The sequence below is a fragment of the Stenotrophomonas sp. 704A1 genome (genome assembly GCF_030549525.1).
In the GTDB taxonomy this organism is placed as follows: Bacteria; Pseudomonadota; Gammaproteobacteria; order Xanthomonadales; family Xanthomonadaceae; genus Stenotrophomonas; species Stenotrophomonas tuberculopleuritidis.
Genome location: NZ_CP130831.1, coordinates 2,864,317 through 2,919,208, shown reverse-complemented (window position 1 = coordinate 2,919,208; position 54,892 = coordinate 2,864,317). Strand labels below are relative to the sequence as shown.

The window sequence follows — 54,892 nt, the reverse complement described above, 5'->3', positions numbered from 1 at the left end:
TGAACATGGTCCGCAGGAGCGCGTGTTCCTGGCCTTCGCCGCCCAGCCTCAGGTGTGGGGCGCGCAGGCCGACGCGGTGAACACCGCCGTGGCCCGCCTGGCCCGCACCATCGCCGGCCACCAGCCGGTCAGCGTGCTGTGCCGCCCGGCGCAACGCAAGCAGGCGCAGGACCGCTGCGGCCGCGACAACATCGAGTTCCTCGAGGTGCCGCTGGATGACATCTGGGTGCGCGATTACGGTGGTTGTTTCGTCACCGACGGCAAGGGCGGGCTGGGCCTGGTCGATTTCAACTTCAATGGCTGGGGTGGCAAGCAGAGCGCGCGCAACGATGGCGCGGTGGCACCGTGGCTGGCACAGGTGACCGGCGCAACGCTGCTGGAAAGCGATCTGGTGGGCGAGGGCGGCGGCATCGAAGTCGATGGCCACGGCACGGCCATCCTCACCGAAAGCTGCTGGGTCAACCGCAACCGCAATCCCGACTGGTCGCGCGCGGATATCGAGGCCGAGCTGAAGCATCACCTGGGCCTGCGCAAGGTGATCTGGCTGCCGGGTATCGCCGGCAAGGACATCACCGATGCGCACGTCGATTTCTATGCGCGCTTCGTGCGCCCGGGCGTGGTCATCGCCAACCTGGACAATGATCCGCAGTCCTACGACTACGACCTGACCCGCGAGCATCTGCAGATCCTGCGCGGGGCCACCGATGCCGATGGCCGCCGCCTGCAGGTGTATACGCTGCCGCCGCCGCTGGGCGGGCGCGACAACGTGCATTCGCGCGACAACGACGATCTGGCACGGGGCTACATCAACTACCTGCCGATCAACGGCGCGGTGGTCGCGCCGCAGTTCGGTGACGACGCAGCCGATGGCTACTGCCGTGAACTGCTGGAAGAACTGTATCCCGGCCGCGTGATCGAGCAGGTGGACATCGACGCGATCGCCGGTGGCGGCGGCGGCATCCACTGCGTGACCAAGAACCTGCCGGAGGCAGGCTGATGTGCCTCAGCCGTCGTCCCGCTTCAACGCCGCATCGGCGGCCAGCAGCGCCTCGGCCGCCGCACTGAGCGGCGGCGACGGCGGCGTCGGGCACCCGATGGCCTCCATCATCCGCTGCATGCCCACGAACTGGCGCGCACGACGGTCGTAGATGCCGGTCACCAGCAGGGCGCGGGTGGCCACCTTCTGCTCGGGGCCGACCAGCACGCGCTGCTCCATGATCACCCGGGTACCTACCCAGCCGGCCAGCCGCGTTTCCAGGGTGAAGCGCTGGAACGGCTTCAGTTCGCGGCGGAACTGGATGGTGCCAGCACCGACGATCGGCGCCCACTTCTCGCGCAGCGCGACCCTGCCCAGGCCCATGCGCAGGATCAGGTCCAGCCGGCCCAGGTCGAAGATGTTCCAGTAGCGGCCGTTGGTCATGTGCAGGTTGCTGTCCAGGTCGTTGGGCAGTACCCGGAACGGCAGCCGCGAGACGCCGAAGGGTGCCTCCAGCTTCGGCCGGAACATGCTGCACAGCAGCAGGTGCAGCAGGCGGAACCAGAGATTCATGGTTATGACGACTGTAATAATGACGCCGATACGCTAGTCTATGGCGACTGACCTGGCAAGGAGCCGCCGTGAGCCCGCGCCCCTCTGATGCCCCTCAACGCGTGATGGATGCCGCGGCACAGATGCTGGCGCGTGTGGGTCTCAATGCCACCAGCATCCGTGAAGTGACCAAGCTTGCGGAGGCGCCGCTGGGTTCGACCTACCACCACTTTCCCGGCGGCAAGCAGGAGTTGCTGGCGCGCGCCACCCACATGGCCGGCGACAAGGTGGACGCGCTGCTTGTGGAGCTGTTGAAGGGCGGGGCGGTGCACGGCCTGCAGCAGTTCCTGGCCATGTGGCGCGAGCGGCTGCTGCGCACCGATTTCCGAGCCGGCTGCCCGGTGCTGGCGGCGGCGGTGGAAGAGCCGGTGGACTCGACGCCCAGCCAGCCGCGCGCCGCCGCCGCCGAGGTATTCGCTCGCTGGCAGGGCCACCTGGCTGACGCGTTCGTCGCCGATGGGCACGCGCCTGTCGCAGCGTCCGGGCTGGCCAGTCTGGTGATTGCCAGCGTGGAAGGCGCGGTGGCGATGAGCCGCGCGCTGCAGGACATTGCGCCGTTTGATCAGGTGGCTGCGCAGCTGCTGAAGGCGACCACGCCGCCGTGACCGGCTATCCGTGTGCGGGACACGCGCAGCAGGTCATCTGAAGATCATCAGGTAGCCCCAGCCGAGCAGGATGGGCAGGACGGCAGCGATGGCCGACGCACCCAACCAGCGAAGGTAGCTGCGGGAGGCGGGCGCTCCCTGGCGCTTGAGGAGCCAGGCATGCGTCGGGAGTACCAGCAACGCCTGCACCGCAAACGCAACCACGGCGGCAAGCCATGCCAACAGGACGCCGAGGCAGCCATCGCTGAAGCAGCGGCTACCAAACCACGAGCCCCAACCGGCGAGGCCCATCATTGGGACGAACATCACCAGGGCAGTGGCGCGGGTGAACTGGGAAGCGTGCATGCCGTGGAGCCTGCTTTTCTGGTGGCAGACCATGATATCCAGCCGCCGCATCGGCCGGTGCGCAGTAGATGGAAGGCGCGGAGCTTCGAGCGCTGCCGAAGCAGGGGTGCGGTTCAACGGTGCGAGGGCCGTCTCATGCCTATGACCCGTTCGCCCCTCTGACCCGGCCGGTTGTCAGTGGCGACGGGCAGTGGGCTATGATCGCGGTTGCCTGGGATCGGTGTCCCGACGATTTCGCCTGCAACGCCGTCTGGGCGGGTAGGGGACGGCCGCGTGCTGCGGCCAATGGACGTACAACCACTGACGAGGAAGAGCGCATGGATGTCGCTGCACGCAGGAACAGGACGTTGTTTCGTTGGATGATGATGACGCTGCTGGCGGTATTGATGCCGTTTGCAGCGCTGGCGCAGCCCGCAGCCGGGCAGGCCGACGCTGCCGACGCCGTCACCGCAGCCGAAGAGGCGCACTGCCGCGGCTGCACGTATGAGCGTATCGGGCACAAGGTCGATATCGGCCTGGTGGCCTTGGTATCGCTGTTGATGGTGGGGCTGCTGATCGCGGCCTCGCGGGAATGGGGCACCACGTCGCAGCGCTGGAGCTGCCGTACGCTGGCCCTGCTGCTGGTGGGCATCGGTGTGGCGCTGCTGTGGTGGGCAGGCAGCATCGTCTACCTCGGCTACAACCCGTGGCACGAGCAGCTCGCGCCCAGCGACGGCTCGCTCGGCACGACGCTGTTGAGTACGTCGCCGAAGTGGTTGGCGGCACTCGTATTGATCGGCGTGGCGCCTTCCATCTGGAAGCGCAGCGAGCGCCTGCCATCCTGGCGTATCGGCTGAACGTGAAACGGCGGCGCGGGATCACACCCGGCGCCGCCTGCGGCCATCATTCAAAGCGCCAGCGCATGCCCGCATAGACGCCGCGGCCTTCACCTGGCGTCGAGCGCGCGACATCCCGGCCGGCATCGTCATAACCGGGCGTCACCGTGGCGGCGTAATGGCGGTCGCCGATGTTGCGCATCTCCGCCCACAGCTGCCAGCGGCCGCTGGGCGCGTCGTAGCCGATGCGGCTGCCGAAGATCACATGGCTGTCGGCCCAGTAGCTGTTGGCGTAGTCCACCGCGATGCGTGAGGCGTATTCGGTATTGAGCGCGGCATACATTCCGGAGGCATGATCGAAGCGCAGCTCGGCCTGGTAGCTGTGCTGCGGCAGGCCCGGCAGCCGGTTGCTGCCGAAGCGCGCGTCGTGGCGATAACGGAAATCGCTGAAGGTATACGCCTGGCGCAACGTCAGGCGTCCCGGCGCGGCCTGCCACAAGGTGCTGTGCAACCCGGCCTCGATGCCGCGGTGCACGGTGGGGCTGGCGTTGTTTTCGGCGATGAACAGGTTCGGCACCGGCTGCAGTTCCACGCTCAGCAGTTCGTGGTTCACGTGGGCGTAGTAGCCGGTCAGTTCCCAGCGACCCAGCGCCGCGTCACCACGCGCGCCCAGTTCCAGCGTGGTGGCGGTCTGGTTCTGCATCGGCACCGGCGCGCGCTGGCGGCCGGTGGACGGGCCGTTGCCCGGCCCGAAGTACTGGTTCGAGCCCCAGATCATCGACCACGGGTGCGGTGCTTCCACCGAACGGCTGAGGTTGCCGAACCACTGGGTCTGCGCGCTGTGCTGCCAGGTGACGCCCAGTCGCGGCGCATAGTCCCAGTCGTGCCCGCGCAGGCGGCCGCCACTGGCAGGCCAGGTCACCTGCACATCGCGACGGGTGTTGATCAGTGCCAGCCCGGTCTGCATGCGCAGGCGGTCATTGAAGGTGAGGGTATTGCCGACGTGCAGCGTGCTGTCGGTGCCGTGGTGGCGGAAGTCACGCGTGCGGGTACCGGCGGCATGGCCGTTGCTGGCAAAGCGCAACGACTCGCGCACATCGGCGTCAAGGTCGTGGGTGACGCGCAGGCCGACCGTGGTGTCGCTGTCCAGGCCGAACAGCGTGTGGCGACGACGGTAGTCGAGCGTGGCGTTGAGGTTGGCGTAGTCCAGCTGCTGGCGGTACAGGCTCTCGTTCAGATCCATCGGGTACTTGTGGTAGACCAGCCCGGCCTGCAGTGAGGAATCCTCATCGATCTGCAGCGTGGTGACATTGCCTACCCAGGTGCTGCCCGGCTGCGGGCGACGCGCATCGATGGCCAGGTTGGCCGGGTTGGCCGCACGCGGGTCGTTGCGGATCTGCTCGCGGGTCAGGCGCCCGGGCGTTTCGTGGTCGGTTTCGCGGTAGCGCACGAACAAGCGCGTCTGCAGATCGGGCGTGATCTGCCATCCCACATTCGCCATCGCGCCCTTGCCGTCGCCCCGCGCATGGCGCTGGTAACCGTCGAATTCGGTATCGGTGTAGGCCAGGAAGTAGTCGACATCACCATTGACGCCGCCCCAGCTGATGCCGCGCTTCTGGTAGCCACGGCTGCCGGCTTCGTAGTGCAGCTGCACGCCGGCCGAATCACGGCCGCTGCGGCTGACGTAGTCGATCGCCCCGCCCAGCGCCAGCGCGCCACGCTCGAAACCGTTGGCGCCGCGCAGCACCTCCACGCGCGACAACCACAGCGGCTCCAGCAGTTCGTAAGGCGTGCCACCCGGGCCGGTCAGCGGTAGGCCGTCGATCGACACGGCGATGCCCGAGGCGTGCGCACCCGGGCCCCGGTTGATGCCCGAGCCACGGATCGAAACCTTGGTGCCCTCGTTGCCCGGCGACTGCGCGCTGATGCCGGGTTGGTAGGCCAGTACATCGGCGCTGATGGACAGGCGGCCATCGGCCTTGGCCACGTCGATGAGGTTGCTGGCGCCGGGCACGCGCTTCAGGGCCGCGCGGGCCTGGGCGCTGGCATCGGCGGCGGTGACCTGCACGGCATCGAGGGTGGTGGCCTGCGGGGCGGCTGCGGCGGTGGAGGCGAGGCCGAGGGAAACGGCCAGGAACAATAGCGACGGGGTGGGGCGGTACGACGAGAGCGGCATGCGGGACTGCTGTAAACCATTAAAGTGGCGCGCAAGTTAACAGGTCGTGTGCGCTACGTCACCCACCGCCCGCGTATGGGCCGCCCGCGCTCTTGTAGAGTCGAGCTTGCTCGACTGCTCTTTCGCATTTGTAGAGTCGAGCCGTGCTCGACTGCTTTTCTGTGCCGGAGCCGAGCATGGCTCGACTCTACAGCACCGGTTTCGCCAGCGCCTTGGCCTTCGCGTACAGCCGATCAGCCGTTTCCTTCTCACCCAGCGCCGCATGGCACTCGGCCAGGCTGTCCCAGGTATTTGCCGACTCGGGATACAGCTCGGTATTGAGGGTGAACACCTTCAGCGCCTTGCGCGCCCCCAGGCTCTCGCGGATGGCATAGCCGCTGGCATTGATCGCGCGCTCTCGTTCGTTGCCCGTAATCCGGGTGTCGTCGCGCAGCCAGGCCCGCATCGCCTGCGCAGCGCCTGCATCATCATCCAGCGCATACGCGATCAGCCGCTCGGACAGCACCGCACGCGGAAACTCCCCAGGCGCGGCCACCGCCATCGTGCTTTCCACCAATGTGCTAGACCACACGTTGCGGGCGCTGCCGTTGGTCAGGTACACGAACACCCAGTAGCCGCTGGCCAGCGTGTCCTTGTACGCCAGCCGTGCCCGCACGCGGGTGCCGCCATCATGGCCGACCTGGGTGTAGCCGTCGCTGCGGGTGGTGTCCCAGCCGGTGGAGAAGAAATTGCTGCCGCCACCGCTCAGTTTCTGCGGCTGCCAGAGTTTTTCCAGGGTCGCCGTGCGCACCAGCTTGCCGGTCGCCAGCGCCTGCAGGAATCGGTTCATGTCGCCCACGGTGGTCTGCAGGTCGGCGTGGCCCCAGCCATAGTTCGGCCAGGGGTCTTCGTTCGCTGGCTGCAGCTGGCCGTCCTTGCCGATGTACGGCACCGCCGCGCGCTGCGACGGCACGCTGGCTGCGCCCCATGAAGTGCTGGTCATCTTCAGCGGTTGCAGGATGCGTTCGCGCGCGATGGCCGGGTAGGGCGTGCGGTAATGCGCTTCCAGCAAGGCGGTCAGCACCAGGTAGTTGGCCTGGGTGTACTGCACGCGGCTGCCGGTGGTGAACTGCATCGGCGCTGCAGCAGCGACCTTCAGTGCAGCGGCAAGGCCGGGCGCCACCCCGGTGTAGCCCTTGCTCACCCAGCGGTTGTCGACGCGGTCGTAATACTCGCCGATGCCGGAGCTGTGGTTGAGGAAATCGCGCACGTGGATCGCCTGCCAGGCGGCGGGCAGGTCCGGGACGTAGCGGCTGGCGGGCGCGTCCAGATCCACCTTGCCCTGATCCACCAGCTGCATCACCAGCGTACTGGTCAACAGCTTGGCCATCGACTGCGCAGGGAAGATGGCATCGACGGTGGCGGTTGCATGGGCAGCCGGGTCGCGCTCACCGCTGGCGCCCTGGTACAGCACCTGGCCGTTGTGGGCGACCAGCACGGCCTGGCCGGCGATGCCGTAGCGCTCGCGGTTGGTCTGCAGCTGGTTGTCGAGCTGAGCAGAGAGATCGGTGGGCTCGTCACGCGCCGAGGCGGGTGGGATCGCAAACAGCGTGCAGAGCAATGCAGCAGCGAGCGTGCGGTACATCGCGGTAGTCCATCAGCGGCGATGGCGCATGGTGGTCACGCTGAGAGACGGGGTCAAGCAGTGAGCCGAGCATGGCTCGGCTCTACAGGAGTTTCCCGTAGCGCCGGGCCGTGCCCGGCGGCAATCATCCCGGTGGTTGGATCAGCCGAGAATCCCCGGCAGATCCAGCCCCTTCTCCTTCGCGCACTCCACCGCGATCTCATACCCGGCATCGGCATGGCGCATCACGCCGGTGGCCGGGTCGTTCCACAGCACGCGGCCGATGCGCTTGGCTGCGGCTTCGGTGCCGTCGCAGACAATCACCATGCCGGCGTGCTGCGAGAAGCCCATGCCGACGCCGCCGCCGTGGTGCAGCGACACCCAGGTGGCACCGCTGGCGGTGTTGAGCAGGGCGTTCAGCAGCGGCCAGTCAGAGACCGCATCGGAGCCGTCGGCCATCGCTTCGGTCTCGCGGTTCGGCGAAGCGACGCTGCCGCTGTCCAGGTGGTCGCGGCCGATCACCACCGGCGCCTTCAGTTCGCCGTTGGCGACCATCTCGTTGAAGGCCAGGCCGAGGCGATCGCGGTCGCCCAGACCCACCCAGCAGATACGCGCCGGCAGGCCCTGGAACTTGATCTTCTCGGCGGCCATGTCCAGCCAGCGGTGCAGGTGCGGGTTGTCCGGAATCAGCTCCTTCACCTTGGCATCGGTCCTGGCGATGTCTTCCGGATCGCCGCTCAGTGCGGCCCAGCGGAACGGGCCGATGCCGCGGCAGAACAGCGGGCGGATGTATGCAGGCACGAAGCCGGGGAAGTCGAAGGCGTTGGCCACGCCTTCCTCCAGCGCCATCTGCCGCAGGTTGTTGCCGTAGTCCACGGTCGGCACGCCCAGCGCGTGGAAGCCGAGCATGGCGCGGATGTGGTTGGCCATCGACGCGCGCGCGGCCTTCTCCACGTCCTTCGGCGCACTCACGCGCTTCTCATCCCACTGTTCGACGGTCCAGCCCTGCGGCAGGTAGCCGTTCACCGGGTCGTGCGCGGAGGTCTGGTCGGTCAGCAGGTCCGGCTTCACGCCGCGCTTGAGCAGTTCGGCGAGCACGTCGGCCACATTGCCGAGCAGGCCCACCGACTTCGGCGTACCCGCCTTGCACGATTCGTCGATCAGGCGCAGCGCTTCGTCCAGGTTGTCGGTCCAGGTATCCAGGTAGCCGGTGCGCAGGCGCATGTCGATGCTGCTCCTGCGGCACTCGACGGCCAGGCAGGAGGCGCCGGCCATCACGGCGGCCAGCGGCTGCGCGCCGCCCATGCCGCCGAGGCCGCCGGTGAACAGCCACTTCCCGGTCAGGTCACCACCGAAGTGCTGGCGACCCATCTCCACGAAGGTCTCGTAGGTGCCCTGCACGATGCCCTGCGCGCCGATGTAGATCCAGCTGCCGGCGGTCATCTGGCCGTACATGGCCAGGCCCTTCTTGTCCAATTCGTTGAAGTGGTCCCAGTTGGCCCAGCGCGGCACCAGGTTGGAATTGGCGATCAGCACGCGCGGCGCATCGGCATGGGTGCGGAACACGCCCACCGGCTTGCCGGACTGCACCAGCAGGGTCTGGTCATCGTCCAGGCGCTTGAGCGTTTCGACGATGGCGTCGAAGCTCTCCCAGTCGCGCGCGGCGCGGCCGATGCCGCCGTACACCACCAGTTCCTGCGGCCGCTCGGCCACGTCCGGGTGCAGGTTGTTCATCAGCATGCGCAGCGGCGCTTCGGTCAGCCAGCTCTTGGCGTTCAGCGTGGTGCCGGTGGGCGCGGCGAGGGTGCGGGACGGGTCGTTGCGGGTCATGCGGCGCTCCGGTTCGTAGCGAATTCAAGGCAGGCGTTGAGCACCTGCGCCAGGGTGTGGCGCAGCGGTGCGGCGTGGTCGGGGTCGAGCGGGGTGGGCCAGCTGTGTTCGTCCACCTGGTCCGGCAGCGGCTCATGCATGTAGCCACGGCAGGCCAGTTCCATCTGCAGCGTGTGCACGCCGCCGGCGATGTTGCTGTAGTGGCGGGTGATCCAGCCGCCCTTGAAGCGGCCGTTGCGCACCTGGCTCATGCCGCTGAGCGCCAGCAGATTCTCCACCACGTCGCTCAGGGCGTTGTCGCAGGAGGTGTCCGGCGCGCCGGACGGACCGGCGGTGCCCAGGTTGAACTGCGGCAGCTCGCCGTCGAACAGGTGCGGAATGTGCGAGCGGATCGAGTGCGCGTCGTAGACCACCACGGTGCCGTGGCGTGCACGCAGGCGGGTGATCTGGGCTGCGAGCGCATCGTGGTACGGCGCGAAATAGGTGTCGCGGCGACGCGCGATCTCCGCCTCATCCGGTTCGCGGCCGGGGTGGTACAGCGGCTGGTTGTCGAAGGTGGTCAGCGGGCACAGGCCGGTGGTGTTCTGGCCCGGGTACAGCGAGACGCCACTGGGGTCGCGGTTGAGGTCGATCACCGAGCGCGAGATCGCCGAGCGCACCGTGGTCGCGCCCATGCCACGCACGAAGTCGTACAGCTCATGCACCCACCAGTCGGCATCGCGGCGCGCCAGCCACGGCGAGTGGTAATCGCCGATCAGGTCGTGCGGCAGCTCGCTGCCGGTGTGCGGGAAGCTGACGATCAGCGGGGCATCGCCCTCGTGCACGGTCAGCCATTCGGGACGGGGGCTCATGCCTGCGGTTCCACGGTCGGCAACAGATCGCCCAGGCCCTGTGCCAGCGCGCCGCTGCGTACCAGGTCGGTGGCGGTCACCATGTCCGGGTGGAAGTAGCGGTCTTCTTCCAGCGTCGGTACCTGTGCACGCAGGGTGGCGCGCACGCTTTCCAGCGCGGCGCTGGAGCGCAGCGGCGCATGGAAGTCGCAGCCCTGTGCGGCGGCCAGCAGTTCGATGCCGATCACGTTGGCCGCGTTCTCGGCCATCTGCATCAGCCGCCGTGCGCCGTGCGCGGCCATCGACACGTGGTCTTCCTGGTTGGCCGAGGTCGGAATGGAGTCGACGCTGGCCGGGTAGGCGCGCTGCTTGTTTTCAGACACCAGCGCGGCGGCGGTCACCTGCGGAATCATGAAACCGGAATTCAGGCCGGGGCGCGGGGTCAGGAACGCCGGCAGGCCGGACAGCGCCGGGTCCACCAGCATGGCCAGGCGGCGCTCGCTGATCGAACCGATCTCGCACACCGCCATCGCCAGCATGTCGGCGGCGAAGGCCACCGGCTCGGCGTGGAAGTTGCCGCCGGACAGCGCTTCGCCGGTATCGGTGAACACCAGCGGGTTGTCGGACACACCGTTGGCTTCGATTTCCAGCGTGGTCGCCGCCTGGCGCAGGATGTCCAGCGCTGCGCCCATCACCTGCGGCTGGCAGCGCAGGCAGTACGGATCCTGCACGCGCACGTCGTTGTCGCGGTGCGATTCGCGGATGTCCGAGCCCTGCATCAATGCACGCAGCGTCGCCGCCGTAGCGATCTGGCCGCGCTGGCCACGCAGGGCGTGGATGCGCGGGTCGAACGGCGTGTCAGAACCCTTGGCCGCTTCCACCGACAGCGCGCCGGTGACCAGCGCGGCCTGGAACACGGTCTCGATCTCGAACAGGCCGGCCAGCGCATACGCGGTGGAGAACTGGGTGCCGTTGAGCAGCGCCAGGCCTTCCTTCGCGCCCAGCTCGATCGGCTGCAGGCCGGCACGTGCCAGTGCGTCGGTCGCCGGCAGGCGTTCGTCACCGATGAAGGCTTCGCCGACGCCGAGCATCACGCTGGCCAGATGCGAAAGCGGGGCCAGGTCACCCGACGCACCCACCGAGCCCTGCGCCGGCACCACCGGCAGCACGCCCTTGATCAGCATGGCTTCCAGCAGCAGAAGGGTTTCCTCGCGCACGCCCGATGCGCCCTGGGCCAGGCTGACCAGCTTCAGCGCCATCATCAGCCGCACCACGCTGGCCGGCATCGGTTCACCGACACCTGCGGCATGCGACAGCACGATGTTCCGCTGCAGCGTGGCCAGGTCTTCGCGTTCGATGCGCACGCTGGCCAGCTTGCCGAAGCCGGTATTGATGCCGTACACCGGTGCGCCCTTGGCGACGATGGCAGCCACGGTGGCAGCGCTGGCGCGCACGGCCGGCAGCGCGGCCGGATCCAGCGCGAGCGGCGCACCGCGATAGGCCTGCCGCCACTGGGCGAGGGTGACATGGCCGGGGCGAAGAACCAGGGTGTTGCTCATGTGTTGCTCCAGGAGGCAGGCAGGTCGGGCTGCCCGCGCACCACGCGCGCGTGCAGCGGGTTGAATCCCATGCGATAGACCAGGTCGGCGGGCGCGTCGATGTCCCAGATCGCCAGGTCGCAGTCCATGCCCACGGCCAGGCGGCCGATGCGATCGGCGTGGCCCAGTGCGCGTGCCGCTTCCCGGGTGAAGCCGGCGATGCATTCGTCCACGGTCAGGCGGAACAGGGTGGCGCCCATGTTCATCGCCAGCAGCGGGCTGGTCAGCGGCGAGGTACCGGGGTTGCTGTCGGTGGCCAGGGCCAGCGGCACGCCGGCCGCACGCAGCGCGGCGATCGGGGGCAGGGTGGTATCGCGGGTGAAATAGAACGCGCCCGGCAGCAGCACGGCAACCGTGCCGGCCGCCGCCATCGCGGCGATACCGGCATCGTCGAGGTGTTCGATGTGGTCGGCCGACAGCGCCCCGAAGCCGGCCGCCAGTTCAGCGCCATGCTGGTTGCTCAACTGCTCGGCATGGATCTTCACCGCCAACCCGTTCGCGCGCGCCGCTTCGAAGACCTGGCGCGCCTGCGCGGGCGAGAACGCGATGTTCTCGCAGAAGATGTCCACCGCTTCGGCCAGGCCCTCGGCGGCAATGGCCGGAATCATCAGCGCACAGACCTCATCGATGTATTCCTGCGCCTCGCGGCCGGGCGGTACGGCATGCGCGCCGAGGAAGGTCGGCACGACGCTCACCTGGCATTCCGCACCCAGCGCACGCGCAACCTGCAGCTGCTTGCGCTCGTCGTCCAGGGTCAGCCCATAGCCGGATTTGATCTCGATCGTGGTCACGCCTTCGGCGCGCATCGCCAGCAGGCGCGGCCGGCTCTCGCGGGCCAGCTGTTCAGCGCTGGCGGCACGGGTGGCGCGCACGGTGGAGACGATGCCACCACCGGCGCGGGCGATGTCGGCATAGCTGACGCCCTGCAGGCGCTGTTCGAATTCGTTGGCGCGGTTGCCGGCGTAGACCAGGTGGGTGTGGCAGTCGATCAGGCCGGGTGAGATCCAGCGGCCTTCGCCGTCGATACGGGTGGTCGGCTGCAGCGGGGCCTCGCTGCCGGCCGGGCCGATGTGGACGATGCGGCCGTCGGCGCAGGCCAGCACCGCATCGCGCAGGACACCCAGCCCCTCGCCATCGAGGGTCATCAGGTGGACGTTGGACCAGAGGGTATCGACGTGCATGGCATCCACAACGCGGCTGTGCTTATATGTCTATACAATATAGGCGTCCATTTCGGGTTGTCCAGCCATGTCCGATTCGCGTTCCCCGCACTGCTTCCATGCCGCCCACGCCCTGCTTGCCGATGGCTGGGCCCGCGATGTCCGCCTGCAGGTGCGGGACGGACGCATTGCGGCCATCAGTGCCGGGCAGGAGGCGCACAGCGGCGATACCCGTGTCGGCGTGCTGGTGCCGGGGCTGCCCAACCTGCACAGCCACGCCTTCCAGCGCGGCATGGCGGGCCTGACCGAGATCGGCGGTGGCGATGGCGACAGCTTCTGGAGCTGGCGGGAACTGATGTACCGGTTCCTGGCCCATCTGCGCCCGGATGCCGTGCAGGCCATTGCCGCCCAGGCGTACATGGAGATGCTGGAAAGCGGCTTCACCCGCGTCGGCGAGTTCCACTACCTGCACCACGCTGCCGATGGCCGGCCGTATGCCAACCGCGCCGAAATGAGTGCGTGCATCGCCGCGGCGGCCGATCAGACCGGGATCGGCCTGACCCTGCTGCCGGTGTTCTATGCCCACGCCGATTTCGGTGGCGCGCCGCCGAACCCGGCCCAACGCCGCCTGATCCACGACGTGGAGGGCTTCGCGCAGCTGCTGGAGGCCGCCAAGCCGGCACTGGCCGCACTGCCCGACGCAGTGCTCGGCCTGGCACCGCACAGCCTGCGTGCGGTCACCGGCGAGGAACTGGGCGCGCTGCTGCCGCTGACGGAAGGCCCGGTGCACATCCATATCGCCGAACAGATGCGCGAGGTCGAGGCCTGCCTGGCCTGGAGTGGCCAGCGCCCGGTGCAGTGGCTGTACGAGCACGCGCCGGTGGATGCACGCTGGTGCCTGGTGCACGCCACCCACATCACCGACGACGAGCGCGCGGCCATCGTCGCCAGCCGGGCGGTGGCCGGCCTGTGCCCGATCACCGAAGCCAACCTCGGCGACGGCCTGTTCCCGATGCAGGCGTTCGCGCGCGAGGGCGGCCGCTTTGGCGTCGGGTCCGATTCCAATGTGCTGATCGATGCGGCCGAGGAACTGCGCCTGCTCGAATACGGCCAGCGCCTGGCCCTGCGCGGGCGCAACGTGCTGGCCCCGGATGCCACCCGCAGCAGCGCTCGGTTCCTGTTCGAAGGCGCACTGCACGGCGGTGCGCAGGCGCTGGGCGTGGTTGCCGGCCTGCAGCCTGGCGCCAGCGCCGATCTGCTCGAACTGGATGCCACGCACCCGGCCCTGCAGGCGCGTCAGGGTGACGCATGGCTTGACAGCTGGGTGTTCGCCGCACGTAATGGCGCGCTGCGATCGGTCTGGCGCCATGGCCGCCAGTGCGTGGCCGAGGGCCGCCACCTGCACCGCGAGGCGATTGCCAGCGCCTTCGCCACGGCCCTGCGCGGCGTGCTGGGCTGATCACCTCCCGCCAGTGAGACTCCCTACGTGAAGGCCAGCAAGTCCGCCACGCTCAACCAGCGCATCCGCAGCGATCTGGAAAGCCGCATCCTCAGCGGAGAGTGGGCGCCGGGCTTCCGCATCCCGTACGAGCATGAGCTGATGGAGCAGTACGGCTGCTCGCGGATGACGGTGAACAAGGTGCTGACCGCACTGGCCGAGAGCGGCATGATCGAGCGCCGCCGCCGCGCCGGTTCGTTCGTGGCGCGGCAGCCGCCGCACCTGGAACAGGTCGCGCTGGAGATTCCTGATATCGCGATGGAAGTGGGTTCGCGCGGCCACCAGTATGGCTACCGCCTGCTGCAGCGCGAACTGCGCCTGGCCGATGCCGGCAATGCCGGCGAAGTGGAGCTGGCCGGCAGCGAGCAGCTGCTGGCGATGCGCTGCCTGCATCTGGCCGATGGCCGTCCCCTGGCACTGGAACATCGGCTGATCAGCCCGGTGGGCGTGCCGGACGTGCTGCAGGTGGACTTCACCACCACGGCGCCGGGCAGCTGGCTGCTGCAGAACGTGTCCTGGACGCGCGCCCAGCACCGCATCAGCGCCTGGGGCGCCGACACCGCCACCGCCAGGCTGCTGGAGGTGAAGCCGGGCACCGCGTGTCTGGTCATCGAGCGCCTCACCTGGCGGGGTGACCAGCCGATTACCCGCGTGCGGCAGATGTTCCTGGGCGATGCGTGGGACCTGGTGGCGCGCTTCGCGCCAGGTGGTCGATAGGGGCGCATCCACGCCTGGCGTGGCGCTGCCGGTTCCCTGCCCGATTCAATACGTGGCGCACTGCCGCCAGCGCACCGGCTCATCCACGCCCGGGCGCGCGTTGAGCTGCACGCGCACGTTGCGCAGGGCGGGGTAGCGCAGCACTTCCTGGCAGACCCGCGGCCAGACCGTTTCCAGTTCCCCGGTGCGGTTGATGGCCAGGGTCTGCCGGGTCAGCCAGACGCCGCTGGCGATGCCGGACTGGCCGGCCAGCGCGCGGGCCAGCTCGGCCTGGTAACGATCCAGCGTCGCCGCGTCCGGGTTCGGGTTGCTGCGTGGATCGGCGGTGGTTGCGGTGGCGGCGGCTGCCGCTGGCGGCGCTGCGCCGGCGGTGCCAGCGTCTCTGGCCGCTGCAACCGGCGCAGCGGGCGCTGCAACCGGTGCCGCAGGCGGTGCTGCGACCCGTGGGGCCGGCGCCGCAGCCGGGTCCTCCATGCGCAGGCCCTGCAGGCCCAGCCCGACCAGCAGGCCCAGCGTTACCGCACCCAGCGCCGCAATGGCGATACGGCGCAGCGCTTCATGGCGTGCGCTGGCGCGGATGCGCGTTTCAATATCGGCCGGCAGATAGGGCTGCAGCAAAGGCCACAGCCGGGGCCCGTCCAGCACTTCCACCGCCTGCTTCTCGGCCGCTCCCGACCCGTCACGCTCGACCCGGCCTTCGGTGATCAGCACACCGCCCCTGGCGCCGGACAGGCGCGCGGCAGCCCCCAGTTCGTTCACCGCTGCGGTGCCGATGCGGTAGGCCAGGCCGTGCTTGCACGACACCAGCCAGGTATTGGGACCATCGCTGAGCAGGAAATCGCTGCTCGGCTCACGGTTCTCGTCGGTCGGGTCGTGCAGTTCGCGCAGGCCGCGCTGCTCGCTCAGCATGCGCTTGATCAGCGTCGAGAACTCGCGCCAGTGCATGCCCGCCAGGGCCTGCAGGCCCAGTTGCATCTCGGTGCGCCGGCGCTTGATCCACCACAGATAGACAATGGCCAGGGTGCAGATGAGCAGGGCCGACAGCAGGGCCAGAATCCAGGGAAGCATGCAGGGCGACGACGGAAGGGGCGAAAACGGAAGCAGACAGTGTAAAGCGGCGGCTGGCTGCTTGCGTCAGGACGTTCCCGACAGGAACCGTGATGCAGCCCGCAGATCAGCATGTGGCGGGCACGAAAAAACCCGCCAATCCTGAAGCCGTGAGGGGAGGGAACAAACGGCAGCCGAAGCGATTGGCGGGTTCCACGCGATTGTCAACGAAAATTTATTGCATTGCAACAATCGGTTCAGGGGGTGCTGCCCGGGGCCTGGTGGCTGCCCGGCGAGGGGGCATCGATATCGGCCGACGCCCGGTGTTCCAGTTTGGCCAGGCGCGCGCTGAGGGCATCCAGGCGCGCTTCCAGGGCGGCCACTTCATCGGCGGTGGGCACGCGCAGGCGCTTGAGCACGCCCTGCACCTGGTCATCAAATGCCTTTTCGACCTTGGTCCAGGTGCCGGAGGCTTTTTCACGCGCCTCGTCCAGCGAATGCTCCACGTTGTCGCGCCAGCCGGGCTCCTGCTCACCGGCACGTTCGCGGCGGCGCGCTTCCCAGGCTTCGCCTTCCTTCACCAGGCCATCGAAGAAGCGGCCACCTTCGGCCTGTGCACGGCCCAGCGCGCCGAGCCCGGCCAGCCAGACCTGCTGTGCCGAATCACTCAGCCTGCGCGAAAAGCGCTCGGCCTGGTCGCCAAAGGAGGCATCGTCATCGCGGCGGTCGTCATTCTCGTAACGGTTCATCGCATTTCCCGGGGAGTTGGGCCTGCCCCCGAGAGTAGCGCGCGCCGACGTTGCTGGGCCGTGACGGCCGCAGCGCAGGTTCAGCCCAGCTTTTCCTTCAGCACGCGCTGGATTTCGCTTTCCACCATGCCCTTCATCGCCGACAGCAGGAAGCCGAGCTTGGCCGTCACGCGTACCGCGCCCGGCTGCAGTTCGATCGCGCCGTCCACGCCGCTGCCCGAGAAATTCAGCACGTCCGCGGTCCACGACGACTTCAGGCCGAAGCGCTCGCCCAGCTTGGCGGCAACCTGTTCGATCGCCTCGCGGGCCTGGGCGTCGGGCAGGGCGTGGGCGTGGCGGACATCGATGGTGGACATGCAGGCTCCTGGCGCAGGGCGGGGATGATCAGAGAGGGCGAGCATTGTGCGCATCCGGCAGGCCTGCGCCAAGCGCTCATCGCAGGTTCTTCTTCGTTGGCGGCCAACCTGCTAGTCTGCGCCGCGTGCAGAACCTGCTTGTTCACTTCAGTCAACAACAACAGCCCGACCAGCCGCTGCGGCCCGGGGTGCAACGCATCGTGCGCCAGGCCAACGGCAGCGTACGCCTGGGCGATGCCGGCAACGGCGCGCTGTTGCTGGCGCAGTTCTGCATGGATGATCGCGGTCTCTGGCTGCAGGTCGGCAACGGCATCCGCGGCATCCACGTGAACGGCCGGCCGGTGCGGCGCATGGCGCTGCTGCGGGCCGGCGACGCGGTGTACGTGGATGGCGTGGAAATGGTGCTGCAGGGCGAGGTCGAGACGCTGCTGCAGGCCCCTGCGCCGGCTGCGGGCGGCGACGGCAGCGGGGACGAACAGCGCCTGCTGCGCGGCGTCGGCGGTCTTCACCACGGGCGCAGCTTCACCCTGGCCCGTTCCCGGGTGATCGGCCGCGGCGGCGAAGCCGATATCGAAATCGACGAACCTGCGTTTGCCGAACAGCACGCGCGCGTGGAAGTGCACGCAGAGCGGGTGCTGCTGCGCGATCTGGGCAGCACCGACGGCACCCGGGTCAACGGCGTGCCGGTCCGCCACTGCTGGCTGCAGGCGGGCGATCAGCTGGTGTTCGATGGCCAGCACCGGTTCGTGCTGGAAGTGCCGCACGACCCGCGCCGGCGACCGCCGGTCACCGACGACGAGGGCAGCGACGAGGCCGAGCTGGCACCGGTGGCGCCGATGCCGCAACGGCGGGTCCGGCGCTGGCCGTGGCTGCTGGGCAGCGCCTTGCTGCTGGCTGCAGTGCTCAGCCTGCTGCTCTGGTTCGGCGCACGCTGAACCTGATCGGCCGGGCCTGACCCGGTGCCGGCGCCCCGCGCAGCCGCTTGAGCGGCCCGGCGCATTGCCCGCCGCAGCGGGCACGGTCTTCCGCGCGGCAAATGGATTCCAATGAAACCAAATTTCCCTTGCCGCACAAGGCCGCAAGGCTGGTGCACTGCGGCATACTAGAGGTCTTGCCCCACAGGTGTGACATGACGCGCGCGTTCAACTTCAGTGCCGGCCCCGCAACCTTGCCGGAATCGGTCCTGCGCCAGGCGCAGGCGGAAATGCTGGACTGGCACGGGAGCGGTGCCTCGATCGTGGAAATGAGCCACCGCGGCCCGGAGTTCATGTCCGTGGCAGCCGAGGCCGAGGCCGATCTGCGCCGCCTGCTCGACATTCCCCAGGACTATGCGGTGCTGTTCCTGCCCGGCGGTGCCACCACCCAGCAGGCGCTGATTCCGCTCAACTTCGCCAGCCCCGGCCAGCGTGCCGACTACGTGGTCAGCGGCCACTGGGGCAGGACCGCGGTGAAGCAGGCCAGCCCCTACCTGGACGTCAACATCGCCGCCAGCAGCGAGGCCGAGGGCTATCGCCAGCTGCCCGAGCGCAGCGGCTGGCAGCTCTCGCCGGATGCTGCCTACGTGCACATCACCGCCAACGAGACCATCCACGGGGTCGAGTTCCGTGATGTGCCCGATACCGGAAGTATTCCGCTGGTGGCCGACTTCAGCTCGTCCATCGCCAGCGAACCGCTGGATGTGCGCCGCTACGGCGTGATCTATGCCGGCGCGCAGAAGAACCTGGGCCCGGTCGGCATCGCGGTGATGATCATCCGCCGTGATCTGCTGGAGCGCGGCGGCCAGCCACGCGCGGACATCTTCGATTACCGTTCGCACGTTGCCCGCGATTCCATGCTCAACACCCCGCCCACCTGGAACTGGTACCTGGCCGGGCTCGTGTTCAAGTGGATGCTGGCCGAAGGCGGCGTGGTCGAGTTCGCCAGTCGCAACGCGGCCAAGGCCGCGCTGGTGTACGGCGCGATCGATGCGTCGGGCGGTTTCTACCGCAACGAGGTGGCCCCTTCGGCACGGTCGCGGATGAACATTCCGTTCTTCCTGCCCAGCGCCGACCTCGACGCCCGCTTTGTCACCGACGCCAAGGCCGCCGGCCTGCTGGCGCTGAAGGGGCACAAGGTGGTCGGGGGCATCCGCGCCTCGCTGTACAACGCCATGCCGCTGGCCGGTGCCGAGGCGCTGGTCGCCTTCATGGCCGATTTCCAGCAGCGACACGGCTGAGCAACGAACGGCGCGCACCGTCGGGTGCGTGCCCCGCACCAAGGAATTCCGATGGCAAGCAGCAAATCCAGCAAGAAGGCGCCGAAGAAGGCCGAAGCGGCCAAGCCTGTGGCCGCCTCCGAGGCCAAGGCCAAGTCAAAATCGAAGGCGACGCCGGCACCCACCCAGGCGCCGCTGGCGCTGGCCGACGTGCGCTCGAAGATCGACCAGATCGACCGTGACATCCAGAGCCTGATCGCCGAGCGCGCGCAGTTTGCCCACCAGGTCGGCAAGGCCAAGGGCAAGCTGGCTGCGGCGGTGGACTACTACCGCCCCGAACGCGAAGCGCAGGTGCTGCGCATGGTGGTGGACCGCAATGAAGGCCCGCTCAGCGATGAACTGCTGGTGCATGTCTATCGCGAAATCATGTCGGCCTGCCTGGCCCAGCAGGAGCCGCTGAAGATCGGCTACCTCGGTCCGGAAGGCACCTTCAGCCAGCAGGCCGTGCTCAAGCACTTCGGCCGCTCGGCGCTGGGCCTGCCGATGGCCAGCATCGAGGAAGTGTTCCAGGAAGTGGAAGCGGGCAATGCCGATTTCGGCGTGGTGCCGGTGGAGAACTCGGGGCAGGGCACCATCCAGATCACCCTGGACATGTTCCTGACCTCCAACCTGAAGATCTGCGGTGAAGTGGAACTGCGCGTGCAGCAGTACCTGATGTCGCGCAGCGGCCGCATCGAGGACATCGAACGTGTGTACGGCCACCCGCAGTCCTTCATGCAGACCTCGGCATGGATGCGCGCCAACCTGCCCAAGGCCGAGAAGATTCCGGTAGCCAGCAACGCCGAGGGCGCGCGCCGTGCGCGCAATGCCGACGATGCGGCTGCGATTGGCGGCGAAAGCGCCGGCCACGTGTACGGCCTGAAGAAGGTGGTCACCAAGCCGATCCAGAACGATGCCGACAACACCACCCGTTTCCTGGTGGTGGGCCGCACCATCTTCCCGACCTCCGGCCACGACCGCACCTCGGTGCTGGTGTTCATCCATGACAAGCCGGGCGCGCTGTTCGACGTGCTCAGCCCGTTCGCCCGCCACGGCATCAGCATGAACCGCATCGAGTCGCGTCCCTCGCACCACGGCAAGTGGGAGTACGGCTTCTTCATCGACCTGGCCGGCCACATCGACGATGCGCCGATGCAGGCTGCGCTGGCCGAACTGGAAGCACACTCGGCGCAGATCAAGGTGCTCGGTTCCTATCCGGTGGCCGTGCCCTGATTCCTGTTGCGATGGCTGCGGCCACCGCCCCTGATGCACCGCCGGCAACCGGCGTTTACGGAACGATCGAACGATGAGCAACGCGCAGCACTGGATTGCCCGCAAGGGCCAGCCCCTGCAGGGCAGCCTGACCATTCCCGGCGACAAGTCGGTCTCGCATCGCTCGGTGATGTTCGCCGCGCTGGCCGATGGCACCTCGCATATCGAGGGCTTCCTGGAAGGCGAAGACACCCGCGCCACCGCGCGCATCTTCAGCCAGCTGGGCGTGCGTATCGAAACGCCCAGTCCGTCGCAGCGGATCGTGCACGGCGTGGGCATCGACGGCCTGAAGGCGCCGGACGCACCGCTGGACTGCGGCAACGCCGGCACCGGCATGCGCCTGCTGGCCGGCCTGCTGGCGGGTCAGGCGTTCGACTGCACGCTGGTGGGCGATGAATCACTGTCCGGCCGCCCGATGCGTCGTGTCACCGGCCCGCTGTCGCAGATGGGCGCGAAGATCGACACCGAAAGCGATGGCACCCCGCCGCTGCGCGTGCATGGCGGCCAGGCACTGCACGGCATCGATTTCGCCTCGCCGGTGGCCAGCGCCCAGATCAAATCGGCGGTGCTGCTGGCCGGCCTGTACGCGCAGGGCGAAACCTCTGTGCTCGAACCGCATCCCACCCGCGATTACACCGAGCGCATGCTGTCCGCCTTCGGCGTGGACATCACGTTCTCGCCGGGCAAGGCGCGCCTGCGCGGCGGCCAGCGCCTGCGTGCCACCGATATCGTGGTGCCGGCGGACTTCTCCTCGGCTGCGTTCTTCCTGGTCGCGGCCAGCATTATCCCCGGCTCCGAACTGCGCCTGTGCCAGGTCGGCCTGAATCCGCGCCGTACCGGCCTGTTGCAGGCGCTGCGCCTGATGGGCGCCGACATCACCGAGGAGAATCCGGCAGAGCAGGGCGGGGAGCCGGTGGCTGATCTGGTGGTGCGCTACGCGCCGCTGAAGGGCGCGCGCATTCCCGAGGCGCTGGTGCCGGACATGATCGACGAGTTTCCGGCGCTGTTCGTGGCCGCCGCCGCCGCCCAAGGCCAGACCGTGGTCACCGGCGCCGCCGAACTGCGGGTGAAGGAGTCCGATCGCCTGGCGGCGATGGCGACCGGCCTGCGCGCGCTGGGCATGCAGGTGGATGAAACCGAAGACGGCGCCACCCTGCACGGCGGCGCACGCCTGGGCAGCGGCATTATCGAAAGCCACGGTGACCACCGCATCGCCATGGCCTTCGCCATTGCCGGCCAGATCAGCGATGGCGAGGTACGCATCAACGACATCGCCAACGTCGCCACGTCCTTCCCGGATTTCGACGGCCTGGCGCGCAGTGCCGGGTTCAACCTGGCCTGAGGCAACAGCGCCGCTGCGGAATGCATCCGCGCGCGTACCGCCCGGTAGCGCCGGGCCATGCCCGGCGGAATGCATCCGCGCGCGTACCGCCCGGTAGCGCCGGGCCATGGCCGGCGGAATGCATCCGCACGCATACCGCTCGGTAGCGCCGGGCCATGCCCGGCGGAATACATCCGCGCGCGTACCGCTCGGTAGCGCCGGGCCATGCCCGGCGGAATCCCAACCCGCGCGCAAAAAAGACGGAGGCCGGAGCCTCCGTCGAACATCACGAACCCCTCGTCCGCGATCAACGCTGTTCGGTACGGAAATCCACCGGCACGCGCACCACGCTGGCCACAGCGCGGCCATTGTGCACCGCCGGTTCGAACTTCCAGCCCTGCACGGTGCTCAGCACCGCGCGGTCCAGGTCGCGGCTGCGCTCGCCGCTGCGCGAAACGATCGCCGCGTCGGTGACGTTGCCGCGGGTATCCACGTTCAGGCTGGCGACCACGCTGCCCTGCACGCCGCTGCGCAGCGCCGCAGCCGGGTAGGCCGGCTTGCTGTTGCTGGCCAGCGGGCGCGCTTCACGGTTGCGCAGTGCCGGCGCCGCCTTGCGCTGACTCGTCGCCGGCGCGGCCTGGCGGGCGGCCGGCGGCGCGGTTGCCACCGGTGTTTCGGTTGCCGGCAGCATGCGCTCGCCCACCGGGGCGGGCGCCACGTCATCATGGTTGGCCAAGCGCAGCCACATGAAGGCGGCCGCGAACATCGCCACGATCAGCGCCAGCCACAACCACGGCGACGTGGGCGTGTTCGACACCGTGCCGTCCTGCTGCCGCTGCGGCGAATGGAGGTTTTCATGGGTGGTGGCAGTCATCGCAAACTCCTCGGTCGGTAACGACGCCCAGAGTCTTGCCCGACCCGACGTAGCGGTGTGTCACCGCTGCGTCAACGCTGCCGCCAGGGTTCAGTTTTGCCGCCGGGAAGCGTTCAGTTACTGCGGCTTGAAGTCAAAGGGCACTTCAATGCTGCCCGGCACCGGCTGGCCATTGCTGACGGCCGGACTGAAGCGCCAGCGACGCACCGCATCGGTGGCGGCGCGGTCGAGCTCACGCGAGCCACTGCGCTGGATCACCGTCACGTTGTTCGGGTAGCCGGTCGCGTCCACCTCCACGCGCACCACCACGCTGCCCGCTTCGCCACGGCGCAGCGCCGCGGCCGGGTAGGCCGGTGGCGGCGACTGGCCGGCAATCGGCATCGGCTGCGCATTGGCGGTCGCTGCTGCGGGGCTGCCCGGCGCGGCCGGCGCCGGCTCGGCGATGGCCGGCGGGGGCGGCGGCGCGGTTTCCACCAGCTTCGGTGCGTCCTCTTCCGCGATCGGTGCGGGCTTGGCGTCGGGCATGTCGCTGGAGCCGGCGGCAGCGGCCAGCGGTTCCGGCAGCGGTTCGACCTGGGCGGTTTCCTGCGGCGTCTGTACGGCCGGGTCGGCACGGAAGAATTCCTTGTCGCGGCCGGTCAGCCAGACCAGCACGAACAGCAGGATGCCGACACCGAAGGCGATGCCGGCAATCTTCAGGGCGTTGCGCGGAATGTGGACGGTGAACGACTTGGCGGACGACGAGCGGGGAGCAGACATGGACCGGACCAGTACGGAATGGCTCGATTCTGCCACGGCCGGAATGAACCGGGCGGCAGAAATCCGTATAACAGGCGATAATCCCGTTCCTGATACCCACCACGACACCTGCCATGCTTGATCCAGCCCTGCTCCGCCACCAGCCCGCCGACCTCGCCGAACGCCTGCGCAGCAGCCGCGGTTTCGAGCTCGACGTGTCTGCCCTGGAGTCCCTGGAGGCCGATCGCAAGCGCATCCAGGTGCGGACCCAGGAGCTGCAGAGCCTGCGCAACAGCCGTTCCAAGGCCATCGGCCAGGCCAAGGCCAAGGGCGAGGACGTCTCGGCCATCATGGCCGAGGTCGCCGCCTTCGCCGACGAGCTGAAGGCCTCGGAAGTGGCGCTGGACGAGCTGCGCGAAAAGATCGATGCGATCTCGATGGGCATCCCGAACCTGCCGGCCGATGACGTGCCGGCCGGCGCCGACGAGAACGACAACGTCGAGCAGGCGCGCTGGGGAACCCCGCGCCAGTTCGACTTCCAGGTGCTGGACCACGTCGAACTGGGCGCCCGCAATGGCTGGCTGGACGGCGAGACCGCGGCCAAGCTGTCCGGCTCGCGCTTCACCGTGCTGCGTGGCCCGATCGCGCGCCTGCACCGCGCCCTGGCCCAGTTCATGCTGGACCTGCACGCCGGCGAACACGGCTACGAAGAAACCAACGTGCCGCTGCTGGTCAACGCCGATTCGCTGCGTGGCACCGGCCAGCTGCCGAAGTTCGAGGACGACCTGTTCAAGACCGCCGTGGGCGATTCCACGCGCTACCTGATCCCGACCTCGGAAGTGCCGCTGACCAACCTGGTGCGCGACGAGATTGTCGACGCCGAGCGCCTGCCGCTGCGCGTGACCGCCCACTCGATGTGCTTCCGCGCAGAGGCCGGCAGCGGCGGCCGTGACGTGCGCGGCATGATCCGCCAGCACCAGTTCGAGAAGGTCGAGCTGGTGTCGATCTGCCGCCCGGAAGACAGCGACGCCGAGCACACCCGCATGACCCGCTGCGCCGAAGTGGTGCTGGAAAAGCTGGGCCTGCCGTACCGCAAGGTGCTGCTGTGCACCGGCGACATGGGCTTCTCGGCGATCAAGACCTACGACCTGGAAGTCTGGCTGCCCTCGCAGAACACCTACCGCGAGATCAGCTCGTGCTCCAACACCGGTGATTTCCAGGCCCGTCGCATGCAGGCCCGCTGGCGCAACCCCGCCACCGGCAAGCCGGAGCTGGTGCACACCCTGAACGGCTCGGGCGTGGCGGTTGGCCGCGCGATGATCGCGGTGATGGAGAACTACCAGAACGCCGATGGCAGCATCACCGTGCCCGAGGCCCTGCGCCCGTACATGGGTGGACTGGAAACCATCGGTTGACGCCGGTAGCGCCGGGCCATGCCCGGCGTTTTTGGGGTGGGGACCCGCGCATGGCGTGGATCTACCGTCTGTAGTAGATCCGCGCCCTGCGTGGATGACCGCCGCACTCACTCCGCGACGCGCAGCTTCTCCAGCGGCACCCATCCGGGTTCGCCTGTCTCCGGTACGCACCACGCCCAGCCATTGAGCGTGCGCTGCCCCTGCAGCACCTGCCCGGGATCCACCTCCAGCTCGCGCGCGCAGTAGTCCTCCGTGGCAAAGGCGCCACCCTGCGCATCGCGGCCGATCACCGGCGCCGGCACGTACCCGGGTTGCTGTCCTGCGGCCTCGCACAGGAACCAGTCGTCCCAGCCTTCCGGGCCTTCATAGCGCTCGCCTACCACCAGCGCCTGGCCACGACGCAGGGTGATCGGGTGCGGAAACTCGCTGCGGTGTGCAGCCATGACGATGTAGACCATGGCCCACTGTACCGCTTGTGCCGGGCATGGCCCGGCGCTACCCGCTCAGCCCGGTAGCGCGGGACCATGCCCGGCGACCACCCATCCGCACGCAAAAAAACGGCCCCGCAAAGCGGGGCCGTCAGGGGTGGGCCGGGATGGGGGAGGGGATCCCGGCCCGCGTTCAGCGCCCAGACGAGGAGAGAGGGGCGCCGAACGCTGGAACGCGTTACGCGGCGACCGCTTCGGCGCCCTCGTGAGACGGCAGCGCCGCCAGTGCGCCGGCAATGGCGTCTTCGCGGTGCTGCGGCGAGTAGGCAATGCCCTCGGCGCGCACGAACTCGATGTCGTTGATGCCCCAGAAGGCGAACGTCTGGCGCAGGAACGGCTCCTGGAAGTCCGCCGGCGAATCGGTGTAGATGCCGCCGCGGCTGCTGACCACGATCACCCGCTTGCCGCCGGCCAGGCCCACCGGGCCATTCTCGGTGTACTTGAAAGTGCGGCCGGCAACGGCCACGCGGTCGATCCAGGCCTTCAGGGTGGAGGGAATGCTGAAGTTGTACATCGGCGCGCCGATCACCACGATGTCCGCAGCGAGGAACTGCTCGAGCACCTGTTCAGCATCGGCGGCTTCGGCCGCATCGGCCTTGGCCAGCGAGCTGCTGCGCAGATGCGGTACCGGATTGGCGTCAAGATCGCGATAATCGACCTGCAGACCTTCGATCTGCTGCTTGAACCGGGCCACCACGGCGGCGGTCAGGTGACGGGAGACGGAATTCTCGCCAAGCACGCTGGCGTCGAGATGCAGAAGCTTCATGGCAGTCACCTATGGTCTGGGAGGAAGGGGCGGGTAGCCCCCGCCGACGGAGAGAACGATAGGTTGTTGCAACAACGGGATAAAGGTGGTTGAATGCCACGTATTGTTCTAAATGTGGAACTCGGGCATGCATGACCTGAATGATCTGTACTACTTCGCGATGGTGGTCGACCACGGTGGCTTTGCCGCCGCCGAACGCGCACTGGGCATTCCCAAGTCGCGCCTGAGCCGCCGCATCAGCCAGTTGGAAACCGACCTGGGCGTACGCCTGCTGCAGCGCTCCACGCGCCGCTTCGCGGTCACCGACGTCGGCACCAGCGTGCATCGCCACGCCCAGACCATGCTGGCCGAGGCCCAGGCCGCGCGTGAGGTGGTGGACCGCCTCAGCGCCGAGCCGCGCGGCGTGGTGCGCGCCAGCGTGCCGGTATCGCTGGCGCAGATGCAGCTGCCCAAGCTGCTTCCCAAGTTCCTGGAGCAGTACCCGAAGGTGCGGTTGCAGCTGAACATCAGCAACCGCCGCGTGGACATCATCAACGAAGGCTACGACGTCGCCCTGCGCGTGCGTTCGCGCCTGGATGACGATGGCAGCCTGGTGATGCGCAGCTTCGGCCAGGTGCAGGAACTGCTGGTGGCCAGCCCGAAGTACCTGGACCGCGCCGGGCGCCCGAAGGACCCGGAAGAGCTGGCCAACCACGTCACCCTGAGCATCAGCGAAGACGAAGCGCGCCAGCGCTGGGAACTGCACGGACCGGAAGGCGCGGTGCGCCGGGTGGACCTGCAGCCGCGCGTGGCCGGGTTCGATTTCCCGCTGCTGCAGAGCATGGTGAAGGACGGGTTCGGCATCACCATGCTGCCGGAAACCGTGTGCGCCGATGCAGTGCGCAATGGCGAGCTGGAAGTGGTGCTGCCGGACTGGTCGCTGCCGCAGGGCGTGTGCCACGCCGTGTTCGCCTCGCGCCGCGGCCTGCTGCCGGCAGTGCGGGTGTTCATCGACTTCCTGGCCGAACACCTGCCGCCGCAGCTGGAGGCCTCGCGCCTGGATTGCGGCGGTGCCTGTGAAAAGGCCAAGGAGCGGATCAAGGCCAGTGCGCTGGGTGCGTTGGCGGTGGACGCGGGCTGAGGGATAGCTCACCGCTGACATGACGAAGAGCCCCGGCGATAATCCGGGGCTTTTTTGCTCAACGCGAAAGGGTCATCCGCATGCCCAGTCGATCTTCATCTGCTGCAGATCCAACTGTGCGTTGCCGCCACCGAAATTGAACCCGCCAAAACCCTCCTCGAATTCGAGGTAGTAGGGGCCGAACTCAGGGTAGCCCTGCTGGGGCTGCATCGTTCCGCCGAGGTGGGCGATGGAATCCCAGCGGCTGAGGTTCAGTGCCTCTCCACGCTCGCTGAATGCCTCGATGTAGCCGCTGATGGCGCACTCGCTCTCCCATTCCCGCGGCGATCTGCCTACGTTGGGATCGTCAGCGCGGATGCCTGCGCTGATCGGCAACGCCACGGTATCGCCGGATGTGCTTCCAATCCCCGCGCCAGGGATGACGGGGTCTTCGTTCCGGGTGTAAAGCCAGCGGTCGTAGAAGTAGCTCGCGTAGTCTTTCTCGATCCAAGTTGGCGGGTCATCCAGCAGGGCTGAATTCGGCCTGGGCGGAAAAGTCAGCTCGCCATCAAACTCCTGCTGAGTAAGCCAGATTGCGCAGAACTGCGTGCCAAGGATGTCTTCCATGCTGTGGCTGTGCGCATGCCTGGCCTGGCGATGCTGCCAGAAGGGAAGCAGATCGCTGTCCTCCGGCGGCGTCATGGAGAGAGGGCCGGAGAAGTAGTCCGCGATCTTTTCCACAGAAGAGAGCTCCTCCTGCTGATCGTCGACGAACAGGGAGAGGGCAACCAGGTCACTTGCGTTGGTTCGGTACTCCGAAGGCAGGTGCAGCGTAAAGGCGTGCCGCAGCGGATGCCCGTTGCTGGAACTCAAAGGCCACCGTTCAGCGCTGATGCCAGGGGGAAGGCCCAGCGTCCAGCCTCCGTCCCATTCGCTGCCCCGTCCTGCTTTGGGCAGCACACGCTGGGGGCCAAGCGCGATGTCAAAGGCCTTGGTCAACGTCGGATCGAAGATGGGCGATGCAGGCTCACAGTAGGTGGCGTTCGGGTTCTCCAGACGAATGTTCTTTACCGTGTTGTTCCGCGTGTTCACGTTCGCGGCCACCTGCAATCCGTCATTCGTGATGAAGCCGTAGGTCGCCCATCCCTCGCATGCGTCCTCGGCCGCTTCCGGCAGTACGGCGAGACGAGGGTTGTTGGCGAGAGCGTCGCTGATGGCCATGCCCGTACGCAGGCCCTCGACCAGCGCCGTCTTGGGCATTGAGCAAGCGAAAATGACGTATCCAACGGCTCGATGGCTGTCCAGTCGAACGGAAACGTCTTTGCTCAGGCAAGTCAGATGACCTTGTTCATCCGGCTCCTTCCATCGGGTGCCCAGAAGCTCGGCGAGGGCGCTTGAAGGCATGCCTGGGCGTATGTCCAGGAGGCTGGCGTTGTCCATATGGGTTGGGACCAGAGAGAATGGGTCACTCTAGCCAGCCGGGGCGTGGGAAGGCTATGGGAATAGTTGCAGATGGCGGGGTGCAGGGGGGTCTTGGGCAAATCGCCCGGTCGTGCGAGAATGCGGGCCCGGCCAGCAGGCTGGGCCGATACGGAGAGATGGCCGAGCGGTTTAAGGCACCGGTCTTGAAAACCGGCGAAGGGTTAAACCTTCCGTGGGTTCGAATCCCACTCTCTCCGCCAGATGTTGAATTAGTTCATTGGTATCAATGCTTTTCATTTCCTGGCGCCTAAAGCTGGCTTCGTTACTGGAATGCGCTCATTCATGATTTGTGGGCAATTGCGACAGGGTGACGAAGCGTAGAGTTTTTGTGTGATCGGGTTTCGACCAAATGATGGCAGAGGCTGCGCATGAGTAAGCAAGTGGATAGCGGCCTTGGAAAAGGCATCAACGACTATTTGAATCACTATGTGCTTGTAGCAGATGGTAAGGCGGCAGCTCTTGCTGCTGGGTCACTGGTGCTTGTGGGTTTGGCTCTGGGCTCTGAAGCAAAGGAAGTTGAGCCAATTTTTCGGCTTCTAGGTACCGTTCTGGCAAGCCTATCCGCCGTTCTGGCTGGAAGTGTTCTATTCCCAAGAACGCCACATTCGGGCAATGGACATATCTTCTGGGCTGACATCAGATCATTCGACTCCGCGGAGGCTTACTGGAAGTCGCTTCGTGAGCTTGACGATGAAGCTGTTGGTCGTGAGTACGCTAGACAAAATTATTTTGTTAGCCAAGTGTTGTTGAGGAAGAATGCGATGGTAAGAAGGACCATCATCGTACTTAGTCTTGCGTGTATTTCGCTGTCCATTGCATTCGGAGTTCGGTAATGGTTGCACGCCTTAATCGTGTGATTGCATTCAACTATCGCACCGAGATTCAGAACAAGGTCCCGCAACTCCTTCGTCGCTTGGATGCTGTTGCCGAAGGAAGGGTAGCTCCTGCTATCGACGATATCATCATTGGTTCGGGGCGTAAGGTTTCAGCTTGTGCGCTATTCTTCGATATTCGAGGCTTTACCCAGCTCACATCGTCCGATGATGCGATAACGTTGAAGCGGACGCTTTTTCTCTTGAATTGCGTCATTCCTGCTGTAATGAGGGTGCTTTATCGCTACGGCGCGTATGTAGAGAAGAATACCGGCGATGGTTTAATGGCGGTTCTTGGTGTTGATACGGACGCGCAAGTAACTTCAAGAAATGCGCTGGATGCTTGTGCTGAAATTTTTTACGTCCTGCACTACTTGGTGAATCCAGTGCTCATCGCACAGGGGGTTCCGCCCGTCGATGCTCGCATCGGTATCGATATGGGGCCAATGCTTCTGGCGAGGATTGGGCTGCCAACCGGCAGTTCGGCTCACGAGCGTAGTTCTCTGACCGCAGTCGGGCCCGCTGCAAATCGAGCATGCAAGCTTCAAGGGCTGGCTGGTACTAATGAAATTTGGTGCGGAGACTCCATTCAACGATCAGCACCAATGGATAAGCTCAACTTGTTCGCCGATGTGACTCCTGCGGATTGGAATTGGCAGTACACCGGCACCGCCGCGCAGTATCGGTGTTGGCAATACGATGGAGTAGTCGACGATCCGTTCGCGACGCTATTGGGTGGAGCATTGCGTAGGTGATCGCGTTTGCGGTAGATGGCATGTCTTTCAATCTGGTCCATTGCCATGCTTCGATGCTTGTCTGAATTTTCCCTAATGGCGATTTATGCTTTTGGGCTTGTTATGGCACAACGGGTAACTGGAGCACGAGCGGAACGCCCCATGCGGCCCATTCCGCTCCACAAACACCCCCACCTTGCACACCGGGCAGCGCTCCTCGCTGATCGCCGCACCTGAAATCCCGGTCACCTCCACAACCCCTTCCTCCATCAGCTCATCCAGGAAGGGCGAGTGCTTGCCCTGCAGGGTGAACATCGCCACGCCGCGGCGCGCACGCGTCAGCGCCACATAGAACAACCGCCGCTCTTCGCTCAGCGGGTAGGTATCTCCATCCGGCATCGCCAGTGACAGCACCGGATCATCCGCGCGCAGGCTCGGGAATCCACGATTCACCATCCCCGGCAGGATCACGTAGTCCGCCTCGCGCCCCTTTGAGCGATGGGCGGTCAGGAACTCAACTTCCATCGTGCTGCCAAACAACGTCTTCCAGTCCGCAGGCAGCGCACTGCGATCCGCTCGATAGCGGCCCAGCACGAACACGCGAACGCGCCCATCGCGCCCCTGCGGCACCGCCCCGGACAGCAACTGCTGATGCAGCTTGGCCAGGTACTGGCGCACACCGTCCTGTACTTCCTCACACCGGGTCATCTGGAACGCCTCAAGCACCGGCCCGATCGATGGCGTCGAAGAACGCACCGTCTTGGCAATCTGCGCAGGATTTCGGCTGATGAAGCGGCTGGAGATGTCGCACAGTTCCTGCGGGCAGCGGAAGGTTTGCTCCAGCTTCAGTACCTGGGCGTGGCCCATCCATTCGCGGAATCCGGTCATCACCGAAACATCCGCACCGGCGAAGCGATTGATCGACTGCCAGTCATCGCCCACCGCAAACAGGTGGCGGCCCGGCTGGCTGACCAGCGCACGGCAGAGGCGGGCGCGGGCGCGTGAGGCATCCTGGAATTCGTCGGCCATAACCAGCTCGTAGGGCGATTGGTAATGCCCTTGTTCCAGGATACCGGCGGCCATGTTGAGCATGTCCTCGAAGTCGATGCCACGCTGGTCCGCCAGCGCGTTGTCCCAGGCTTGGAAGACAGGCGCTGCGATTTCTAGGAACCGCCGATGCCGCTCCTTGAACTGGTCCTCGGGCATCTGCTGCAGGCGCGCGGCCAGATCGTCCAGCGTCAGGCAGTTGCTCTTGGCGTGGGCAATGAAGGTCCGCATCAGGCCGATCAGGTCGGCATCCGGCATTGGCTTTGCGCCCTCGCTGGGCAGCTCACGGTCGGGGTTTGGATCGAGCTCCACATCGGAGTCGCCGAGTTTCTCCGCAAGATGTTCCAGTGCATGCCCGCTGCGAAGGCCAAACGAGGTCGTCTCCACCAGTGCGGTGCCGCGCGCCACGTGCTGCTGGCGCTTCCAGTGCATGCCTTCAGCGTAATTGTCGAAGTGCTTCGGCGGCTGGCCATTGGCATCCAGCGCAAAGTGCTCGTGATACAGCGCAGCGTCCGGGTAATAGAAGTCCGGTCGATACTGGCGATGGGTATCGGTGGCGGTATCAAATTCGTAACGGCGCTCGTAGTCGTAGGCCACACCGTTGTAGAACAGCCAATCGGCAATGACGCACTCTTCCAGGCTCTTGACCCGCTCGCCCTGCAGGGTGCGGATGTAGGGCGTGCCATCGCGATCGTAGCCATCGGCCATCATCTCGGCACCGAACGGCGGAAGATCACGCCCGAACACCAGCCGGAACATGTCCCACTGCGTGCGGAAGTGGATCGAGCGATCCTTCAGGTCGTCCACCAGCTCGGCCAGCTTGTTGAAGCCCAGCGTGGCGTCGATGGCCCATTCGGGAATGTCGGGCTTGCGGCCGGTGGCCTTGCCGATGATGGTCAGGCCCAGCGCATGGAACGTCCGCGCCTCGACCACGGTGTCGCTCATGCCAAGCCGGTCGAAGGAGCGCTGTGCGCGTTCTTCCAGCTCCTTGGCCGCATCCTTGTTGAAGGCGAGCATGACGATCCGCTCGGGTTCGACAAAGCCGCGCTCAATGGCATAGGCGGCCTTGGCGACCATTGTCGAGGTCTTGCCCGAACCGGCCGAGGCGACAACCTGCACGCGGTTGTCAAAGCAGATGACGGCGCGGGCCTGTTCCTCGGTCAGCGGTTTGCTTTCGACCCGGTCCAGGAAGTCCTTGGCCAGCACCAGCTCCCGCGTCGCCATGGTCGAATTCGCATCGCCCCATACGGCGGCCCAATCCAGCTGCCAGTCGTGCAGCGCATCCAACGCGGCCCGGTGGCTGTGCGAATGCAGATCGTCGTGCAGGTCCTCATCGAGGAACAGCCGGCCCAGCTCGGTCGGCGACAAGGGCAGTGCAGGGCGCTCGGCGAGCAGCGTCTGCTGCTGTTCGTGGGTGATCCAGCGGCGGCCGGCGCTGCCCCGATCAGTGAGGGCGTCGGCCTCGGCCAACCACGACTGGATCTGCTCCAGGATGTCCGCAAAGAGCGCCTTGCGCCCGCGTGTGGTGCGCGCAAAGAGCACCTGCTGGACCGTAGCCGCGAGGCGGGAAGCCTGGCCGTTGGGCAAGCCGTCCACGGATAGCGTCTCGCCGTCCCCGCTCTGCAGCGCAACCCTGGCCCAGAACAGGCCCGGAAGAACCCGCACACGCTGGTCATCATCGATGTGCTGTCGGTACTGCCGGCCCTCGATCAGTAGCTCGACCTGCTCGCCATCCAGCCGCAGGCACCAGTCCGGCGAGCGGGTCACACGCTGGCCCCAGCCCGAGGGGCGCCATTCCATAGACATCCAGATACTGCCTTGCGTACGTCACTGGGCGTAAAGCGCCCTTACAGCCCCATGATAAGGGGGCTTGGTGCCGTGCGCGGCGTTTCCGGTCTGGAGGGCCAGCTGCCAGCGATGGCGTTGCACCACCGCTGGCCCAATTGCCGTCAGGCATTCACATCCACCACGATCCGCCCGCGCACCTTGCCGGGGATGATCTGCTCGTACACATTCAGCACCTCGGCAAGGCCGATCTGCTGCACGGTACTTTCCAGCTTCTGCGGGTCCAGGTCGGTCGCCAGGCGATCCCACGCACGCTGGCGAACCTCCTGCGGTGCATTCACTGAATCCACGCCGGCCAGGGTCACGTTGCGCAGGATGAAGGGAATGACCGACCCGTGCAGCACATCGCTCTGCGCCAGCCCGCATGCCGCCACGGCGCCACGGTATTTGGTTTCGGCAATCGCATTGACCAGGGTCGGGCCACCGGCCACGTCCACCACGCCTGCCCAGCGTTCCTTGCTGACCGGCCGCTCGCGCGGTTCGGAGAACTGCGCGCGATCGATGATCTCCGCCGCGCCCAGGCTGTGCAGGTACTCGGCGTGTTCCGGACGGCCGGTTGCAGCCACCACGCGGTAGCCCAGCTTGGACAGGATGGCCACGGCGATCGAGCCCACGCCACCGTTGGCACCGGTTACCAGCACATCGCCCTTGTCCGGGGTCACGCCCGCATCTTCCAGTGCCAGCACGCAAAGCATGGCGGTATAGCCGGCGGTGCCGATGGCCATGGCATCGCGGGTGGTCAGGTTGCCGGGGATCCTGTTCAGCCACTCGCCACGCACGCGCGCACGCTGGGCCAGGCCGCCGTGGTGGCCCATGCTCAGGTCCCAGCCATTGAGCACCACCCGATCACCGGTCTTGAATTCGGCATTGCTGGATTCCAGCACCACGCCGGCCAGATCGATACCGGGAATGAGTGGATACGTGCGCATGACCGGGCGCTCGTTGGTCAGCGCCAGCGCGTCCTTGTAATTGAGCGTTGAATATTCGACCTGCACCAGGACGTCGCCCTCCATCAGGTTGGCTTCATCGAAATCGACCAGTTCAGTGGCAACACCGGTGTCGGTCTTGCGGGTCAGCAGTGCCTTGAAACTCATGGTGGGGCCTCGCGTTCAGGGGATGGCTCCATGCTAGGCTCGCACCGTTATCGCAACAAGAACGACGATTTTTCGTAGGTACTATGGTTTTCCGGAGTAGGTATGCGTAGCAGGCGTTGGGACAACAAGAGCGGCTGCGCCGTGGAAGTCACGCTGTCGGTAATGGGCGGTGTGTGGAAGCCGATTATTCTGTTTCACCTGATGACCGGTAAGCGGCGTTTCATGGAACTGACCCGGCGCGTGCCGAATGCCACCCAGTCCATGCTGACCAGCCAGCTGCGCGAGCTTGAAGCCGACGGGGTGGTGATCCGCCATGTTTACCCCGAAGTGCCGCCGAAGGTGGAGTACGAGCTTTCCGAGTTCGGCCGGACGCTGGTGCCGGTGCTGCTGGCCATGCGCGAGTGGGGTGAGACCTACCGCGGGTATCAGCAGACGGATGCGGGCGCTGACGCGTGAGTGATGTCGCGTTCAGCTTGGCGATTCGGGCCGAATCACCCGTGTGGCTCGACAGTTCCGGTCGACGTATTACCTGATCCTGCATGCATTTCGACACGCTGTGACGCTACCGCCACGACTACGCGCAGAACCGGAATTTCCCTACTTTTCAGCGTTGAAGAAGTGCGGCAATCATCGCCTCGCCAAGGTACCTGCCCTGGCCGGGATTGGCGTCCCGAACTTACATGATGCGCGGCGTCTCGGTTGCAGCCAGCGCTGCGGCCGCGACAATGCACCGCCTGCCAGCTTATGGCGGACGGTGCGTGGGGATCTCGCGATCCGCCGGCTTCTTGCATCATGTATCCGGCACGCCAACCCGCACCGTCCGCCACCTTGCATCTGCAGGTGGCCACACCGTGAGGTTGCCGCCATGTCAGACCGTCTTCCCGACTATCCCCGGCTGCACGCGCTGTTCGGCAGTGCCGTGCGCGATCTTCCCAATGCCTTGGCCGAAAGGCTCGAGGATGCCCTCTGCGAATCCGCCGAATCCGCTGCGTCATCCGCTTTCCTGGCCCTGCTGAAAAGCTTCGGCAAAAGCACGCGGGCCGATGGCCAGCCCTGGACCGAAACCCGCCTCAGCCCGGGCCGTGCTTTCGATATGGCCCTGGCGACCCGTAGTGCGTCGGGCATTACCGCACTGACGGCCGTGCTGCACGCCGCACACATCGCGCGGGAGAGCGACGATCCGGACAGCTGCCCGTCCTCGGCGGTGATCGACGGGCTGTTCAATGCCTGCCAGGTGCTGTCGTTGCAGGTGGAACGCTGTCTGGTGCCGTGAAGGCTGGGACGCCGTTCCTGTCCCATTGACACCCGGTTCCCTATAGTGGCCCCGGAACCCTGCTATGGATTGGCCATGCACGTGATGTCCCCCGGCCGGTGCCTGGCACTGGCACTTGCTGTCGCAGTAAGTGCCGGTGCCTGTGCACGGCCGCCGTCCAACGAACACGAAAGGAATCCTGCCATGACGGGCGCAACCCAGACCGGCCGTACCCTCAATGGGCATACCTACACCGACGTGCCAGTGGACGTGAAACTCGGTCCGACGACGTTCCGGTTTCCCGCCAATTATCTGGACAGCCAGATCGCGCCCTGGCCGGGCGAGGGCGTTACCCTGGTGATTGAATGGCCGGATATGAAGCCGACGGCGCCAGGTGCGCGGGCCGATCCACGCACAAACGATTTTCGAAAGGAGATCAAAGTCCTCATTGACTACGTCGACCGTGTGCCCATCGAAACAGCGTTGGCACGGTACTCGGGCGACGAGGCCCGTACGGACGGCGATTCGTTGGAGCACGGTGATCCTGCTGCCAGGCTTGATCTGCGTATCGCGCAGCCTGAAACCTTGGGCTTGATTCCGTACGCCATCGATGAAGAGAAGATGGCCGTGTATTCAGAGCAATACCAGGCCCGCTATGGCAGGCCGGCACCGCGGAACCCGGCTTACGAAGGTGACTGGTACGTGGTCCGTGATGCACAGGCTCGCCTGACCACCTTCATCAAGTGCGACAGCAGGAAGCACAGTGAGGATGGCCTGCGTGTGCAAGGGACTGAGGTAACGGACATGCCTGGATCTACTGTGGCAGGTTGTACGCACTACTTCGTGGATGACGAGAGCAAGCTCTCGATCATGCTCAGCTATAACAGGGTGTTTCTGCAGGATTGGAAACGCATGGAGAGTGCTGTGAGGCGTGTCCTTGCGGAAAGCAAGGTGAAGTAATTCGTTGCCTACAGGGAGGCAGGCATGAGTGGATTGAGCCAAAAGAATCTGGAGATCCTCGGACATTACGCCAAGTCCGGGAATCGCGAGCTTTACTGGAACTATCTGTCGCAGCTGGAGGGCGCCGACGGCTACGGGACGCTGGCACTTGGAGTGGTGCGCAATGACAGCCTGCCTGGACGTGTTGCCAACAGTTACGCGCAGAGCCACGCGTCGCACCAGCACGACAATGGCTCCCGCCACCCCAACGCGAATCTGAGCGAGCGGGAATGGGAGTCTTTTGGGCAGACCCTGATTGTGCAGGACCTCGAGCGCAGGCAGCGCTGGTTCGACCTGAAACGCCCGGATCTTGCCTTGAACCTGCCGGGCAGGGACGTGATGCTGTCGCATGATCGTGCCTTCGAGCATCACAGGCTTGATCCAAACTGCTGGACTCCGCGCGTGCTGCTGCAGGCTGCGCTGGCCAAGGAAGGTCCGCAGAAGATGGAGCAGATCTGGACCGGCATGCTTAACAACAGCTACCGCGGCATGACGCGCGCCTGGGATACCAGTACCGATGCCGTAACGCAGATGGGGGCATGGAAGGGCGGTCGCTACGTGCTCACGTTGACGGCGCATGAAGCCGTCCAAGCCCTTGAAGGTCGCTCGTCGGTCGACCCAAACGTGATCGGCGGCAACAGCCACTACGCCATGTACTTCGAGGGGGAGAAGAAGTGGACCAGTGTCAGCGCCGGTGGTGGCCATGTGACGATGAGCGAGATCACCGATTCCGTACGCATTGCCGAGCTCAACGACGCCCGCGAAGTTCGCCTGGAGCGCCAGCAGAAGGCAGGCCAGTTCCATCCCGAGGACAACTTCCGCACGATTACGCGCAGCCCACTCACGGCATCGGTGGACGATCTGCCAGACCCGCGCCTCGCCCCGACCCGGTTGGCCGATATCGGCCCGGGCCATGCCGAGTACGGTCTGCTGCAACAGGTCAGGCAGGGTGTCGCGGTTCTGGATGCGCAGGCCGGGCGCACGCATGATGAAAGCAGCGAGCGCCTGACCGCCAGCGTGATGGCGCTGGCGCGCCAGCACAACCTGGAGCGGGCCGACCACGTGATGCTGAGCGCGCAGACGAGCGACAACCCTGCCGGCCGCAATGTCTTTGTGGTGCAGGGCGAGCCAAACGACTCCGCGCATCTTCGGGCGTCGATGCCGACGGATCTCGCGGTGCAGACACCGGTCGAGCAGTCGCTGCAGCGCCTGCAGGTGGCCAACGTGGACCGCGAGCAGAGCCAGGTGCAGCGCCAGCAGCAGGAGATGGACCTGCAGACACGGGACAATCCATCCATGCGCATGGGCTAGGCGCCATGACGACGTAACCGAAGCCTCACGTCGCCTTTGCAACTTCGCGTGCAGCCATTGCTAAGTTCGCTTGCAACCCATTCAAGGAACGCAGCAATGACCCGGAAGTCCCCGCTTGTCCTGCTCGGCCTCTGCCTTGCCCCGGCGTTGGCCTTGGCCCAATCCGACCGCCAGGTGGCCGAAGACATGGTCACCCGCGCGGCCAACGTCTGTCCTGGCCACAGCACCGAGCGCACTGCGCCTACGGTGAAGAAGGTGCCGGTCGGTGCACTGCGCGTCATGCTCGACCGTGGCCTGGTGATGTGCCCGGACCGCCGCCTCGACGCCACTGCACCGGCCGTGTTCTATGGCCGGGTGGGGGTTTTCGGCTGGAATCCGGAGGTGCCGGCCGCTGCGGCGGTGGTCGTGGCGAAGATCGACCAGATGACCCGGAAGGATGAGTACCCGGTGGAAACGCTGGTGTGGGATGCCAAGGGCACCGCGCTCACCCAGCAGACCGTGCCGGCGTTCGAGCCGCGTCCAGGGGCCGCGGTGCTGTACAAGGTGCGCTGAGCGTAACGCCGCCCGGGTGGGTGCCCACCCGGGTGAGCATCCACCCGGGCATCGCCATGCTGTCGGTGCGCGCGAGCACCGACGCGTTACTTCGCCGGCGCGTCTGCCGTCTGCGCGGCCACCATGGCCTGCTGCATTTCCTTCAGCGACAGATGGCCATCGCCATCAGCATCCAGCCCCGCGAAATACTTCGCGATTTCCGGCACCACGGCCGCTTCCTTCCTGCTGATCCTTCCGTCCTTGTCGGCATCCATTTCCTTGAACGCGGCATCAATGGAATCGGCCTGCTTGCTGAAGCGTGCCTGCTGGAACGCCGCGTACTCGGCCTTGTCGATGCGGCCATCGCCGTTGCCGTCCATGACGGCGAAGCTGGAATCGATGTAGGCCTGTTTCGGGTCGCCGCTGGCGGCGTGGCCGATCAGCGGTGTGGCACACAGGGCGATGATGAGGAGCGTCTTGTTCATGCGGTCGGTTCCTTCGGATTGCAGGGCAGGTCAGCGGCAGGGATAGGTGTAGCCATCCGAGCCACGGTAGGTGTCGTTGCGGCGGTCGTAGTTGCCGTAGCGGTTCATGCAGTAGTCGGCGCGCTCGCGGGTCTCGCGCTCGCGCTTGGCCGCGGCGGCGATCACACCGGCCACCACCGCTGCGCCCACCACGCCCACCACCACGCGCTTGGCCTTGGCATCGTCGCGCCGGTCGCGCTCACGTTCGCGTTCGCGGCGCTCCCATTCGTCGCGCTGGCGGTCGTGGTAGCCCCGGTCCCAGCCGGAGCGGTAGCCATCGCGGTCCTGTGCATGGGCATTTCCCGCGCAAGGCAGCAGCACCAGCAGTTGCAGTGCGGCCCCCAGCAGCAACGCTGTACGTCCTGTCTTCTGAAACATCGTTCCGCTCCTGTGCGGCTGTGTTGGTCGTGCCAGTACAGCGCGCGGACATTGCGCGAACCTGTAGTCGTTCGCGCTGGATGCACCTCGTTCAGCGCACCAGCGCCTCCACCGGGTCCAGCTGCGCTGCACGGCGTGCCGGCAGGAAGCCGAAACCAATGCCGATCAGGCTGCTGCAGGCAAACGCGGCCAGGATCGAGGTGCTCGAGAACACCAGCGAGAAGCCGATGTCGGCCAGTGCCAGCACGGCCCCCAGTGCCAGCGCCACGGCAATACCCAGCACGCCACCGAGCAGGCAGACCAGTACCGACTCGATCAGGAACTGCTGCAGGATGTCGCTGCGGCGCGCGCCCACCGCCATGCGCACGCCGATCTCGCGGGTGCGCTCGGTCACCGACACCAGCATGATGTTCATCACCCCGATGCCGCCCACCACCAGCGCGATGGCGGCAATCGAGCTGATCATCAGCGTCAGGATGCGGGTGGTCTGCTCGATCGACGTGCGGATCTGCGCGTTGTTGCTCATGTAGAAGTCCTGCCGCCCGTGGCGGCGTTCCAACAGCCGGCGGATGGAGGCCTCTGCCGCCTGCATGCCCACGGTGTCGGACACGCGCACGGTGATGCTGGATACATGGCTCTGCCCCAGCATGCGCGCCATGGCGGTGGTGTAGGGCACCCAGACCTGCAGCAGCGAGGCATCGCCCAAGGCGCCGGCCTCCTTCTTCACCACGCCCACCACCCGCACCGGAACGTTGCCAAGCAGCAGGGTCTGGCCGATCGGATCTTCCTGCGCGGCAAAGAACCGTGCGCGCGTGTTGGCGTCGATCACCACTACCTGCTGGTAGCCGGCGACAGCAGGCTGGCCGAAGAAGCGGCCCTGCCCCAGCTTCAGGCCGTGCACGCGGAAGTACTGCTCACTCACGCCCCGCATCTGCACGTTGGCCGAGCGGTTGCCGCGCTGGGCGGTGCCACTGCTGGCGACGCCGGGCGTGGCACTGTCCACGAATGGCTGCCCGGCCAGCGCCGTGCTGTCACCGGGCGTCAGGGTTTCCACCTGCGCGGCGTGCACATCGCCGAAGCCTGAGCCCGGGTAGATCTCGATGGTGGTGGTGCCCAGCGAGGCGATGTTGGACAGGATGGCCTGGCGTGCGCCGGTGCCCAGGGCAACCACCGAGACCACCGAGGCGATGCCGATGATGATGCCGAGCATGGTCAGGAAGGTACGCATGCGGTGCGCGTTCATTGCGCGCAGGGCCATGCGGAAGGCTTCGCTGAAGCGATCGCGCAGGGCTTGCCAGCCGGTGCCTTCGCTGTGTGCAAGCAGGTGGGCGGGGGGGGTGGCGGCCGCCGCTGTCGCGCCAGCGCTACGGCGATCATCGACGATGCGCCCGTCGCGGATCTCGATGATGCGCTGCGCATGTTCGGCCACGGCCATGTCATGGGTGACCAGTACCACGGTATGGCCTTCGGCATGCAGTTCGCCGAGGATCTTCATCACCTCCCTGCCGGACTGGGTGTCCAGTGCGCCGGTGGGCTCATCGGCGAAGATCACCGCGCCGCCGTTCATCAACGCGCGTGCGATCGACACGCGCTGCTGCTGGCCGCCGGACAGCTCGCCGGGCAGGTGCTGCATGCGTTCGCCCAGGCCCAACCGCTGCAACAGCGCCTGCGCGCGGGCATGGCGGTCGGTAGCGGGTTGGCCGGCATAGATGGCCGGCACTTCCACATTGCCCAGCGCGGTCAGGTCGGTCAGCAGGTGGTAGCGCTGGAAGATGAAGCCGAAGTGCTCGCGGCGCAGCTCGGCCAGTTCATCCGGCGACATCTGCGCGGTCTCGCGGCCGGCGATCTGATAGGTGCCGGCCGAGGGCCGGTCCAGGCAGCCCAGGATGTTCATCAGGGTGGACTTGCCCGAGCCGGACTGGCCGACGATGGCCACCAGTTCACCGGCGCGGATATCCAGGTCGATGCCATCGAGCACGACCAGGGTCTGTTCGCCGGCGGCAAATTCGCGGCGGATGCCGCGCACGCGCAGCAGCGGTGCGTCCTTCCCGGCGTCCGTCATGGCTGTGCGGCGGCTGTGGCGGCGGTATCGCCGGCCTGGACCAGCACCAGCTGCTCGCCCTGCTGCAGGCCACTGCGCACTTCCACGTTGATCTGGTCGTCGAGGCCGGTGGTGATGCGCCGCAGGGCAGGCTGGCCATCCGCGCCGCGTACCTGCACGCTGTAGCTGCCATCGGCGGCGCGTGCACCCAGCGCCGCCGAGGGAATGATCAGCACGTCCTTCGCACGCCCCAGCACGATGCGCACCTGTGCCGTCATGTAGCTGCGCAGGCGGCCATCGGCGTTGTCCACGTCGAACTGGCCGTTGTAGTACATGGCCGTGCGGCTGGCGCCCGCCGAAGCGCCCGCCGGTGCGAAGCCGGAGGTGTCTTCGTTGGTGATCGACTCCGGCGCCGGCGCGATGTCGCGCAGCGTGCTGCTGTAGCGTCGGCCACTGTCACCCAGGATGGTGAAGAATGCCTCCTGTCCCAGTGCGGTGTGCACCACGTCGGCCTCGGAGATTTCGGCGTAGACGGTCATCACGTCCTGGTTGCCGAGCATCACGATGGTCGGTGCGCTCTGCACCGCATTGACGGTCTGCCCTTGGCGCGCGACCACGGCCAGCACGGTGCCGTCGGTGGGCGCGGTGATGCGGGTGTAACCCAGGTTGGTCTGTGCCACATCCACATCGGTCTGCCGCTGCACCACCTCGCCATCGAGTGCGGCGACCTGTTCCCGCGTGGCATCGACCTTGGCCTTGGCGGCATCGTAGTCGGCGCGTGCGACCAGTTGCCTGGACACCAGCGCCTGCTGGCGTTGAAGCGTCAGCTGGTACTGGCGCAGGTCGGTGGCCAGCGCATCGCGGTTCGCGCGGGCGCTGCGCTGGGCGGCCTGCGCGCTCTGCAGCGCATTGCGCTGGGTGCGCGAGTCGATCTCGGCAATGAGGTCACCGGCCTTCACCTTGTCGCCCAGCTTCACATGCAGGGTTTCGATGCGCCCCGAGACCTGCGCGCCCACGCTCACCAGCCGCGAGGGCTTCAACGTGCCGGTGGCTTCCACTACCTGTTCGATGTTGCCGCGGGTGACCGGCGCAACCTGCAGGTGCGGTGGCGGTGCAGGCCGCAACCAGGCGAATAGCGCCAATGCGGTGCAGAGCAGTACGCCAGCAACGATGAGCACGCGGCGGCGGTTGCGCGGTGCGGCGCTCATCGGCACAGCATCCAGAAAAGACAGGGCATCGTGGGTCCTCGCGACAGATGGAGTGCACGCCGGCGGTACGGGCGTGGATGGTCGTCGAGTCTCGATGCGCTGGATTGCGTGAACCTTGCGGCGGTGCTGGCCCGTCAGTGCACCGTGCCGAGTGCGAGCAGGGTTACCGCGATGAACTGCAGCAGGCTGCCGAGAACCAGCAAGGTGTGGCGCAGGCGTTGCGACACGCGGCGCAGGCTGCAGAGCTGGCACATCGCGCCGGCCAGCAGCCAGGCTGTTGTGCTGACCGGCCTCGGGCCTGTGACACCGATGGCGATGGCCGGGAACGTGACGGCCAGCATGATGCCGGCCGCATGCACGTCCAGCACCCGCAGGATCGAGGGAAGGGGCCGTGATGCTGACTGGCGCCACACTGCCAGCGTGTGCAGCCCCGCATGCAAGGTGACGAACAGCACTACGGCGGCAGCCGTTGCCAGCGCGTGGCCGGACATCGACGCCACCAGTGCCATGCCTGGCAACAGCAGGAACAGTGCGCCGGCCAGGCGTATCAGGGCGTCCACCCGCTCGGGTTTGGCCGTTGGTCGCAGCCAGTGCGGCCAGTGCCTCCATCCAGGCCTGCGACACGTTCGCGCGCGGTGATTCCACGCGGCTGCGGTCAGACTGGGCGTACTGCCGGCGGGCGGAGTACGCGTGGAAGACGAAGGGGGATGCGCTCCCTGTGTCACATGCAGGCTTCCTGTCAGACCCGGACGCGGCATCATGAGCAATGCCGCGCCTGCAGATGCTGTGCAGCGAACATTGCCGCAACCTTGCGCATCGGCCCTGGTCGTCACGCATGGACAGCGGGCAGTCAGCCCCGCAGGCAGGGTGCGCTCAGCGCTCCGGTGGCGCCGCGCCGCTGGCGCCCGGATGCAGCGGGAACTCGACGCGGATCAATGCGCCGCCGCCGGGTGCATCCAGAATCGTGACGCGGCCGCCGTGCCGGTCGATCACCTGCCGCACCAGATTCAACCCCAGCCCGGCACCGGTCTGCCGCGGGCGCAGGCGCTGGAAGGGCTCGAACACGCGCTCGCGCTGGTCGACCGGAATGCCAGGGCCATCGTCCTCCACTTCCAGGCAGCTGCCCTGCACGCGCACGATGATGTGGCGCCCGCCATGTTCGGCCGCATTCAATACCAGGTTGGAGATCACCCGCTCTACCGCACCGGCCTCGCCCAGCACCGGGAAGTTCGGCTCCACCGCTACGGCGACCGTCTTGTCGGACTGGATCAACAGCGGGGCCAGGTCGGCGGCGACCCGCTTGGCTACGCGGGCCAGGTTGAGCGAATCCTTGGGCCCATCTTCTTCCATGCGGTGCAGGTCCAGCAGCTGCTCGGCCAGCGTCGCCAGCCGCGCGACCTCCACGGCCAGGCTGTGCGAGGTGGCGTCGTCGGCCGCATCGATCTTGACCCGCAGGATCGCGATCGGGGTGCGCAGCTCATGGGCAGCGGCGGCGATGAAGCGGCGCTGCCGTTCGTGTCCCTCGTCCAGACGGTCCAGGGCTTCGTTCACCGCCGTCACCAGCGGGGCGATCTCCACCGGTACGGCGGTCTCCGTCAGGCGGATACCGCGGCGGCTGGCGGAGATGCTGCGGGCTTCCTGCGCGATGCGTTCCACACCGGCCAGGGCGCGACGCACGATGATCGGCGTCAGGATGAGGGTGACCACGCCCAGCAGCAGGAAGATCGGCAGGGTGATGATGTGTGCGGCCAGCGCCATCTGCCAGGTCAGCGAATCGGTTTCGCCATGCGCCATGATGGTCAGCTTGCCGGCGGGGCCGCTGTGCTGGCGTATCACCGCAGCCAGGCCGTCGCTGCGGCCGCGGCCGCGAAGGTCGGCATAGGGAATGCCGTCGAGGGTGCCGACCAGCGACGCATAGGCGGGTGGAACGTGGCCAAACGTCACATGCCGGCCATGTTCATCCTCGGCGATGAACCACGCGCCGGGAACGATCTTCAGCAGCTCGGCCAGCTCAGGCGTGCGCTCCACATACAGTTCGCCCTTGCTGTCGCGGTGAACGGCCTGTGCGGCCACCGGGGCAAAGGTCTGGATGGTGTAGTAGCCGCCGCTGTCGGCACGCACCAGCACCATCAACAATGCAAAGAACGCCACCAGCAACGCGAGCAGCTGGTAGATCAGCGTCTTGACGATCAGCGGGCGCTTCAAGGAGGGGCGGCGCGCCATTACTTCGCTTCCCGCATCAGATAGCCGACACCGCGGATGGCATGGATTTCCACCCCGGCATCGGCGTCAGCCAGCTTGCGCCGCAGGCGTGAGACATGCGAGTCGAGCGTGTTGGAATGGATGCCGTCGTCGAAGCCATACACTGCCATTTCGATGGACTCGCGCAGCACGGTGCGGCCCAGCCGGCGGGCGAGGGCGGCCAGCACGCGGATCTCACGGCGCGGAAGCTCCAGGCGCTGTCCATCCACCCTGGCCTCGCCCGATACAGGGTCGAACACCAGCCGCCCGATGCTCACCGGTTCCACCTGCATGCCGCCCGGCCGGCGCCCGGCCGCACGGATCCGCGCGAACAGCTCCTCCAGCGCGAAGGGCTTGGCCAGGTAGTCGTCGGCTCCCTCATCCAGGCCGGCGATGCGGTCCGGCAACTGTCCCAGCGCGCTGAGCACGATGATCGGTACCCCCGGGTTGCGCCCGCGCAGCGCCGGAATCAGACCCAGCCCGTCGCCGTCGGGCAGGGTGCGGTCCAACAGCACCAGATCATGCGACCCGGACAGGGCCGCTTCGCGGGCCAGTGCCAGCGTGCTGGCCAGGTCCACCACGTAGCGTTCGCGCTGCAGGGCAGACTTCAGGGTGGCAGCCAGTTCGGCTTCGTCTTCGATCAGCAGGATGTGCATCGGCGGGAATCGAGCGGGAAGGGGGCGCACGCGGGCTTCAGCACGCGCCGGCACCGTATTACAGGAACATTGCGTGAACATGGCGTGCCAACGCAGCGGGAGCCCCGCAGCGACGGCGCCATCTGGCGCAAGGCTCGCGCAATCCGGGCACTCCAGCCCTGGCGCCTGCTTGCTGTCCTACCAGGAGGCCGGGCCGCTGAGCCCGGGGGGCTGGGTTGCCTTCAGCAGGGATCGCGATGAAGGAAGCGCCATTGCGGCGCGCCACAGGAACGGCTTCACCTCCCCCCGGATGCCCCCCGCTCGATGCGGGTGTCCTGCGCACTGATCCCGGCAGGGGAGATGGATTGCCACTTTCGCGGTGCCCACTACAGCGATGCCCCCTGGGAGGGCATCGCTGGGGTTTACGGCGTTGTCTTCGCTTGGCGCGGATCGGCAATGATGCGCGAGGGTGATCCATACAGCACCAGAACCCGCATGCCGGCACTGAACACTGGATCGGGGCCTTGCACGACGGTCATCAGATTGCCGTTCTCGGTCTCCACCACGTATTCCAGGCCCTTGGCCTGCGAAAGCGCGCGTTCTGAAGCCGCACCGGCAATCGCGCCCACCACCAGGCCGCCGATGGCTCCAATGGCCGCGGCCTGATCGCTGCCACCGATGGTGGAACCCGCCACACCGCCGGCGGCAGCTCCAGCAACGGCTCCACCTCCCTGCGAACCGTCAATACTGACGGCACGAACGCTGATGACGGTACCGCCGACAGTCCGATTGACCTGTCCTACCGAGCCGATGGAATAGCTGTCGGTACGTACGTTGGGCGCGCAGGCCGTCAGCATTGCGGCAACCGATGCGGCCAGCAGCAGACGCGTCACGGTGCTTCCTGCTTGTTCGGGAACATCGGCTTGGACACATCCACGGTTTCCAGGGCCTGCAGGAACTGGGCGATGTTGTTCTGTGCCGAGCGGCTGATCGACTCGCGTGCCCGGACGACACCCGCGAAGGCATAGTTGAACGGCACTTCCCCCGATGCGCTGACATCCTGCGTATAGACGATGCTACCGGTTGCGCGGTCGATCAGCTCGTAGCGGGCCACCGTCTTGGTGGTCATCGAAGCGCCGAAGTTCGGAATGTCGATCGCCAGGATCTTCACCGACAGACTCAGCTTCACCGGAGCGTCGTCGCGGAAAACGGCCATCCTGTTCAGCGCTTCGGTCAGCGCGTTCTGCCACATCTGCGGGACTTCGTGCTGCGCCTCGGCGGGAATCTTGCCCTTGGCCTCATCCGGACGCGCCAGCGTGACCGTCAGTGACTTCAGCTCGCCGTCGATCTTCTTGCTGCTGACCCCGACATTCGGGACCGAGAAATTGAGCGGTGGATTGGTGGTGCAACCCACCAGCGATGCAGCGATGATCGCTGCAAACAGGAACTTCTTCATCCATTTTCCCCTGTGATTGCATTGGAACAGACATGGTGAATCGTGTATTGGTCCGCAACGCTCCTGCTGCACCGCTATTACTGCGATGGTCTGCTGCGAGCGTGGCTGACTGCGGGCAAGAATACTCGAGTCACAGCGGATTGCGGCCTTGCTGCTGCGCAACAAGGGACGCCTGCCACAGGGGAGTCGACAGGACAGCGGCGGTGCTCCTTCCCAGAAACTCAAGCTGCCTGCAGATAAAGCCGCCGTGGCTCACCCGGGAACCGCAGCACCGCCTCAGAAGTTGTAAGCCGCCTGCACGTAGACCCGCCGCGGTTCTCCCGGGAAATGCCCGTTGCGCTCGATGAAGCCGCTGGCGGCATACACCTTGTCGAACAGGTTCTTGACGTTGGCCTGGAACTGCCACTGTTTCCACGTGGTCTTCCAGCTCATGTCGAACACGGTGTACGGCTTCACCCGCTGGCCATCCAGGCTGATGCGCTCATCCACGTAGTCGGCACCGAAGCCGATGGCCGAGTTGATCGCCGGCAGGTCGTAGCGCGTCCACAGGCCCAGTTTGTTGCGCGGCGCATTGGCGAAGCGGTCGCCGGAGGCATTGGTGATGCCGCCCGGTCCGGCGTCCTTCACCCGCGCGTCGTTGTAGGCGTAGGTCAGGTTCAGTACCCAGTGATCGGTGACGTCGGCCAGCAGGTCCAGCTCCATGCCGGTGCTGCGCACCAGGCCCAGCGCGGCCAGCTGGTTCACGCCGCCCACGACCTCGCCGGTGGCCTGCACGATGTTGCTGCGGTCGATACGGTAAGCGGCCAGGTTCAGGCTCACGCGCTCGGCCAGCAGCGATTTCAGGCCCACTTCCCACTGCCTGCTGCGCTCGGCATCGAACGGGCCGCCCGCGGCGGAATTCTGGTTGGCCGCCGCCTGCGGCACAAAGCCGCTGGCCACGTTTGCATACAGGTTCAGTCCATCGCGCACGGTGAACGTGCTACCCAGCCGCCAGCTCAGATCGTTGCCATCCACGCTGCTGCCGGCGATGCGGTCATCGTCCTTGAAGCCGTCCCAGCGCAGCCCGGCCAGCACATGCCAACGCGGGGTCAGGGCCAGCTCGTCCTGCAGATAGCCGCCAAAGCGCTTGCTGCGCGTGCGGGTGCTGCGCCACGGCAGAGCGGCCAGGGCGTAGTCGTGCCAGGTACTGGCGCCGTAAACGGGGTTGAACAGATCGATGCCGCGCACCGGGCCGGCACCACGCGCAAGATCGGCGCTGTTGGCGGTCTGCGCGGTGAAGTCGGCGTCGAGCTGGTACACATCGGCACCGAACAGGACCTTGTGTTCGATCGCCCCGGTGCTGACCCGCCACACCGCGTTGCCGCTGGCGGTGAACGCCTCATTGTCGCGGATCTGGTTGCGCAGCTGGCGGGTCATCCATTCGGCAACGCCATCAAGGTCGCGGTCGATCAGGCCCATCGGCTCGTGATACATCTGGTGCTCGTTGTTGGTGAACCAGCGCGCCGCGAGGTCAACGTCCAGGTCGTCGCGCGGTGCGAAGCGGTACTGCGCCAGTGCCACCCTGGCCCGCATGTCGAGGAAGTCGCTGGCTTCGTTGTGGTTCCAGCGGCGGTCGGTCAGGAACGTACCGTTGTCATCCACGGGGACGCCACGCAGTCGATTGCCGCCCAGGTTCTGGGTGATGTCGGTGAACTGCAGTGTCAGCTCGCCGGTATCGCCCACGTCGAAGGCCAGCGATGCATCGCCGATCACGCTCTCGCTGTCGGTATTCCAGCGCACCCCTTCCTCGCTGTCGGCATACAGGCCGGCGCGGTAGCGCACACTGCCGCTGGCGTTCAGTGGGCCGGTTCCTTCGATGGAGCCGGCACGGAAATCCCTGTTGCCCAGCTGCAGCTCGATACGACGCTCGGCACTGGCCTTCGGCTTGCGCGTCACATAGTTGATGACCCCACCGGCATCACCGCCGCCATACAACGCGCCGGCCGGTCCCTTCAGCACCTCCACCCGCTCGATGTTGAACAGCTGCGGCACCGAAAAGCCCGCATACGGGTCGCCGCGCAGGCCGTCATACAGCACGTTCTCCTGGCGGAAGCCGCGCAGGGTCACGCCGGCATAGCTGAAGAAACTGATGCCGCTGATGCTGCGGTACAGGTCGGTGACCTGGCGCGCGGCCTGATCGTCGATCAGTTCGCGTGGCAGTACCTGGATCGACTGCGGTACAAGTTCAAGCGGGGTATCGGTGCGGGTGCCGACAGCGGCGTCATCGACCCGGTACAGGGTCTGCGCGCGGCCGCGCACTTCGACCCTGTCCAGATCCCTGGGGGCGTCAGCCGGGGTTTCGGAGGCCAGTGCGTGCGACATCAGGGCAAGGCCCAGTGCAAGGCACAGGGTGCGCGGCAGCGGAGCAGAAGGGGGCATGGGCGGGGGTGGGGTGGCTGTAAATGAGAAAGATTAACATTTGCAACACGCCGTGACCTATCCCCCGGATGCGCTATGGACGCGGGCCCGGGTCTGTATACGGAGTGCCTGCCAAGGCCACCAGCACGCCGGTGGCGCCACGCACGATCAGCTGCAGCATGGCCCCGCGCGGGTCTTCAGCCCGCCCCTGGCTGGCCAGACCCTGCTCGTAGGCCGCCACCATCGAGGCCATCAGCATCGCCGCGCCCAGCCTCGCCTCGGCATCGTCGGCGGCCCGGCCGGCAGCATCGGCCATCAACTGCGCCAGGTCGTCGGTCAGTTGCGCCTGCAGCCTGCGCGCGTGCGCGACCAGCACGGGACTGTCGGCCACGGTCGCCCAGAACGCCGCCGCACCGCCGTTGATCCGCAGCAGCGGATGGCCGCTGTCCAGCAGCTGCCGTACCAACGTCTGGAAGGCGGCCAGTGGGGTCATCTCGCGGCGCGCCAGCATGCCTTCGCGCAGCAGGACGCGGGCCTCCTCGTCGCGATCGAAGACCAGGTGTTCCTTGCTGGCGAAGTAGTTGAAGACCGTCTTGCGCGAGACCCCGGCCGCCTCGGCGATCTCGGACATCGACACTGCCTCGAAGCCGCGCTGGATGATCAGCTCGGTGGCGACGTCCGAAATCGCTTGTCGGGTCTCGGCCTTGCGCCGCTCGCGGCGGCCCGGAGGTGGGGTCATCGGAAGTTCATGTGTTAAAACGTACACCGAGTGTAACATTCTCGCCGCCAGAGCGCCGACCGGTGCTCACAAGGACTTCCCATGCTGTACGACGTCGTCATCGCCGGTGCGGGCCCGGTGGGCCTGTTCCTGTCCTGCGAACTGGCCCGGGCGGGCTGTTCGGTCCGGGTGCTGGAACAGGCCGAGGCCCCGGGATCAGCCCTGAAGCGCCTGCCCTTTGGCCTGCGCGGCCTGAACGCCCCGACCCTGGAGGCGCTGGATCGGCGCGGCCTGCTGGACGCGGTTGCCGCCGCCCAGGTGCTTAGACCGGACAAGGGCGCGCCCCCGCCCGGCACGGCCCACTGGCTGGCGCAGCCACGGCCGCTCGGAGGCCATTTCGCTGGCATTCCGTTCGCGCTGGACAACGTCGACAGCGGGCGCTGGAACTGGCGGCTGCCGACGCCGGTCGGCATGCAGATGGCGATCGAGCTGCAGGCGTTGGAAGCGGTATTGACCGAGCGGGCAGCCGCGCTTGGCGTGCGCATCGACCGCGGTCGGGCAGTGCAGGCCGTGCACGCGGAACAGCAGCAGGTGGCGGTGCAGACCGGGCACGCCACGGTCCACGGCCGCTGGCTGGTCGGCTGCGATGGTGCCCGCAGTATGGTGCGCAAGCAGTCAGGCTTCAGCTTCGAAGGAACCGGACCGGAGTTCACCGGCCATTCGTTGCTGGTCGACCTGGAAGATCCTTCAGTGCTCACGCCGGGTCGCCAATACACCGCGCACGGCATGTGCAATTTCAATCCCCCCGGCGTGCTCGCGCTGGCCGACTTCGACGGTGGCGCCGGCCATCGCACGGCGCTGGACCTGCATTCGGCCCAGGCGCTGCTGCGGCGGGTCTCCGGCCGCGAAGCAACGATCACTGCGTTGCATCTGGCCACCACCTGGACCGATGCGGCGCGCCAGGCCAGTACGTATCGCAGCGGCCGGGTACTGCTGGCCGGCGATGCCGCACACATGCATTCGCCGCTGGGCGGGCAGGGGCTGAACCTGGGCATCGGCGATGCGATGAACCTGGGCTGGAAGCTGGCGGCCGTGGTCCGTGGCGATGCCGAAGAGACCCTGCTGGACAGCTATCAGGCCGAGCGGCATCCGATCGGTGCGAAGGTGCTGGACTGGTCGCGGGCGCAGGTTGCGCTGATGCGACCGGGTGCCGGGTCGCGTGCGCTGGCAGCGGTCATGGCCGATCTGGCCGACACCGGCGATGGTGCGACCTATCTGGCCGAACGGGTCTGGGGTGTATCGCAGCAGCTGGAGCTGGGCGGGAGCCATCCGCTGGTGGGCCGCAGTGCCCCCGATAGGGTTCTGGCCGACGGTCGCCGCCTGGGCGAAGCGCTGCGCAGCGGGCAAGGGCTGTGGGTCACCGCTGAAGGCCGCATGCCAGGCGGCTTCGCCATCGGTGCCGACGTCCCGCGCGTCGCCTGTGGCGCAGGATCGGCCTTGGACGTCCTGGGGGTATCCGCGCTGCTGGTGCGCCCGGATGGCATCGTGGCCTGGGCGGGTGGCGCCGACGATGGCACCGCACTGCAGGCGGCCGCGATGCGCTGGTTCGGCTCGGGAAAAGCCCTGGCCAGGGGGTGAGCGCGCCGCTACCAGCGGCGGTCAGGCGATGCAGATCAGCAACACCGTGGACAGCACCAGCATCAGCACGAACACGCGCCGGCTCAGGGCCAGGCAGGTGAGGTACGCGGCCAGCGCCCAGGCGCCGAGCAGTGTGCAGGCCAGCATCCACAACCCGATCGTCATCAGCGAACCGGCAACGGCCGCGGACAATGCCGCCGCCTTGAACAGCGCCACGCCCAGCAGGCTGCCCAGAACGCCGGCCCGCAGAGCAATGGCATCATGGCAGGCAGGGGCAGGGGAGGAATGCATGGCGATGGCATAGCGGCTCGGGGGCAGGCCCGTGCGACTGTGCCGCAGCGGAGATCTACGCCGCGTGTTGGTCAGCCCTGTAGTTTTGTGACAGCGCCCTCACCGCCACCCGCCGCTCAGTCGAACTCGCCGCCGTCCGTCTCCAGGCGCCGCCGGTAGTCTGCCCGGTGCTTGAACAGCCGCTGGCACTCCTCGGACCGGTGGATCCGGCTGCCGGGTTCGCTGGCCACCGAATCGCACATCCTGGCGATATGGGTGTTCTCGGCCAGCTGCATCACGAAGAACACGGCGGCGATGCCGGTACCGAGCAGCACGACGTACAGCAGGCGACTGAGCCAGCGCGAGCGTTTGCGCTCGAAGTACTGCTGCACGGTCAGGTCGAAACGGATGATGCTCAGCACGATCCAGACCACGCTGACCACGAAGCACAGTGTGGGCAGTAGCCCCCGCCAGAGTCCTGCCTCGTACACCGATTCGCTGTAGTGCACGGCGGCACCCGCGCCGGCGATGGCGATCGCCAGGGCCCAGTTGCGGCCCAGCGAGAGCAGGTCGTCGAGCAGCTTCTCGCGGTTCTTGGGCGGGGTCGGCACGGGCGCAGCGGACAGCAGGGGAAAGCGCGATGGTGGAACAGCGCGGCGGCGAAGAAAAGCCCCGACGTGCCATCAACCGTGGCCCGGCGTGCCGCCGCCCTCCGCATCGGGCGGACGCGTCAGCGTCCGGCGGTGCCGCGCCGTGCGCTGATCCAGCGCCGGTATTGCCGCGTACGGCACGCTGTTGCAGCCTGTGCCAGCAGCAACGCCCACAGCGGAGACACCCCGGGGAATGTTGGGCGGCGACGACTCAGGCGACCCAGCTGGTACTTCACCGCTGCCATGTGCGCGGTCGCCGCCAAGGGCTTGCTGCGCCACTGGATCGGGCGGAGCTGCGCCGCGCGCTCATGGCCGGACTGCCATTGCCGCGGCAGGTCGGGCTGCAGGGCCAGTGCCGTTGCGATGCCGACCATGGCCACGCCACTGTCCAGCACCTGCTCGGCGACCGGACGGCGGCGGATGCCGCCGGTCGTCATCAGCGGCAGGGGCGTCGCGTCGGCAATGTCGCGGGCAAACTCGAGGAAGTACGCTTCGCGGGCCAGAGTGCGTCCATCGCGGGCGCTGCCGGTCATTGCCGGCGCTTCATAGCTGCCGCCGGACGACCAGATCGACCCCCAGCGGCGCCAGCCAGTGGACCACCGTGCGCGCATCGTCGGGCGAAAATCCGCCGCGCTGGAAATCGGCCGAGTTGAGTTTCACCGCGACCGCGAACGTCGGCGACACCGCAGCGCGTATGCCCCGCACGATCTCCAGCAACAGGCGCGCGCGGTTGTGCAGGCTGCCACCCCAGCGATCGTCGCGCGTGTTGGAAAGCGGCGACAGGAACTGGCTGAGCAGGTAGCCGTGCGCGGCATGGATCTGCACGCCACTGAAGCCGGCCGCCTCGGCCAGCTCCGCGCTGCGGATGAAACGTGCGATCACCGCTTCGATCTCGTCCCCGGTCATCGCCCGCGGTGGCGCGAACTGCCGCGACAGCGCGCCCAGGTCCAGTGCCACCGCCGACGGCGCCAGGGCCGGCTGGCCCAGGGCTGCGGGCATCTGCCGGCCGGGATGGTTGATCTGCATCCAGGCATGCGCACCGCGCGAGCGGGCGGTAGCCGCCCAGGCCGCGAAGCGGTCACGATGGTGGTCGTCTTCCAGGACCACGCCACCCGGTCCGGTCATTGCGCGGCCGTCGACCATCACGTTGCCGGTGATGATCAGCCCTGCGCCACCATCGGCCCAGGCCTGGTAGAGCTGCAGCAGCGCGGCCGAAGGCGCGTGGTCGGCGTCGGCCATGTTTTCCTCCATCGCCGCCTTGGCGATGCGGTTGGGGATGACCGCGCCGGAGGGCAGGGTCAGGGGCGAGAACAGCGACATCGGACAGCTCCAGGACAGGGGAAGGACGCTACGCTAACCTTCAAGTTTCATTGAAGGTCAATGGGTGCCAATGTCGAGGATTCAGGCAGATGAAAATCGGTGAGCTGGTCCGGCGAACGGGTCTTGCGGCGTCGCGCATCCGCTTCTATGAAGAGGCCGGGCTGCTGGTGGTACCGCGCCAGGCCAACGGCTACCGCGACTACCCGGAGCAGGCGGTGCTGCTGCTGGAACTGATCACCGGCGCGCAGCGCGCTGGCTTCAGTCTGGAGGAGATCCGTGCACTGCTGCCGCCGGACATGGGCCAGTGGCAGCACGAGGCGCTGATCGGGATGCTGCAGCAGAAGGTGGCCGACATCGAGGCACTGCAGTTGCGGCTGGCGCAGAGCAGGGCGCACCTGCTGGCGTTGATCCAGGATATCCAGGCGCGGCCGGAAGGCATCGACTGCGCGGCCAACTCGCGGCGGGTGCTGGACCGCGTGCAGCGCGGTGAGCTGGCGCGGCCAACGCTGGCGGCCGGCGATGTGGCGTTGCTGCGTCCGGACCGCCGCCGCCGCACCGGCAGCGACTGACGATCCGGCGCGATGATCAGTGGAGGCCGGCGGGGGCAGTCCTGCGCCGCTTGTCCAGCAGCACCGACACGCACCACAGCACCAGGCCGCCGACGGCGGTCGCGGCGCCCACGTAGCCGGTGGATGCCGGGCTGAAGCCGGCACTGATCGCCATGCCACCCAGCCACGGGCCCAGCGCATTGGCCGTGTTGAAGGCGGCGTGGTTGGAAGCTGCAGCCAGCGTCTGCGCCTCGCCCGCCACGTCCATCAGCCGGGTCTGCAGCACGGCTGCCAGTGCGCCCATGGTGCCCACGGTGATGATCATCGGGCCGATGGTCCACACCGACTGCGCGGCCAGCGGATACAGCAGCAGCATCACGATCGACCACAGCAGCACCACGGCGGCGGCCTTGAAGTGGAACCTGTCCACCAGCCAGCCGCCGGCGATGTTGCCGATGATCGCGCCGATGCCGAACACACCCACTGCCAGCGGCATCCACGATTCGGCCACGCCGGTGACCTGCACCAGCGTCGGTGCCAGATAGGTGAACACACAGAACATGCCGGCAAAGCCGACC

At 66.9% G+C, this 54,892-nt stretch carries 52 protein-coding genes, 1 tRNA gene and 1 pseudogene (2 of these 54 running past the window's edge); 21 read left to right on the top strand and 33 right to left on the bottom strand.

What is annotated here, in order from left to right:
- Positions 1-997, top strand: the 3' portion of a protein-coding gene (locus Q5Z10_RS13670) for an agmatine deiminase family protein (RefSeq protein ID WP_303635965.1). 137 nt of this gene lie to the left of the window's left edge; 997 of the gene's 1,134 nt are visible here — the last part of the coding sequence; the start codon falls outside the window, past its left edge; its stop codon occupies positions 995-997.
- A gap of 6 nt (positions 998-1,003) precedes the next feature.
- Here the strand turns inward: Q5Z10_RS13670 and Q5Z10_RS13665 are convergent, their stop codons facing one another.
- The gene (locus tag Q5Z10_RS13665) at positions 1,004-1,549 is read right to left on the bottom strand and encodes a thioesterase family protein (protein WP_303635964.1); all 546 of its coding nucleotides are present in this window, start codon (positions 1,547-1,549) and stop codon (positions 1,004-1,006) included.
- Positions 1,550-1,617: 68 nt separating this feature from the next.
- Between Q5Z10_RS13665 and Q5Z10_RS13660 the strand changes: the two genes are divergently transcribed.
- Positions 1,618-2,193, top strand: coding sequence for a TetR/AcrR family transcriptional regulator (locus Q5Z10_RS13660; RefSeq protein WP_303635963.1), 576 nt, complete (start codon positions 1,618-1,620; stop codon positions 2,191-2,193).
- 33 nt (positions 2,194-2,226) lie between these two features.
- On the opposite strand, the gene Q5Z10_RS13655 is transcribed toward Q5Z10_RS13660, so the two are convergent.
- A complete protein-coding gene (locus Q5Z10_RS13655) occupies positions 2,227-2,538 on the bottom strand; it encodes a hypothetical protein (RefSeq protein ID WP_303635962.1) in 312 nt (103 codons plus the stop codon).
- A 317-nt stretch (positions 2,539-2,855) separates the two neighbouring features.
- Between Q5Z10_RS13655 and Q5Z10_RS13650 the strand changes: the two genes are divergently transcribed.
- Entirely contained in the window at positions 2,856-3,374 is a 519-nt protein-coding gene (locus Q5Z10_RS13650; RefSeq protein ID WP_345783968.1) for a hypothetical protein, read from the top strand.
- 46 nt (positions 3,375-3,420) lie between these two features.
- On the opposite strand, the gene Q5Z10_RS13645 is transcribed toward Q5Z10_RS13650, so the two are convergent.
- The 6 genes from Q5Z10_RS13645 to hutI all read right to left on the bottom strand — a co-directional run bounded on the left by Q5Z10_RS13645 (position 3,421) and on the right by hutI (position 12,571).
- Complete coding sequence (locus Q5Z10_RS13645; RefSeq protein WP_303635960.1) at positions 3,421-5,529, bottom strand: TonB-dependent receptor family protein; 2,109 nt, start codon at positions 5,527-5,529, stop codon at positions 3,421-3,423.
- 187 nt (positions 5,530-5,716) lie between these two features.
- On the bottom strand, positions 5,717-7,153 hold the full coding sequence (locus Q5Z10_RS13640) for a serine hydrolase domain-containing protein (RefSeq protein ID WP_303635959.1): 1,437 nt from the start codon (positions 7,151-7,153) through the stop codon (positions 5,717-5,719).
- 141 nt (positions 7,154-7,294) lie between these two features.
- The gene (gene hutU / locus Q5Z10_RS13635) at positions 7,295-8,962 is read right to left on the bottom strand and encodes a urocanate hydratase (RefSeq protein WP_303635958.1); all 1,668 of its coding nucleotides are present in this window, start codon (positions 8,960-8,962) and stop codon (positions 7,295-7,297) included.
- The gene (gene hutG / locus Q5Z10_RS13630; RefSeq protein WP_303635957.1) at positions 8,959-9,813 is read right to left on the bottom strand and encodes an N-formylglutamate deformylase; all 855 of its coding nucleotides are present in this window, start codon (positions 9,811-9,813) and stop codon (positions 8,959-8,961) included. The genes hutU and hutG overlap by 4 nt, the downstream gene beginning before the upstream one ends.
- Entirely contained in the window at positions 9,810-11,351 is a 1,542-nt protein-coding gene (hutH, locus tag Q5Z10_RS13625; protein WP_303635956.1) for a histidine ammonia-lyase, read from the bottom strand. Before hutH ends, hutG begins: the two co-directional genes overlap by 4 nt.
- On the bottom strand, positions 11,348-12,571 hold the full coding sequence (gene hutI, locus Q5Z10_RS13620; RefSeq protein ID WP_303635955.1) for an imidazolonepropionase: 1,224 nt from the start codon (positions 12,569-12,571) through the stop codon (positions 11,348-11,350). Before hutI ends, hutH begins: the two co-directional genes overlap by 4 nt.
- Before the next feature lie 67 nt (positions 12,572-12,638).
- On the opposite strand from hutI, the gene Q5Z10_RS13615 reads away from it, so the two are divergent.
- Entirely contained in the window at positions 12,639-14,009 is a 1,371-nt protein-coding gene (locus Q5Z10_RS13615) for a formimidoylglutamate deiminase (RefSeq protein WP_303635954.1), read from the top strand.
- A gap of 27 nt (positions 14,010-14,036) precedes the next feature.
- Positions 14,037-14,765, top strand: a complete 729-nt coding sequence (hutC, locus tag Q5Z10_RS13610; RefSeq protein ID WP_303635953.1) for a histidine utilization transcriptional repressor HutC — start codon at positions 14,037-14,039, stop codon at positions 14,763-14,765.
- Between the two features lie 45 nt (positions 14,766-14,810).
- On the opposite strand, the gene Q5Z10_RS13605 is transcribed toward hutC, so the two are convergent.
- The 3 genes from Q5Z10_RS13605 to Q5Z10_RS13595 form a co-directional block, all read right to left on the bottom strand.
- The gene (locus Q5Z10_RS13605; protein WP_303635952.1) at positions 14,811-15,833 is read right to left on the bottom strand and encodes a restriction endonuclease; all 1,023 of its coding nucleotides are present in this window, start codon (positions 15,831-15,833) and stop codon (positions 14,811-14,813) included.
- Positions 15,834-16,069: 236 nt separating this feature from the next.
- Entirely contained in the window at positions 16,070-16,561 is a 492-nt protein-coding gene (locus Q5Z10_RS13600) for a phasin family protein (RefSeq protein WP_303635951.1), read from the bottom strand.
- An 80-nt stretch (positions 16,562-16,641) separates the two neighbouring features.
- Positions 16,642-16,917 carry a polyhydroxyalkanoic acid system family protein gene (locus Q5Z10_RS13595; protein ID WP_303635950.1) on the bottom strand — a complete coding sequence of 92 codons (276 nt, stop codon included), beginning with the start codon at positions 16,915-16,917 and terminating at the stop codon, positions 16,642-16,644.
- Between the two features lie 125 nt (positions 16,918-17,042).
- Here Q5Z10_RS13595 and Q5Z10_RS13590 point away from each other — a divergent pair, with 125 nt between their 5' ends.
- From Q5Z10_RS13590 to aroA, 4 genes are all read left to right on the top strand, one after another.
- Positions 17,043-17,852: an FHA domain-containing protein gene (locus Q5Z10_RS13590; RefSeq protein WP_303635949.1), complete on the top strand. Its 810-nt coding sequence runs from the start codon at positions 17,043-17,045 to the stop codon at positions 17,850-17,852.
- 194 nt (positions 17,853-18,046) lie between these two features.
- Positions 18,047-19,132: a 3-phosphoserine/phosphohydroxythreonine transaminase gene (gene serC, locus Q5Z10_RS13585; protein WP_303635948.1), complete on the top strand. Its 1,086-nt coding sequence runs from the start codon at positions 18,047-18,049 to the stop codon at positions 19,130-19,132.
- A 51-nt stretch (positions 19,133-19,183) separates the two neighbouring features.
- Entirely contained in the window at positions 19,184-20,383 is a 1,200-nt protein-coding gene (pheA, locus tag Q5Z10_RS13580) for a prephenate dehydratase (RefSeq protein WP_303635947.1), read from the top strand.
- Between the two features lie 73 nt (positions 20,384-20,456).
- Positions 20,457-21,764: a 3-phosphoshikimate 1-carboxyvinyltransferase gene (gene aroA / locus Q5Z10_RS13575; protein ID WP_303635946.1), complete on the top strand. Its 1,308-nt coding sequence runs from the start codon at positions 20,457-20,459 to the stop codon at positions 21,762-21,764.
- A gap of 286 nt (positions 21,765-22,050) precedes the next feature.
- Here aroA and Q5Z10_RS13570 read toward each other — a convergent pair whose 3' ends face one another.
- Positions 22,051-22,617 carry an energy transducer TonB gene (locus Q5Z10_RS13570; protein WP_303635945.1) on the bottom strand — a complete coding sequence of 189 codons (567 nt, stop codon included), beginning with the start codon at positions 22,615-22,617 and terminating at the stop codon, positions 22,051-22,053.
- Positions 22,618-22,734: 117 nt separating this feature from the next.
- Complete coding sequence (locus tag Q5Z10_RS13565; protein ID WP_303635944.1) at positions 22,735-23,376, bottom strand: energy transducer TonB; 642 nt, start codon at positions 23,374-23,376, stop codon at positions 22,735-22,737.
- Between the two features lie 113 nt (positions 23,377-23,489).
- On the opposite strand from Q5Z10_RS13565, the gene serS reads away from it, so the two are divergent.
- On the top strand, positions 23,490-24,770 hold the full coding sequence (gene serS, locus Q5Z10_RS13560; RefSeq protein ID WP_303635943.1) for a serine--tRNA ligase: 1,281 nt from the start codon (positions 23,490-23,492) through the stop codon (positions 24,768-24,770).
- A gap of 107 nt (positions 24,771-24,877) precedes the next feature.
- Here the strand turns inward: serS and Q5Z10_RS13555 are convergent, their stop codons facing one another.
- Complete coding sequence (locus tag Q5Z10_RS13555) at positions 24,878-25,228, bottom strand: SH3 domain-containing protein (RefSeq protein ID WP_303635942.1); 351 nt, start codon at positions 25,226-25,228, stop codon at positions 24,878-24,880.
- Between the two features lie 208 nt (positions 25,229-25,436).
- On the bottom strand, positions 25,437-26,024 hold the full coding sequence (locus Q5Z10_RS13550) for an FMN-dependent NADH-azoreductase (protein ID WP_303635941.1): 588 nt from the start codon (positions 26,022-26,024) through the stop codon (positions 25,437-25,439).
- Positions 26,025-26,151: 127 nt separating this feature from the next.
- Here Q5Z10_RS13550 and Q5Z10_RS13545 point away from each other — a divergent pair, with 127 nt between their 5' ends.
- Complete coding sequence (locus Q5Z10_RS13545; RefSeq protein ID WP_303635940.1) at positions 26,152-27,144, top strand: LysR family transcriptional regulator; 993 nt, start codon at positions 26,152-26,154, stop codon at positions 27,142-27,144.
- A gap of 72 nt (positions 27,145-27,216) precedes the next feature.
- On the opposite strand, the gene Q5Z10_RS13540 is transcribed toward Q5Z10_RS13545, so the two are convergent.
- On the bottom strand, positions 27,217-28,563 hold the full coding sequence (locus Q5Z10_RS13540) for a DUF7256 domain-containing protein (RefSeq protein WP_303635939.1): 1,347 nt from the start codon (positions 28,561-28,563) through the stop codon (positions 27,217-27,219).
- A gap of 152 nt (positions 28,564-28,715) precedes the next feature.
- Between Q5Z10_RS13540 and Q5Z10_RS13535 the strand changes: the two genes are divergently transcribed.
- From Q5Z10_RS13535 to Q5Z10_RS13525, 3 genes are all read left to right on the top strand, one after another.
- A tRNA-Ser gene (locus Q5Z10_RS13535) sits at positions 28,716-28,805 on the top strand.
- Positions 28,806-28,973: 168 nt separating this feature from the next.
- Positions 28,974-29,438, top strand: coding sequence for a Pycsar system effector family protein (locus Q5Z10_RS13530; RefSeq protein WP_303635938.1), 465 nt, complete (start codon positions 28,974-28,976; stop codon positions 29,436-29,438).
- Positions 29,438-30,232: an adenylate/guanylate cyclase domain-containing protein gene (locus tag Q5Z10_RS13525; protein ID WP_303635937.1), complete on the top strand. Its 795-nt coding sequence runs from the start codon at positions 29,438-29,440 to the stop codon at positions 30,230-30,232. The genes Q5Z10_RS13530 and Q5Z10_RS13525 overlap by 1 nt, the downstream gene beginning before the upstream one ends.
- A gap of 72 nt (positions 30,233-30,304) precedes the next feature.
- Here Q5Z10_RS13525 and Q5Z10_RS13520 read toward each other — a convergent pair whose 3' ends face one another.
- Both Q5Z10_RS13520 and acuI read right to left on the bottom strand, forming a co-directional pair.
- Complete coding sequence (locus Q5Z10_RS13520) at positions 30,305-33,058, bottom strand: UvrD-helicase domain-containing protein (RefSeq protein WP_303639188.1); 2,754 nt, start codon at positions 33,056-33,058, stop codon at positions 30,305-30,307.
- 149 nt (positions 33,059-33,207) lie between these two features.
- The gene (acuI, locus tag Q5Z10_RS13515; RefSeq protein ID WP_303635936.1) at positions 33,208-34,197 is read right to left on the bottom strand and encodes an acrylyl-CoA reductase (NADPH); all 990 of its coding nucleotides are present in this window, start codon (positions 34,195-34,197) and stop codon (positions 33,208-33,210) included.
- A gap of 102 nt (positions 34,198-34,299) precedes the next feature.
- Here acuI and Q5Z10_RS13510 point away from each other — a divergent pair, with 102 nt between their 5' ends.
- From Q5Z10_RS13510 to Q5Z10_RS13490, 5 genes are all read left to right on the top strand, one after another.
- A complete protein-coding gene (locus Q5Z10_RS13510; protein WP_303635935.1) occupies positions 34,300-34,653 on the top strand; it encodes a winged helix-turn-helix transcriptional regulator in 354 nt (117 codons plus the stop codon).
- A gap of 409 nt (positions 34,654-35,062) precedes the next feature.
- Positions 35,063-35,470: a hypothetical protein gene (locus tag Q5Z10_RS13505; RefSeq protein ID WP_303635934.1), complete on the top strand. Its 408-nt coding sequence runs from the start codon at positions 35,063-35,065 to the stop codon at positions 35,468-35,470.
- A gap of 75 nt (positions 35,471-35,545) precedes the next feature.
- Positions 35,546-36,409, top strand: a complete 864-nt coding sequence (locus Q5Z10_RS13500) for a Smlt3025 familytype IV secretion system inhibitor (protein WP_303635933.1) — start codon at positions 35,546-35,548, stop codon at positions 36,407-36,409.
- 24 nt (positions 36,410-36,433) lie between these two features.
- Complete coding sequence (locus tag Q5Z10_RS13495; RefSeq protein WP_303635932.1) at positions 36,434-37,759, top strand: XVIPCD domain-containing protein; 1,326 nt, start codon at positions 36,434-36,436, stop codon at positions 37,757-37,759.
- 96 nt (positions 37,760-37,855) lie between these two features.
- Complete coding sequence (locus Q5Z10_RS13490; protein WP_303635931.1) at positions 37,856-38,311, top strand: hypothetical protein; 456 nt, start codon at positions 37,856-37,858, stop codon at positions 38,309-38,311.
- Between the two features lie 86 nt (positions 38,312-38,397).
- Here Q5Z10_RS13490 and Q5Z10_RS13485 read toward each other — a convergent pair whose 3' ends face one another.
- The 11 genes from Q5Z10_RS13485 to Q5Z10_RS13435 all read right to left on the bottom strand — a co-directional run bounded on the left by Q5Z10_RS13485 (position 38,398) and on the right by Q5Z10_RS13435 (position 49,909).
- Entirely contained in the window at positions 38,398-38,775 is a 378-nt protein-coding gene (locus Q5Z10_RS13485) for an EF-hand domain-containing protein (protein ID WP_303635930.1), read from the bottom strand.
- A gap of 30 nt (positions 38,776-38,805) precedes the next feature.
- Positions 38,806-39,192 (bottom strand): hypothetical protein, encoded by a 387-nt coding sequence (locus Q5Z10_RS13480; protein WP_303635929.1) that lies wholly within the window; start codon positions 39,190-39,192, stop codon positions 38,806-38,808.
- A gap of 91 nt (positions 39,193-39,283) precedes the next feature.
- On the bottom strand, positions 39,284-41,254 hold the full coding sequence (locus Q5Z10_RS13475) for a MacB family efflux pump subunit (protein WP_303635928.1): 1,971 nt from the start codon (positions 41,252-41,254) through the stop codon (positions 39,284-39,286).
- Positions 41,251-42,441, bottom strand: a complete 1,191-nt coding sequence (locus Q5Z10_RS13470; protein ID WP_303635927.1) for an efflux RND transporter periplasmic adaptor subunit — start codon at positions 42,439-42,441, stop codon at positions 41,251-41,253. Before Q5Z10_RS13470 ends, Q5Z10_RS13475 begins: the two co-directional genes overlap by 4 nt.
- 134 nt (positions 42,442-42,575) lie before the next feature.
- Complete coding sequence (locus Q5Z10_RS13465; protein WP_303635926.1) at positions 42,576-43,001, bottom strand: hypothetical protein; 426 nt, start codon at positions 42,999-43,001, stop codon at positions 42,576-42,578.
- Positions 43,002-43,314: 313 nt separating this feature from the next.
- A complete protein-coding gene (locus Q5Z10_RS13460; RefSeq protein WP_303635925.1) occupies positions 43,315-44,664 on the bottom strand; it encodes a sensor histidine kinase in 1,350 nt (449 codons plus the stop codon).
- Positions 44,664-45,338: a response regulator transcription factor gene (locus tag Q5Z10_RS13455; protein WP_303635924.1), complete on the bottom strand. Its 675-nt coding sequence runs from the start codon at positions 45,336-45,338 to the stop codon at positions 44,664-44,666. Before Q5Z10_RS13455 ends, Q5Z10_RS13460 begins: the two co-directional genes overlap by 1 nt.
- A 401-nt stretch (positions 45,339-45,739) precedes the next feature.
- Positions 45,740-46,210, bottom strand: coding sequence for an outer membrane lipoprotein (locus Q5Z10_RS13450; RefSeq protein WP_303635923.1), 471 nt, complete (start codon positions 46,208-46,210; stop codon positions 45,740-45,742).
- On the bottom strand, positions 46,207-46,773 hold the full coding sequence (locus tag Q5Z10_RS13445) for a putative periplasmic lipoprotein (protein ID WP_303635922.1): 567 nt from the start codon (positions 46,771-46,773) through the stop codon (positions 46,207-46,209). Before Q5Z10_RS13445 ends, Q5Z10_RS13450 begins: the two co-directional genes overlap by 4 nt.
- Before the next feature lie 276 nt (positions 46,774-47,049).
- Positions 47,050-49,191 carry a TonB-dependent siderophore receptor gene (locus tag Q5Z10_RS13440; RefSeq protein ID WP_442758915.1) on the bottom strand — a complete coding sequence of 714 codons (2,142 nt, stop codon included), beginning with the start codon at positions 49,189-49,191 and terminating at the stop codon, positions 47,050-47,052.
- A gap of 73 nt (positions 49,192-49,264) precedes the next feature.
- Positions 49,265-49,909: a TetR/AcrR family transcriptional regulator gene (locus Q5Z10_RS13435; protein ID WP_303635921.1), complete on the bottom strand. Its 645-nt coding sequence runs from the start codon at positions 49,907-49,909 to the stop codon at positions 49,265-49,267.
- A gap of 81 nt (positions 49,910-49,990) precedes the next feature.
- Here Q5Z10_RS13435 and Q5Z10_RS13430 point away from each other — a divergent pair, with 81 nt between their 5' ends.
- A complete protein-coding gene (locus Q5Z10_RS13430) occupies positions 49,991-51,526 on the top strand; it encodes an FAD-dependent monooxygenase (RefSeq protein WP_303635920.1) in 1,536 nt (511 codons plus the stop codon).
- 21 nt (positions 51,527-51,547) lie between these two features.
- On the opposite strand, the gene Q5Z10_RS13425 is transcribed toward Q5Z10_RS13430, so the two are convergent.
- The 3 genes and pseudogenes from Q5Z10_RS13425 to Q5Z10_RS13415 form a co-directional block, all read right to left on the bottom strand.
- Positions 51,548-51,817 (bottom strand): hypothetical protein, encoded by a 270-nt coding sequence (locus Q5Z10_RS13425; RefSeq protein WP_303635919.1) that lies wholly within the window; start codon positions 51,815-51,817, stop codon positions 51,548-51,550.
- A 116-nt stretch (positions 51,818-51,933) separates the two neighbouring features.
- Complete coding sequence (locus Q5Z10_RS13420; protein ID WP_303635918.1) at positions 51,934-52,407, bottom strand: hypothetical protein; 474 nt, start codon at positions 52,405-52,407, stop codon at positions 51,934-51,936.
- A gap of 119 nt (positions 52,408-52,526) precedes the next feature.
- Positions 52,527-53,766: pseudogene (locus tag Q5Z10_RS13415) on the bottom strand (NADH:flavin oxidoreductase/NADH oxidase family protein).
- Positions 53,767-53,855: 89 nt separating this feature from the next.
- On the opposite strand from Q5Z10_RS13415, the gene Q5Z10_RS13410 reads away from it, so the two are divergent.
- On the top strand, positions 53,856-54,335 hold the full coding sequence (locus tag Q5Z10_RS13410) for a MerR family transcriptional regulator (protein ID WP_303635917.1): 480 nt from the start codon (positions 53,856-53,858) through the stop codon (positions 54,333-54,335).
- 16 nt (positions 54,336-54,351) lie between these two features.
- Here the strand turns inward: Q5Z10_RS13410 and Q5Z10_RS13405 are convergent, their stop codons facing one another.
- Positions 54,352-54,892, bottom strand: partial view of an MFS transporter gene (locus Q5Z10_RS13405; RefSeq protein WP_303635916.1) — the end only. Its footprint extends 671 nt past the window's final position; only the last 541 of its 1,212 coding nucleotides appear in the window; its start codon lies off the right edge, out of view; its stop codon occupies positions 54,352-54,354.

Bases quoted from the DNA above. Each gene is read 5' to 3' on its own strand.
- Q5Z10_RS13565 (WP_303635944.1), bottom strand. From the start codon at position 23,376: ATGTCTGCTCCCCGCTCGTCGTCCGCCAAGTCGTTCACCGTCCACATT.
- Q5Z10_RS13475 (WP_303635928.1), bottom strand. From the start codon at position 41,254: ATGACGGACGCCGGGAAGGACGCACCGCTGCTGCGCGTGCGCGGCATC.
- Q5Z10_RS13500 (WP_303635933.1), top strand. From the start codon at position 35,546: ATGCACGTGATGTCCCCCGGCCGGTGCCTGGCACTGGCACTTGCTGTC.
- Q5Z10_RS13510 (WP_303635935.1), top strand. From the start codon at position 34,300: ATGCGTAGCAGGCGTTGGGACAACAAGAGCGGCTGCGCCGTGGAAGTC.
- Q5Z10_RS13430 (WP_303635920.1), top strand. From the start codon at position 49,991: ATGCTGTACGACGTCGTCATCGCCGGTGCGGGCCCGGTGGGCCTGTTC.
- pheA (WP_303635947.1), top strand. From the start codon at position 19,184: ATGGCAAGCAGCAAATCCAGCAAGAAGGCGCCGAAGAAGGCCGAAGCG.
- Q5Z10_RS13640 (WP_303635959.1), bottom strand. From the start codon at position 7,153: ATGTACCGCACGCTCGCTGCTGCATTGCTCTGCACGCTGTTTGCGATC.
- acuI (WP_303635936.1), bottom strand. From the start codon at position 34,197: ATGAGTTTCAAGGCACTGCTGACCCGCAAGACCGACACCGGTGTTGCC.
- serC (WP_303635948.1), top strand. From the start codon at position 18,047: ATGACGCGCGCGTTCAACTTCAGTGCCGGCCCCGCAACCTTGCCGGAA.
- Q5Z10_RS13505 (WP_303635934.1), top strand. From the start codon at position 35,063: ATGTCAGACCGTCTTCCCGACTATCCCCGGCTGCACGCGCTGTTCGGC.
- hutH (WP_303635956.1), bottom strand. From the start codon at position 11,351: ATGAGCAACACCCTGGTTCTTCGCCCCGGCCATGTCACCCTCGCCCAG.
- Q5Z10_RS13650 (WP_345783968.1), top strand. From the start codon at position 2,856: ATGGATGTCGCTGCACGCAGGAACAGGACGTTGTTTCGTTGGATGATG.
- Q5Z10_RS13520 (WP_303639188.1), bottom strand. From the start codon at position 33,058: ATGGAATGGCGCCCCTCGGGCTGGGGCCAGCGTGTGACCCGCTCGCCG.
- Q5Z10_RS13455 (WP_303635924.1), bottom strand. From the start codon at position 45,338: ATGCACATCCTGCTGATCGAAGACGAAGCCGAACTGGCTGCCACCCTG.
- Q5Z10_RS13605 (WP_303635952.1), bottom strand. From the start codon at position 15,833: ATGCTTCCCTGGATTCTGGCCCTGCTGTCGGCCCTGCTCATCTGCACC.
- Q5Z10_RS13545 (WP_303635940.1), top strand. From the start codon at position 26,152: ATGCATGACCTGAATGATCTGTACTACTTCGCGATGGTGGTCGACCAC.
- Q5Z10_RS13440 (WP_442758915.1), bottom strand. From the start codon at position 49,191: ATGCCCCCTTCTGCTCCGCTGCCGCGCACCCTGTGCCTTGCACTGGGC.
- Q5Z10_RS13595 (WP_303635950.1), bottom strand. From the start codon at position 16,917: ATGTCCACCATCGATGTCCGCCACGCCCACGCCCTGCCCGACGCCCAG.
- Q5Z10_RS13615 (WP_303635954.1), top strand. From the start codon at position 12,639: ATGTCCGATTCGCGTTCCCCGCACTGCTTCCATGCCGCCCACGCCCTG.
- Q5Z10_RS13480 (WP_303635929.1), bottom strand. From the start codon at position 39,192: ATGTTTCAGAAGACAGGACGTACAGCGTTGCTGCTGGGGGCCGCACTG.
- Q5Z10_RS13540 (WP_303635939.1), bottom strand. From the start codon at position 28,563: ATGGACAACGCCAGCCTCCTGGACATACGCCCAGGCATGCCTTCAAGC.
- Q5Z10_RS13435 (WP_303635921.1), bottom strand. From the start codon at position 49,909: ATGACCCCACCTCCGGGCCGCCGCGAGCGGCGCAAGGCCGAGACCCGA.
- Q5Z10_RS13665 (WP_303635964.1), bottom strand. From the start codon at position 1,549: ATGAATCTCTGGTTCCGCCTGCTGCACCTGCTGCTGTGCAGCATGTTC.
- Q5Z10_RS13495 (WP_303635932.1), top strand. From the start codon at position 36,434: ATGAGTGGATTGAGCCAAAAGAATCTGGAGATCCTCGGACATTACGCC.
- Q5Z10_RS13470 (WP_303635927.1), bottom strand. From the start codon at position 42,441: ATGAGCGCCGCACCGCGCAACCGCCGCCGCGTGCTCATCGTTGCTGGC.
- hutG (WP_303635957.1), bottom strand. From the start codon at position 9,813: ATGAGCCCCCGTCCCGAATGGCTGACCGTGCACGAGGGCGATGCCCCG.
- Q5Z10_RS13530 (WP_303635938.1), top strand. From the start codon at position 28,974: ATGAGTAAGCAAGTGGATAGCGGCCTTGGAAAAGGCATCAACGACTAT.
- Q5Z10_RS13410 (WP_303635917.1), top strand. From the start codon at position 53,856: ATGAAAATCGGTGAGCTGGTCCGGCGAACGGGTCTTGCGGCGTCGCGC.
- Q5Z10_RS13555 (WP_303635942.1), bottom strand. From the start codon at position 25,228: ATGGTCTACATCGTCATGGCTGCACACCGCAGCGAGTTTCCGCACCCG.
- hutI (WP_303635955.1), bottom strand. From the start codon at position 12,571: ATGCACGTCGATACCCTCTGGTCCAACGTCCACCTGATGACCCTCGAT.
- hutU (WP_303635958.1), bottom strand. From the start codon at position 8,962: ATGACCCGCAACGACCCGTCCCGCACCCTCGCCGCGCCCACCGGCACC.
- Q5Z10_RS13490 (WP_303635931.1), top strand. From the start codon at position 37,856: ATGACCCGGAAGTCCCCGCTTGTCCTGCTCGGCCTCTGCCTTGCCCCG.
- Q5Z10_RS13525 (WP_303635937.1), top strand. From the start codon at position 29,438: ATGGTTGCACGCCTTAATCGTGTGATTGCATTCAACTATCGCACCGAG.
- Q5Z10_RS13645 (WP_303635960.1), bottom strand. From the start codon at position 5,529: ATGCCGCTCTCGTCGTACCGCCCCACCCCGTCGCTATTGTTCCTGGCC.
- serS (WP_303635943.1), top strand. From the start codon at position 23,490: ATGCTTGATCCAGCCCTGCTCCGCCACCAGCCCGCCGACCTCGCCGAA.
- Q5Z10_RS13600 (WP_303635951.1), bottom strand. From the start codon at position 16,561: ATGAACCGTTACGAGAATGACGACCGCCGCGATGACGATGCCTCCTTT.
- aroA (WP_303635946.1), top strand. From the start codon at position 20,457: ATGAGCAACGCGCAGCACTGGATTGCCCGCAAGGGCCAGCCCCTGCAG.
- Q5Z10_RS13655 (WP_303635962.1), bottom strand. From the start codon at position 2,538: ATGCACGCTTCCCAGTTCACCCGCGCCACTGCCCTGGTGATGTTCGTC.
- Q5Z10_RS13485 (WP_303635930.1), bottom strand. From the start codon at position 38,775: ATGAACAAGACGCTCCTCATCATCGCCCTGTGTGCCACACCGCTGATC.
- Q5Z10_RS13425 (WP_303635919.1), bottom strand. From the start codon at position 51,817: ATGCATTCCTCCCCTGCCCCTGCCTGCCATGATGCCATTGCTCTGCGG.
- Q5Z10_RS13445 (WP_303635922.1), bottom strand. From the start codon at position 46,773: ATGAAGAAGTTCCTGTTTGCAGCGATCATCGCTGCATCGCTGGTGGGT.
- Q5Z10_RS13460 (WP_303635925.1), bottom strand. From the start codon at position 44,664: ATGGCGCGCCGCCCCTCCTTGAAGCGCCCGCTGATCGTCAAGACGCTG.
- Q5Z10_RS13570 (WP_303635945.1), bottom strand. From the start codon at position 22,617: ATGACTGCCACCACCCATGAAAACCTCCATTCGCCGCAGCGGCAGCAG.
- Q5Z10_RS13550 (WP_303635941.1), bottom strand. From the start codon at position 26,024: ATGAAGCTTCTGCATCTCGACGCCAGCGTGCTTGGCGAGAATTCCGTC.